Genomic DNA, 57671 nt, shown 5'->3' with positions numbered 1-57671 from the left:
TCATAGCTTTTCAGGGTGTTTTGCCCGACGCTGACGAGGTTCAGGGCGGCTCCGATGGAAGCATGGCCCAGCATCGAGGCAATGTTTCCCCCGATGCCGGCGGCATCTGGCAGGGCAAAGATGGTCGCGATCCGCGCAATTGCCTCCGCCGGACGGTCGACGCTCCGGAGCTGTTCGAGGAGTCCGGTCTCGGCCAGATGCGCGTCGAGAAAGAGCGAGGCCGCGACATTGGCAACGCATGGGTCGCCCGCGGTTGACATAAGCCTGGCCAGGGCCTCGTGGGTTTCAAGGCGATAGGCGCCCAGATCGTCGACCTTTGGTCGCAGCGGCCCGCCGGCAAAGGCATCCGTGGTGGCCTGTCCGGCTGTCGGTCCTGCGCTCAGCGCGACAAGTGCGACAAGCGCGACAAGGACCGCAAGGCGCGGGCGGGACCCTGGGTGGAATGGGTTCATCGGTTGTCTCCGGTCGCCTTGTCCTCGACAAGGCTGAGAAAGCGCATCGGGTCGAAATCTTCGGTATCCTTCAGCATCTCGCGCTCCACCGCGGTGACCCCCTGCGGCACGACCCAGCCGCCCCACACCGCATCCAGCGCCAGCCGCGCCGGACCGTAGCGATGCGCCGAGGCCGATTGCAGCGCCATGAACAGTTCGGCCGTGCGGGTGATGCCGGGAAAGCCCGCGCCGCGAATCCGAACGATGCCCGGCAGCGTGGCGGTGACCGTGCCGGGGGTCAGGTCGATTTCCAGCCTGCCCGACCAGCCCGCCATCGCGGCTGCGGGCACGCGGCGCGTCCAGGTGGCCCATACCCCGCGCGACAGCGACATTGCCCAGTCGCCCGCGTATAGACCCCGGTCCAGCCGTACCAGTCGCAGCTGCATCTCGGCGGTGCGGGCCATGTTGGCGTCCGCCTCGCGTGAGAGCAGCACCTCGAGCCCATCGGTTTCCCCCGGTGCGACTGCCAGCGCCAGCCGGAACGCAGCGGCCTCGACCCGGTCGTCCAGCACCGCGATCGGCGCATCGGAGACCACGCCCGCCCGTGGCCATTCGTGGCGGGCGGGCTTGTCCACCCGCAGCGCCCCCTCGACCGTCAGGCGGGCATTCTCCTCGAAGGCATCGCCGTTGAGATCGAAGGGTGCCCAGCCGCCCGTGCGGCCTTCGGGGAAAAGCGGACGCAGGACAGGGGCCGGCTCGGGCTGCTCCGGGGCCGCGCCGGGCAGGCGTTCAAGCGTGATCCGGCGCAGACGCAGGCGAGGGGTTTCGGTTGCCGCACCGCCACCGGTCAGCACTGCCAGCCGCAGCCCCTGCCCGCTGGCCAGAAGTGGCCAGTCCAGCCCCATGGGCTCGATCCCCTCGGCCTCGAGCCGCAGTGCGCCCTCGCTCAGGATCAGCGAGAACCTTCCGGGCATGGGGGCAGAGACGGCATTCGCGGTCGGGTTGGCCTGATCCAGTGCCATTCCCACCATGGGGCCATCCGCCCCCATCCGCCAGTCCAGCGCCATGCGCGGCGCGCCGGGCTCGCTGCCCGTCTGCGTGCGCTGGGCCGACAGCACGATACGCAGCGCGTCCGTCTCGACCGGGTCGATCTCGAGGCCCAGCCGAACCTCGCCGCCGCCCTCCAGCGCATCGGGCCAGATCAGCACGTCGGGCGAGAAGAGACCCAGCCAGCCATTGCCCAGCCCCTCGGGAAGCGTGATCGCCAGATGATCGTCCTGTCGAACCATGTTGTCGGCCAGCCTCAGCCGCGCGGTCTCGAACGGCTCAAGATGCGGGCCGATACCGCGGGGGGCATCGAACAGAACCGCCTTCTGTGGCGTCTCGTCCACGGGCAGCGCCGGGTTGCCCGTGGACAAAAATGGCGGCTGTTCGGGTGTCAGGCGGCGCAGGACAAATCTGCCCGCTCCACCCAGTCGCGTCTGGGCGACGATCTGCGCATGCACCGGCCCCGGCTCTGCCTCGGGCGGGCGGCGGCCCTCCATCAGGATGCGGCCATTCGCGCCCGTCACCAGCACCACCCGGTCCGGCCGGACCACAAGCGCGAGTGCCGCGAGGTCGGCTTCCTCGGGCCGCGGGATGCGCGCCTGCACCGTCTTCTGGATGGCCAGCGCCAGTTCGGTCGGCCCGGAATCGGTTTCTTGCAGTCCCAGCCAGATCAGATGGTCCGACCAGATGTCGCCCTCGGGCTTGTCGGGTGGCATCAGGGCCAGCACGAAATGAGTGGTCTCTTCCGGGTCGATGTCCAGCGCGATTCGCGCCGCCACAGCGTCGGCAGGGCGAGGCAGGGTCACCACGGGCCCGGCCGAGCGCAGTCCGGTGCTGCGCAGGTTGGATCCCGCAGGCAGGTCAACCACCAGCGCGCCGCTCTCATGGTGCGCCCATTCGTCGAACCTGCCGCCGCGCTGCTGGAACGGCAGCCAGTCGGGCGAGGGCGCGCCGTCGAAGTCGGCTGCGGAGGGGGGATCGTGCTGCGCAGTGGCTTCGGCCCGGCTGGGGAACTCGGTTGGCCGCGCGTGTTGCAAGGCCAGGGGCGCCGTGCCTGCGCCCAGTTCCAGCACCCTGACCGAGAGGCCCTCTGGTCCCGGCTCGATGGCCATCACGGCGCGGCGGGCGGGATCGACCAGGGCGAGGGCGGCGCCCTGGGCGGCCTGGGCGCGTTGCGCGGCGAGGCCCAGCAAGCCCGCGGTGCCGCCGCGCGGATCGACCGGCAGGCCGACGGCGTAAAGCGTGAGCGGCCCGCAGAGCGCGCCATGCTGCGGGGCAAGGCCGAGGTCTGCGAGCGCCTCACTGGCCGCAAGTCTGGCCGGGTCCGCCGGGACGCAGTCCGCCTTTCCCAGCAGCGCCCCGACCTCTGCCAGTACCGCGTCCCAGCCCGGCGGGGCGGACGGGGTTCGGAGGGCGGGGCCGGTCTGCGCGAGCGACGGGACCGTCGGTGGAGTGGGCGGTGGCGCAGTCGGGGCCGCGGCCATGGCGGGGGGTGGGGGCTGCGGCGGCTTGACCTGCGCCATCGGGGCCGGGCCGTCCGGGCCGTCGGCGTGGCCCTCGGGGACAAGGGCAACGCTCTGGCGCACGCCATCCAGCAATGCGACCAGATGTGCACTGGCCTCGGGGTGATGGACCTGAAGCACCAGTACCCCGCGGGTGGCGTCGCCCGCCCGCGACAGCGTGGCGCGCCCGCGCTCATAGGGCAGGCTCAACCCGCCGATGGAATAGAGCCGCGCCAGAACCGTCGTGCTGCGCCCGGGCTGGCCCGCCAGCGCCTTGTCGTGCTCGGCCTCGATCTGGCGCGGGATCACCGCCTCGCGATACAGAAGCGTCTCGTAATCGGCCAGCACCTGTACCGCATCGCGCCCGCCCTGCGGGCTTGCCACAGCCACCTGCACCAGCGCGTCCGCCCCCGGCGGCACCAGCGCGACAAGTCGCAGCCCGGGCAGATCCGCGGAATAGCGGGCCCAGCCTTCGGGCACATGCAGCGCAAGCCCGCTGGCCGGGTCGGTGTGGTTCGCGGCCAGCCCCGGTGCCGACACCGCGTCCGCCACCCGACCGGCAAAGCGCACCCGCCCCGCCAGATCCAGCAGTTGCGCCAGCAGGGCGTCGGGGTCCATGGCTTCACCCTCCAGCCGAAGGATCAGCCGCTCGTCCCTGGCATTGGTGTGCTCGAAGACCACGCTGGCACTGGCAAGCCGCCCGATCCGTTGCGTCTGCACCAGCGCGGACCCGGCGGGAAAGCTGTGCGTCTCGAAAAGCAGCGTGTCCGGTTCGCGCGCCAGCGGTTCGTCGGGGAACCACCAGAATGCCATCAGGACCTCGCCCCCCGGCCCCGCCAGATCAACCCCGTGATCGCGCGCCCCGCCCGTCACCGCCCATCCGACCGGAAATGACAGCGTGGCCTCGCCAAGAGGATAGGGCGCCGGGGTTTCGGAATATGCGGGAAACGCGGCCAGGGAAGAGACCGCCAGCGTCAAAAGCGTCACGAACAGCAGAGCGGTCTGGCGCAGCGCATGTTGCAGCGCCTTCAGCCCGGCCTCGAACCCTTCGGCGGGTACGTTCAGGCGCCTGCCATCGTCCAGCTCCAGTGTCAGCCCGGTGCTGTCGCGCGCCAGCAGGATCGCTCCGGCGGCCGTTGGCGGCAGGACCGGTGCAAGCGCGCGCATCCAGCCGGGCAGCCCGCGCCGCCAGGGCCGATGCGCCAGAACCGCCGCCCGCGGCACGGTGCGGATGCCCGAGATGTCGTGAAATTCGAATCCGTCGGCCATGATCCGCAGACCGAAACAGCCGTTTCGCCATCCGACCGCCATCAGCGCCACGCCGCCCAGCGCCATTGGCCAGAGCATCACCGCCGAGAAATGCACGCCGCCGGTCTCGGCCCTGCCCAGCCAGACCGGTAATGCCAGGAACAGCGCGGCCAGCGCCATGCCCAGAAGGTCGGGACCGACCACTGCCGTCCCCCGCGCCATCCGGTGAATGCTCTCTCGCGGTGGTTGCCAGGGCCAGAAGGCATAGACGCCCAGCCCGGTCAGCACCATCGCCAGAGCCATCCCCGGGGGCACGGCGCCCAGGGCGCTTGTCCCCGCAATGACCAGCCCCGCGGCCATGCCGCGCCGAAGCAACTGAATCGCGCCGGACCCGCGCATCGCTTATCCCAGCCAGGGAACGGCATGCGCCCCAGGCCGCGAATATGCCAAGACCGGGGGCGGATGCTTTCGTTTCTGGCCACAGCAAAGCCCATCGCGCAGGCCTCGATCAAGCGGCAAGCCTGCGGCTTTTTATGCGCCAGCGCCGCGCCCCGGCTGCGAACCGACGGAACGCGCGGTTCGGTTCGGGCCGCCGCCCTGCGCAAACTGCAACGGATTTCGGCAGGGCCGTGCCCACCACGTCCCGTCGGGCGCCGGTTGGCGGTCCCTTGGCCATGCGCCCTTGCGATTGCCTCGATTCCGCGCCCATATCGGCGTGACGGCGATCTGCCCCCCTTATCCCTGGACGATTTTCCATGACCGACTCGGGTTTCCGCGACAGCATCTCTCGCCACCTGATCTACTCGCTCGGCACCGAGCCGCAGCGCGCCACCCTCAGCGACTGGCGCATCGCGTTGTCGCTGACCGTTCGCGATCGGCTGGTGGAGTCTTGGTTCGGCGCGACCCGGGCAACGCGAAAGGCGGGGGCCAAACGTGTCTACTACCTGTCGATGGAGTTCCTGATCGGGCGCCTGCTGGAGGACGCGATCATCAATCTGCGCCTCGAAGACGAGGTGCGCGAGGCGCTGGCCGGGCTCGGCCTGTCCGCCGATGACGTGATCCAGGACGAGCCCGACGCCGCGCTGGGCAATGGCGGTCTGGGGCGACTGGCGGCGTGCTTCATGGAATCGCTCGCCACGCTTGGCGTTCCGGCCGTCGGTTATGGCATCCGCTATGAACACGGGCTGTTCCGCCAGAGTTTCGTCGATGGACGCCAGATCGAGGAGCCCGAGGACTGGCTGACCCAGACACATGCGTGGGAGTTCCGCCGCCGCGACGTGCGTCTTCGGCTGTGCCTGGGCGGCGAGGTGGTGGAGGAGAGCGGCAAGTCCGTCTGGCGCGGTGCCGAGGCGGTGATGGCGCAGGCCTATGACACGCCGATGATCGGCTGGCAGGGGCGTTGGGCCAACACGCTTCGTCTGTGGTCCGCCGAACCCCTGCACGGTTTCGATCTCGACCGGTTCAACCGCGGCGATTTCACGGCTGCGGCCGAGGCCGAGGCGCTGGCGCGCACGATCAGCCGCGTCCTCTATCCCGACGACACGACCGAGCGGGGCAAGGAATTGCGGCTCAAGCAGGAATATTTCTTCACTGCCGCCAGCCTGCACGACATCCTGCGCCGGTTCGAGGACGAGGGCGGCGCGCTGGCCGATCTGCCGAAGCGGGCCGCGATCCAGCTCAACGACACGCATCCGGCCATTGCCGGGCCGGAACTTGTGCGCCTGTTGCATGACGAACGCGGCATGCCCCTGGATCAGGCCATCGAAACCGCGCGGGGCTGTCTGTCCTACACCAACCACACGCTCATGCCCGAGGCGCTGGAGCGGTGGTCCGAGGATCTGATGTCCCGCCTGCTGCCGCGCCACATGCAACTGATCGAACGGATCGACGCGGCGCATGCCGCCGAGAACCCGGGGCGCCGTGTCGCGCTGCGCTCGGATGGCGAGGTGCGGATGGGCGAGCTTGCCTTCGTCATGGCGCACAAGGTCAACGGCGTGTCGGCGCTGCACACCGAGTTGATGAAGCAGACCGTCTTCGCGGAACTGCACCGGATGCACCCCGACCGGATCGTGAACCAGACCAACGGCGTGACCCCGCGCCGCTGGCTGTTCTCGGCCAATCCGCGGCTCAGCCGACTGATCACCGACACCATCGGCGAAGGCTGGGTCTGCGACCTGGAACGGCTGGCCGAGCTGGAGCCGAGCCTTGACGATCCCGCCTTCCTTGAGGCCTTTGCCGGGGCCAAGCGGGCGAACAAGGCGGATCTGGCGGCCTGGCTGGGGGCAGAGCATGGCGTGCAGATCGACCCCGAGGCGCTGTTCGACGTGCAGATCAAGCGTATCCACGAATACAAGCGTCAGCACCTGAACATCCTGGAAACCATCGCGCTGTGGCAGGAGATCAAGGCGAACCCGAACGGGAACTGGGTGCCGCGGGTCAAGATCTTTGCCGGCAAGGCCGCGCCCGGCTATGTCTTCGCCAAGGAGATCATCCGGCTGATCAACGATGTCGCCGCGGTGGTCAATGCCGACCCCGAGACCAACCGGTTCCTGAAGGTCACGTTCCTGCCGAACTACAATGTCAGCCTTGCCGAGCGGCTGATCCCTGCCTCGGATCTGTCCGAACAGATCTCGACCGCGGGCAAGGAGGCGTCGGGCACCGGCAACATGAAATTCGCGCTGAACGGGGCGCCGACCATCGGCACGCTGGACGGTGCCAATGTCGAGATCCGCGACCGGGTGGGGGAGAAGAATTTCTTTCTGTTCGGAATGACCGCCGAAGAAGTCGTCGCGCGCCGGGCCATACCGGATCACGCGCGCCAGGCGATTGCGGCCGACACGCGATTGGGCGGCGCGCTCAAGGCGGTATCGCAGGGCGCGTTCTCGCCGCGTGACCGGCACCGCTATCGGGGTTTCGTCAGCAACCTGACCGGGCATGACTATTTCCTCGTCTGCTCGGATTTCACCGCCTATTGGGACGCCCAGCGCCGCGTCGATGCGGCCTTTGCCGATCCTGCGGTCTGGTGGCCCATGGCCGCGCGCAACACCGCACGCACCGGCTGGTTCTCGTCCGACCGGACGATCCGGGGCTACATGGCGGATATCTGGGGGGCGTCGTCGCTTGATCCGGCGTGAGGACACGGCTTGCATGTCGCCGCGCGCGGCTTAGGCTGGCCGCATGAGCCTGGCCCCGACGTCCGAACCGACGCCTTTCCCGCCGCCCGCGGATGCGCGGCGCTTGCAGGCCGGCGCCCATGACGATCCGTTTTCCGTGCTGGGGCGGCATGGCGGCCACCTGGCAGCGTTCCATCCCGGCATTGCCGCGCTTGAGGCCATTTGTGCCTCGGCGATCCACCCCCTCACCCGCCACCCCGACGCGCCCGATCTGTTCACCGGCCCGGTGCCGGGCGACGGGCCCTACCGGCTGCGGGCAACGGACGGGGCGGGGAGAAGCTGTGACTACGACGATCCCTATCGCTTTGGCCCGGTGATCGGCGAGATCGACGAATATCTGCTGGGCGAGGGCACGCATCAACGGCTGTGGCAGGTGCTGGGCGCCCATGTCCGCACGCATGAGGGCGCGCAGGGCACCCATTTCGCGGTCTGGGCGCCCAATGCCCGGCGGGTGTCGGTCGTGGGGCCGTTCAACGGCTGGGACGGGCGTCGCCATCCGATGCGGCGGCGCGGTGCGACCGGCGTGTGGGAGATCTTCCTGCCCGGCATCGGCGAGGGCGAGGTCTACAAATACGAGATCCTGGGCGCCGAAGGGCAGGTTCTGCCGCTCAAGGCCGATCCGCTGGGCTTTGGGGCGGAACATCCGCCCAGCACCGCCAGCATCGTGCGCGACATCTCGGGCTATGGCTGGAAAGACGATGCCTGGTTCGAGACCCGCGCAGGTCGCAGTGCCCGCTCCGCCCCCATTTCGATCTACGAGGTGCATCTGGGCTCGTGGCGGCGCAGGATCGAGGAGGGCAACCGCCCGCTATCCTATCGCGAGGCCGCCGAGGAACTGGTCGACTACGCCGCCGAAATGGGATTCACCCATCTGGAATTCCTGCCGCTGTCCGAACACCCGTTCGATGGCTCCTGGGGCTATCAGCCGGTCGGGCTGTTCGCGCCCACCATCCGCCACGGGCCCCCGCACGAATTCCGCGACCTGATCGACGCGGCGCATCGCAAGGGGCTGGGCGTGATCCTCGACTGGGTGCCCGCGCATTTCCCGACCGACGCGCATGGGCTGGGCCGGTTCGACGGCACCGCGCTTTACGAACATGCCGATCCGCGCGAGGGGTTCCACCATGACTGGCAGACGCTGATCTACAATTTCGGCCGGGTGGAGGTCGCCAATTTCCTGTTCTCCAACGCGCTCTACTGGCTTGAGGAATTTCACGTCGACGGGCTGCGTGTCGATGCCGTGGCGTCCATGCTGTACCGCGACTACTCGCGCAAGGACGGCGAGTGGATCCCGAACATCCATGGCGGGCGCGAGAACCTTGAAGCCATCGCCATGCTGCAACGGATGAACACCCTCGCCTATGGCGAGGTGCCGGGCATCCTGACCGTGGCCGAGGAAAGCACCTCCTTTCCCGGCGTCTCGCAGCCGGTGGATGCGGGGGGGCTGGGCTTTGGCTACAAGTGGAACATGGGCTGGATGAACGACACGCTCGACTATTTCGGGCGCGCGCCGGTGCATCGGAAATATCACCATCACCAGCTGACCTTCGGCCTGCTTTACGCGTTCTCCGAGAATTTCGTCCTGCCGATCAGCCATGACGAGGTGGTGCATGGCAAGTGCAGCATGCTGTCGAAGATGCCCGGCACCGATTGGGAGAAATTCGCCAACCTGCGGGCCTATTACGGTTTCATGTGGGGGCATCCGGGCAAGAAGCTGCTGTTCATGGGGCAGGAATTCGCCCAGCGGGCGGAATGGAACCATGCCGGACAACTGGATTGGGGCGTTCTGGGCGCGGAATGGCATGCGGGCGTGCAACGGCTGGTGCGCGATCTGAACGCGCTTTACCGCGCCACGCCCGCGCTGCATCTCAAGGATTGCGAGGCCGAGGGGTTCCGCTGGATCGAGGCGAACGCGGCCGAGATCTCGGTCTATGCCTGGCTGCGCATGGGCGGTCCCGGCGATCCGCCCGTGGCGGTTATCTGCAACCTGACGCCCGTGGAACGAACCGGGTTCCGGCTGGGCCTGCCCCATGCCGGGACCTGGCGCGAGGTTCTCAACACCGACGCGGCTGCCTATGGCGGCGGCAATCGCGGCAATCTGGGCGGTGTTGCGGCGCTTGAGCGGCCGCATCACGGGATGCTCGCCTCGGCGGAATTGACGCTACCCCCGCTGAGCGTGCTCTATCTGATGCCGGACGGGATGTGATTTCGGAGGGGGGAATTTGACGATGGAAATGCGCTACAGTCGATTGTCGAGCCGCAGCATGGCCTTCGTGCTGGCCGGCGGGCGCGGCAGCCGGTTGATGGAACTGACCGACAACCGCGCGAAACCGGCCGTCTATTTCGGCGGCAAGACGCGCATCATCGACTTCGCCCTGTCCAACGCGCTGAATTCCGGTATCCGCAAGATGGCCGTGGCGACGCAATACAAGGCGCATTCCCTGATCCGCCATTGCCAGCGCGGCTGGAACTTCTTCCGGGCCGAGCGGAACGAATATCTCGACATCCTGCCCGCCAGCCAGCGGGTGAACGAACATTCCTGGTATCTGGGCACCGCCGACGCCGTAACCCAGAACATCGACATCGTGGACAGCTATGGCGTTGATTTCGTGCTGATCCTGGCGGGCGATCACGTCTACAAGATGGATTACGAGATCATGCTGCGCCAGCATGTCGCCAGCGGGGCGGATGTGACGGTGGGCTGCCTGACCGTGCCGAATTCCGAGGCCAGCGCCTTTGGCGTGATGCAGGTGGATGCGACCGACCGGATCACCGCCTTTGTCGAGAAACCCGCCGAGCCGCCCACGCTGCCGGGTGATCCGGCGACCTGCCTGGCCTCGATGGGGATTTATGTCTTCGACTGGAAATTCCTGCGCGATCTTCTGATCCGCGATGCCGAGGATCCGAATTCCAGCCATGATTTCGGCAAGGACCTGATCCCCCAGATCGTGAAGAACGGCAAGGCGATGGCGCATCGCTTCGCCGAATCCTGCGTGCGCGATCATCCCGAGGCCAATGCCTATTGGCGCGACGTGGGCACGGTGGATGCGTTCTGGAAGTCGAATATCGACCTGACCGATTTCACGCCCGAACTGAACCTGTGGGACCGCAACTGGCCGATCTGGACCTATTCCGAAAGCGTGCCGCCCGCGAAATTCGTCCATGACGAGGAGGACCGGCGCGGTACGGCGGTGTCGTCGATGGTCTCGGGGGGCTGTGTCATCTCGGGGACCGAGGTGCGCAACTCGCTTCTGTTCACGATGGTGCATACCAATTCCTACTCGGTGCTCGATCACGCGGTCGTGCTGCCCTATGTCGTGGTGGGCCGACATGCGCGGCTGAAGAATGTCGTGATCGACCGCGGGGTGGTCATCCCTAACGGGTTGATCGTCGGCGAGGATCCGGACGAGGACGCGCGCTGGTTCCGGGTGACCGAGGGGGGCGTGACGCTGATCACCCAGTCGATGCTGGACCGCAGGGCCGCTGCCGCATGATCCGGGTCCTGTCCGTCGCCTCGGAATGCGTGCCGCTGGTCAAGACCGGCGGGCTGGCCGATGTGGTCGGCGCACTGCCTGCGGCGCTGGCCGCCGAGGGGGTCGAGATGCGGGTGCTGCTGCCGGGCTATCGGCCCGTGCTGGCCGCGCTGCCCAAGGCCGAACCCGTCTGGCAGGCCGATGACCTGTTTGGCGGGCCGGTACGCCTGTTGCAGGGGGCGACGGCGGGGCTGTCGCTGTTCGTCCTTGATGCGCCGCATCTCTATGACCGCCCCGGCGGCCCCTATCTGGACGAGGCCGGGCAGGACTGGCCCGACAACGACATGCGCTTTGCCGCGCTCTCGTGGATGGCCGCGCGGATCGGGGTCGAGGGTGCGGGCGAGTGGCGGCCCGATCTGGTCCATTGTCACGACTGGCAGGCGGGGCTGGCGCCGATTTATCTCAAGGCGCGCGGAGTCGATCTGCCCAGCGTGATGACGGTGCACAACATGGCCTTTCGCGGGTTGATCCCGCCTGACCGGCTGGCCGCGCTTGCCTTGCCCGGCTGGGCGTTTCAGCCCGATGGAATGGAATTCTACGGCCAGATCTCGGCTCTGAAGGCGGGGCTGGTCTATGGCTGGAAGGTCACGACCGTCAGCCCAACCTATGCGCGCGAACTGACCGGCCCGGATTTCGGCGCGGGGTTTGACGGCGTGATCCGTGCGCGCGGGGCGGATGTGTCGGGCATCCTGAACGGCATCGACGAGGCCATGTGGAACCCCGCCACCGACCCCCATATCTCGCCCTACAAGGCCCCGCGCGGCAAGGCAAAGGCCCGCGCCGCGCTGATCGGGGAAATGGGCCTGCCCGAGGGCGATGGCCCGCTTTGCGTCGTCGTTTCCCGTCTGAGCGAACAGAAAGGGCTGGACCTGCTTCTGGAGGCGCTGCCGCGGCTGATCGCGCGGGGCGGGCGGCTGGCGATGCTGGGCTCGGGCGATCCGGTGCTCGAGACGGCATGGCGCGACGCGGCCGAGGCGCTTCCGGGCGTCGCCGTGCGCATCGGCTATGACGAGGCGCTGTCGCACCGGATGATCGCGGGGGGCGATGCGATCCTTGTGCCCTCGCGCTTTGAACCCTGCGGGCTGACGCAGCTTTACGGGTTGCGCTATGGCACCGTGCCGGTTGTCGCGCGCACCGGGGGGCTGGCCGATACGGTGATCGACGCCAACCCCGCGGCGCTGGCGGCGGGCGTTGCGACGGGCGTGCAGTTCGCCCCTGTCACGGCCGGGGCGCTGGCCACCGCGCTGGACCGGCTGTGCGATCTTCATGCCGATCCCGCGACCTTCCAGAAGATCCAGCGCAACGGCATGCGCGCGCCGGTCGGCTGGGGCGTGTCGGCTGCCGCCTATGCCGCGCTTTACCGGGAGATCGCGCGCCCCCGATGACCTTGCCCACGACGATCACCGCCGGCCGCCCGGACCCGCTCGGCGCCCATTTCGATGGCGAGGGCGTCAATTTCGCGCTGTTCTCGGAACATGCCAGCCGCGTCACGCTGTGCATTTTCGACGAGAACGGCCGCAACGAGATCGCCAATATCGACCTGCCGGAATGCACGCACCATGTCTGGCACGGCCATATCGCCGGGCTGATGCCGGGCCAGCATTACGGCTATCGCGTCCACGGCCCCTATCGACCCGACCAGGGGCATCGTTTCAACCCCTACAAGCTGCTGATCGACCCCTATGCGCGGCGGCTGTCGGGGCATCCGATCTGGAACGACGCATTGATGGGCTATGAGATGGGCTCACCGCGGGCCGATCTCAGCTTCGACAAGCGCGACAGTGCGCCCTACATGCCGCGCTCCATCGTAGTGGCCGACAGTTTCGACTGGGGCGCGGATGCCCCGCCCCGCACCCCGTTGACCGAGACCGTGATCTACGAGGCCCATGTCCGCGGCCTGACCATGCGTCATCCCCAGGTCCATGCACCAGGCAGGTTCCGCGCGCTGGCCTCTGACCAGATGCTGGAACACTATGTCCGCCTGGGGATCACGGCGGTCGAACTGTTGCCCGTGCATGCCTTCCTGAACGACCGCTTTCTGGTGGAAAAGGGGCTGCGGAACTACTGGGGCTACCAGACGCTGGGCTATTTCGCGCCTGAACCGCGCTACATGGAAAACGGCGATATCGCCGAGTTCCAGCGCATGGTCGCCCGCTTGCATGCCGCCGGGATCGAGGTGATCCTGGATGTCGTCTACAACCACACCTGCGAGGGCAACGCGCTTGGCCCGACGCTGGCCTTTCGCGGTATCGACAATGCCAGCTATTACCGGCTGGCCGATGATCGGCGCCATTACATCGACGACACGGGCTGCGGCAACACGCTGAACATCGACCATCCGATGGTGCTGCGGATGGTGATGGACAGTTTGCGCTACTGGGTCGAGGTGATGCATGTCGACGGCTTCCGGTTTGACCTTGCGGCGGCGCTGGGCCGGGGGCCGGATGGGTTCGATGCGCGTGCGGCGATCTTTCAGGCGATCCGGCAGGATCCGGTCCTGTCCCGCGTCAAGCTGATCGCCGAGCCCTGGGATATCGGCCCTGGCGGCTACCGGCTGGGCGGCTTTCCGGCGCCGTTCCTGGAATGGAATGACGGGTTCCGCGACGGCGTGCGCAGCTTCTGGCGGGGCGATCCGGGGCGGGCGCCGGATCTGGCCGGGCGGCTCACGGGGTCGGCCGCGCAGTTCGATCACTCGGGGCGGCCTGCCACCTCGTCGGTCAACATGGTATCCGCCCATGACGGCTTCACGCTGGCCGATGTGGTCAGCTACGCCACCCGCCACAACCTTGCCAATGGCGAGGAGGGGCGCGACGGGCATTCGGCGAATTACTCGGACAATCTCGGCGTCGAGGGGTCGACCGAAGATCCCGCGATCCTTGCCGCGCGGGCGCAGCGGCGGCGCAACATGATGGCGACGCTGCTGCTGGCGCAGGGCACGCCGATGATCCTGGCGGGCGACGAGCTGGGCCACACCCAGCAGGGGAACAACAACGCCTATTGCCAGGACAACGCGATTTCATGGCTCGACTGGCACGGGGCCGATCACGCCTTCCTGCGCTTTACCGCGCGGATGATCGCCTTTCGCAAGGCGCATCCGATTCTGCGGCAGAAGCTGTTTCTCCATTCCCGCGAGCGGGCCATCGACGGGATCGAGGATTTGTTCTGGCGCCGGGCCGATGGCGCGCCGATGACCCGCGCGGATTGGGAGGATCCGGAGTTGCGGCTGATCGCGGTCGAGCTGCGCACCGCGGCCGGCACGCCCGAATATGCCGCGCAGGAACACGCGATCTTCGCCGTGCTGAACGCGGGCCCTGCGGTCGACGTGTCCGTGCCCGACGCCCCCGAAGGCCTGCGCTGGAGCCTGAATCTGGATACTTCGCGCCCCGACCTTGTCCCCGAACCTGTCGCGGGGCCGCTGGCAATGCCCGCCGAGGCCGTGGCCGTGCTGGTTCTGGAGCCCGCACCATGACAAGCGCGCTGTCACGGCTTGCCGCTCTGGCGGGGATCCTGCCGCAGTATTGCGATCTGGAGGGCGTGACGCATGAGACCGGCCCCGAGACGGCGCGCGCCCTTCTGGCAGCGATGGGTCTGGCCGCCGGGTCCGAGGCCGAGGCGGCCGGAACGCTGGCCGCGCTGAAGGTCCGAGAGGCCGCCCGGCCGTTGCCTGCGTGGCTCGTTCTCGAGGCCGGGACCGCCCCGGTGCTGCGGCCGACATGCGGAGGGGCCTGGCGGCTCGAACTCGAGGACGGCACCTGCCACGAGGGTCGGGCCCAGGATACCCTTTCGCTGCCGCCCCTGCCGCCTGGCCTGCATGATCTGATCATCGGGGGTCACCGCACGACGCTGTTATCCGCGCCCCCCCGCCTGCCGCTGCCGCCGCGCGGCTGGGGGGTGACGGTCCCGCTTTATGGTCTGCGGGATGCGGAAACGGGCGGGCTGGGGGATTACGCCGACCTCTGCGCGGTTACCGTCGGGATCGGGGCGCTGGGCGCGGGCTTTGTGGGCATCAATCCGATCCATGCTGGCTTTCCGGGCGATCCGCAGGCGATCAGCCCCTACTCGCCGTCCAGCCGAAGGCGGTTCAATGTCGCCCATCTGGCCTGTCCGGGCGAAGCCCGAACGCCTGGCGGGGCGCTTGTGGATCACGCGCCCGCAATTGCCGGGCGGCTGGCCTGCCTGCGCGCCGCCTTTGCCGCGATCGGCCCCGACGAAAGGGCGGCACTGGCCGGGTTTCGCGCGGCCGAGGGGGCGGATCTTGACCGTTTCGCCTTGCATCAGGCGCTGTCGGACCGGTTTGGCCCCTACTGGTCCGACTGGCCGGCGGCGTATCGCGCGCCCGATACCCCGGCCGTCAGCGCCTTTGCCGCCGAGAACCCGGACGCCATTGCCTTTCACGCTTGGCTGCAATTCCGCGCGGAACGCCAGCTTGGCGATATCCGCGTAGCGGCCCGGGATGCGGGGATGGCGCATGGGCTTTACCTCGATCTGGCGGTCGGGACGCATCCCGCCGGTGCCGAGACGTGGGCCGATCCGGACCTTTTCGCACGCGGCGCAACGCTGGGTGCGCCGCCCGATCCCTTTGCGCCGCAGGGCCAGAACTGGTCGCTGGCGCCGATGATCCCGCAGGCGCTGGCCGCCCGCGGATTCCGGCCGCTGGCCGAGATCCTGCGCGCGCAGTTGCGCTTTGCCGGGCTCTTGCGGATCGACCATATCCTGGGCTTCGAGCGTGCCTTCTGGGTGCCCGGCGACGGCCCCGGCGCCTATGTCGCCATGCCCAAACCCGCCCTGCTGGCCGTCGCCCGGATCGAGGCGGCGCGGGCGGGCGCGGTGATCGTCGGCGAGGATCTGGGCGTGGTCCCCGAGGGCTTGCGCGCCGATCTGGCCGCGTCGGGCATCCTCGGCTGCCGTCTTGCGATGTTCGATCTGTGCCCCGAGGACTGGCCGGAGGCGGTGATGGCCAGTTTCGGCACCCATGACCTGCCCCCGTTCGCGGGCTGGCGGCAGGGTTCGGATATCGACTGGCACGCCCGGCTTGGCCATGTCGCGCCCGGGCGTTTGGCCGAACTGCGCCGTTGCCGGGCAGACGCGGTCGCCGATCTGGCCCGGCGCGCGGGGGGTGAGGATGTCGAGGCGCTGCATGGCTATCTCGCCGCAACCCCCGCCCGTCTGGTCGCGCTTCAGATCGAGGACCTGCTGGGCCGGACCGATCAGGCGAACCTGCCCGGCACCGTCGATACCCATCCGAACTGGCGCCGCCGGATCGGACCGGGGTCAGCAAGGCTTGCGCAAGAGCCCATGCTTTCGCGCGCCGCGGCAGCGATGCGCCGATCGGGGCGGCTGGGTGCAGGGGAAGTGCCGACCGGGCCTTTGGAAAAAGGCGCGGATCCTCCCGCGAATGCCTGTCATGCAACCGTTACGATTCCCGTATCAGCATCTGCGGGCGGGTCGCTGCGCCTGCCCGGACAAGGCACGTCGCAGGTCACGAGCGGAGGAGATGCCATGGCAAAGGGAAAACCCGAAGACGACCGTATCCAGGAGGCCGCCTATCACATCTGGAACCGGGAGGGACGGCCAGAGGGCAAGGAAGAGGAACATTGGTTCCGGGCGATCGAGGAATTGCAGGGCGCGACCGAGACCGGGACGCCCGCTCGCGCCAAGCCTGCCCGAAAGAAGACGACGGCCAAGCCGAAAAAAGACTGATCCGGATCCTTGTGTTCCGAAAACCGGTCCGGTGCGCCTGCCGCGCGGTAGGCAAAGCCGTGCTCGACGATTCATCCGTTGGCAATAGTTCTGCGTAACAGTGCTGGCACCGAGCCAGTCAGAACGACACCGGAGAGACGCGATGAAATGCGCAACCTTGCTCGCCGCTGCAGCCCTAGCGATTACGGCTGCCGCACCTGCCTCTGCCGAGGGGTTCCGCGCGGTCGAAAGCCGCTCGGGATTCGTCAGCCTCGTGGACGGCAAAAGCCTCAAACGTCTTGGAATAAACCTCGCAGTGACGCCCGGCGGTGAAATCCGCGGTCAGGCCTTTGGCCAGCGCGTCACCGGGGCCTGGCGTTGGGATGGCAGGTATTTCTGCCGTGACCTCAAGTTCGGAACGCGTGACCTTGGCCCGAATTGCCAGCTCGTTCTAGTGAATGGCCGCACCGTGCGCTTCGTCGCCGACAAGGGCACGGGCGAGCATGCTGACCTGAGGATCGAATAGCTGCGCCAAAGGCGCACCCGGCACCGCGGCCCCGCCTGCCCGAACTGGTTGGCGGGGCGCTCTGCTCTCTTTCGGCGCGGTCAGAAATCGACCGCGATGCCCTTCTTCTCCCAGTCGCCATAGCGCACCGGCTCGGGTCCGTCCCGGCCGCCCAGCTCGGGCGGCAGGTCCGGTGCCTGTGCCGCCTTGCGCCGCGCTTCGGCTTCCTGCAGCGCGCGGATCGCCGCGGGCGGCAGGTCCTTGCGGGATGTCTCGGTCATCGCATGGCCTCCTTGCCGGGTCGCGCCCCTTGATATACCCCGGCCCGGGCAGTGAACAAGCAGGGCCGGAGCGATGGGCGAGACCGGAGACAATGCACGATCCGCGGCCTTGCGGCTTCTGGCGGGGGTGTTGGATGAACGCCGCACGATGGCCGAACTGGTCGCGCCCGACGGGCTGCTGGGCGCGCTCGGCCCCGGCGACCGGGCGCGGGCGCAGCGGCTTGCGATGGCCACGCTGCGCCATCTGGAACGGGCGGACCGGGTGCTTAAGCCACATCTGCGAAAGCCTCCGTCCCCTGCGCTGCGCCATATCCTGCGGCTGGCCACGGTCGAGATGCTGGAGGAGGGCGCCGCCCCCCATGGTGCGGTCAACGCGGCCGTGACGCTGGCTCGCTCTGGGCAGCGCGCGCAGGCGATGGCGGGGCTGGTCAATGCGGTGCTGCGCAATGTGGCCGACACGCCGCCCGCCGAATGGCAGGCGCTGCTGCCGCAACGCCTGCCCGGCTGGCTGCGCGGTCGTCTGGACAGCGCCTGGGGACGGGCGGCCGTCACCGGGATCGAGGCGGCGCATGCCGCGGGTGCGCCGCTCGATCTGACGCCGAAGGATGGCGATGCGGTCGCGCTGGCCGGGCTGATGGGGGCTGTCGCGCTGCCCACCGGGTCGGTGCGGTTGGCGACACCGGGACAGGTTTCGGCCCTGCCCGGCTACGACAGCGGGGCCTGGTGGGTGCAGGATGCCGCGGCAGCGCTGCCCGCGAAGATCCTCGCCCCGCGCCTTGGCGAGCGGGTCTTGGACCTGTGCGCCGCGCCGGGGGGCAAGGCGCTGCAACTTGCTGCCGCGGGGGCGCAGGTGACGGCGGTGGACGTTTCACCGGCGCGCATGGCGCGGGTGGCCGAGAACCTGGCGCGCACCGGGCTGGCGGCCGATCTTGTGACCGCCGACTTGCTGGACTGGACCCCGCCCGCCCAGGCCGAGGCGATCCTGCTTGATGCGCCCTGTTCGGCGACCGGCACGATCCGCCGCCACCCCGACCTGCCCTTCGCCAAGGATGCCGCCGCGATCAAGCCGCTTTTCGCGCTGCAGGCGCAGATGATCGACCGGGCGCTTTCCATGCTTGCACCCGGGGGGCGGCTGGTCTTCTGCACCTGCTCGCTTCTTCCCGAGGAAGGCGAGGCCCAGATCGAGGCCGCGCTCGCGCGTCACCCCGCGATTGCCCCCCGCGCGCCCGAGGCGCCCTGGATCGAGCCTCATTGGCGCACGGCCCATGGCGCGCTCAGGCTGCGCCCCGATTTCTGGGCCGAGCGCGGCGGGATGGACGGCTTCTACATCGCCTGTCTTGTCAAGACCGGCTGACCGGCTTTTCGTCGGTGACAGCGCGTGGCCCCGCCGGTATTGTCCTGCCGCCGACCTCGAAGCCCGAGAGCAGATCCCAACCGATGGCAGACGCCCAGCAGAGCGCCCCCCCGCCCCGGCGGCGCGGCGAAACGATGAACCGCCTTCAGGCGCGGCTCTGCACGTTGTCGCGTGGGTCGACGGGTATTGCCCGGCAGCCTGAACCGCGCTCGATCGGCAGTTTCGCCCGGGGGCGGCAGCTCTGTGCGGGGACCTTCCTGTTCGCGGGGGGTGTCGTCGAGGCGCCCGACACCCCGATCTGGGATATCGCCATGCCCTCCGCGCGCTTTGCCGAGGAGGTACACGGTTTTGCCTGGCTCGACGATCTGGCGGCCGCGGGCGACGGGGCGGCGCGCAGGCGGGCGCAGGACTGGACGCTGGGCTGGATCGACCGGTTCGGTCGGGGAAAGGGCCCCGGCTGGGCGCCCGACCTGACCGGGCGGCGGCTGGTCCGCTGGCTGCACCATGCACTGATGTTGCTCAATGGTCTGGAACCCGCGCGTTCCGAATCGGTGTTCCGCTCGCTCGCCCAGCAGACGCTTTTCCTTGCCCGCCGCTGGCAAAGCGCCTATCCCGGCCTGCCGCGTTTCGAGGCGGTGACGGCGCTGGTCTATGCCGGGCTTTCGCTGAAGGGGATGGAAAGCCACCTGGCCCCTGCGCTGAAGGCGCTGGAGCGGGAATGCGCCCGCGAGATCGACGAGGGCGGCGGGCTTGCCTCGCGCAATCCCGAGGAATTGCTTGAGGTTTTCACGCTGCTGACCTGGGCCGAGGCTGCGCTGCGCGATGCAGGCCGCGAGCCCGCCCCCGCCCATGGTGCCGCGGTGGGGCGGATCGCACCCACGCTGCGGGCGTTGCGCCATGCCGATGGCGGGCTTGCCCGGTTCCACGGTGGCGGGCGGGGGTCCGAGGGGCGGCTTGACCAGGCGCTGGCCGAGGCGGGGGTCAAGCCGCGCCCGGTGCGCGGGCTGGCCATGGGCTATGCGCGGCTTTCGGCAGGACGGACCACGGTGATCGTGGACGCCGCCCTGCCGCCGCCCACGGCAGGGGCGCATGCCTCGACGCTGGCCTTCGAACTGACATCCGGCCGCCGGCCGGTCATCGTCAATTGTGGCTCGGGCGCCGGGTTCGGGGACGAGTGGCTGCGGGCGGGGCGGGCGACGCCCTCCCACTCGACGCTGGCGCTCAGGGGGTTCTCGTCCTCGCGCCTTGCGCCCCGGCGGTCGGGAAGCGGCCTGTCGCCGCTGGCCGAACGACCCAGAAGCGTCGAGTTTCGCGCCGAAACGGGACCTGCGGGCCACAGCCTGACGGCGTGGCATGACGGCTATGGGCCGACCCACGGGCTGACCCATGTGCGCCAGTTGATGCTGGCCTATGACGGGCGTGCGCTGTCGGGCGAGGAGACTCTGGCCGCCTTTGCCGATGCCGAACGTGCGACTTTCGACCGCATGCTGGGCCGCAGCGGCGGCGAGGGCATCGCCTTCGACATCCGCTTCCACATTCACCCCGATGTCGATACGGAGATAGACATGGGCGGCGCGGCTGTGTCGCTTGCCCTGAAAAGCGGCGAGATCTGGGTATTCCGCCATGACGGCGCGGCCGAATTGCAGCTTGTGCCCAGCGTCTATCTGGAAAAGGGCCGCGCGGGGCCGCGCGCGACGAAACAAATCGTTCTCTCCGCCCGCGTGATGGATTATGCGAGCCTCATCACATGGACCCTGGCCAAGGCCCAGGACGGCAGCACCGCGCAGGCTCCGCACGACCTCGGGCAAGAGGACGAGGTAGAGCAGGCGTGGGTGCTGCCCTGGGCGCGGCGGGTCCGACCAGACCACGAAGGATAGACCATGACCGACCTGGTGCCCCTGCGCCGCGCGCTGATTTCCGTTTCCGACAAGGCCGGGCTCGTCGAGCTTGGCCGGGCGCTGGCCGCGCGGGGGGTGGAACTGCTGTCCACCGGCGGAACGGCGCGCAGCCTGCGCGAGGCCGGGCTGGGCGTGATCGACGTTGCCGATGTGACCGGCTTCCCCGAGATGATGGACGGCCGGGTCAAGACCCTGCACCCGATGGTGCATGGTGGGCTTCTGGCGCTGCGCGACAACCCCGCCCATGTCGCCGCGATGGAAAGCCACGGGATCGGCGCGATCGACCTTCTGGTGGTCAACCTCTACCCGTTCGAGGAAACCGTGGCCGCGGACGGCGATTATGCCGAATGCATCGAGAATATCGACATCGGCGGCCCGGCGATGATCCGGGCGGCGGCGAAGAACCATGCCTTTGTCAACGTGGTCGTGGATACTGCGGATTACGCCCCGCTACTGGCCGAGTTCGAGGCGCAGGGCGGTGCGACCACGCTGGCCTTCCGGCAGGCGCTGGCGCAGCGGGCCTATGCGCGGACGGCGGCCTATGATGCGGCCGTGTCCAACTGGATGGCGGGCGCGCTGGGCAAGACGGCGCCGCGGCGGCGTGCCTTTGCCGGGACGCTGGCCCAGACGCTGCGCTATGGCGAGAACCCGCACCAGCGCGCGGCCTTCTATGTCGATGGCTCGGACCGGCCCGGTGTTGCCACCGCGACCCAGTGGCAGGGCAAGGAGTTGAGCTACAACAACATCAACGACACCGATGCCGCGTTCGAACTGGTCAGCGAGTTCCTGCCCGCCGATGGCCCGGCCTGCGCGATCATCAAGCACGCCAACCCCTGCGGCGTGGCCCGTGGCGCGACGCTGGAAGACGCCTACCGCCGCGCCTTCGACTGTGACCGGACCTCGGCCTTTGGCGGGATCGTGGCGCTGAACAGCCGCCTTGATGCGGTGACCGCGCGGGCGATCTGCGAGATCTTCACCGAAGTGGTGATCGCGCCCGCCGCCGACGATGCGGCCAAGGAGATCTTTGCCGCCAAGAAGAACCTGCGCCTGCTGACCACCGGGGGGCTTGCGAACCCGGCTGCGCCGGGGCTGGCCTTCCGGCAGGTTTCGGGCGGGTTCCTCGTGCAGGATCGCGACAATGGCCGGTTGACGCGCGACGCGCTGAAGGTGGTGACGAAACGCGCGCCGTCGGAGGCCGAGATCGCCGACATGCTGTTCGCCTGGACGGTCGCCAAGCATGTGAAGTCGAACGCCATCGTCTATGTCAGGGACGGCGCGACCGTGGGTGTCGGCGCGGGCCAGATGAGCCGGGTGGACAGCACCCGCATCGCCGCGCGCAAGGCACAGGACATGGCCGAGGTGCTCGGGCTTGCAGCGCCGCTGACGCGCGGATCGGTTGTCGCGTCGGATGCGTTCTTCCCCTTCCCCGACGGGCTGTTGACAGCGGCCGAGGCGGGGGCGACGGCGGTGATCCAGCCCGGCGGGTCGATGCGCGACGACGAGGTGATCGCAGCCGCGGACGAGGCGGGACTGGCAATGGTCTTTGCCGGCATCCGCCACTTCCTGCACTGACGCGATGCGATTGCTTGCGATCATCACTGCGCTGGTCTTCGTGCTGGATCAGGCGACCAAGTTCCATGTCGTGCAGGTTCTGGGCCTGGCCGAACGGCTGCGGATCGACGTTTTCCCGCCCTATCTGAACCTGCGCATGGCTTGGAATCGCGGGATGAATTTCGGCCTTCTGTCGAATGACGCCGAACTTGGCCGCTGGCTGCTGATCGCGGTGGCGCTGGCGATCTCGGCCGGGGTGACATTCTGGCTGGCGCGGGGGCCGCAGCGGCCCGTCGCGCTGGTCTCGGGCGGGTTGCTGGTGGGCGGCGCGCTGGGAAATGTCGTGGATCGGCTGGTCTATGGGGCGGTCGCGGACTTCCTGAACATGTCCTGCTGCGGAATCGACAACCCCTATGCCTTCAACGTCGCCGATATCGCGATCTTTGCAGGCGCGCTGGGACTTGTGGTCTTTACCGGCCGCGACAAGACCCCGTGACGCCGCCCGAGCCTTGCGCTAAAGAGGGCGGGACCGGACGGAGGGAAAGGCGTATGCGATCCGCGCGCATGGTGGTTCTTGGGGTGCTGATGGCCGCGACGCTGGCCGCGTGCAGCCGTGACAAGACGCTTGAACTGATGAACCTGCGCACGTCGAACCGTGGCCCGGACGAGTTCGCAATCCTGCCCGGCAAGCCTCTGGAAATGCCGCAGGACTTCGCTCAGTTGCCGCCGCCGAACCCGGGCGGTCCGTCGCGCACGGATGCCTCGCCCGAGGCCGACGCGATCGCCGCGCTTGGCGGCAACGCCGCGCGGGCCATGCCCGCAGACAGCGGGTTGATGGCCCATGTCACGCGATATGGCGTCAGCCCCACGATCCGCCAGACGCTGGCCGCCGAGGACTTGGAATATCGCCGCCAGAATGACGGCCGCCTTCTGGAGCGGGTGTTCAACGTCAACGTCTATTACAAGGCCTACCGCAAGCAATCGCTCGACCAGCATGCCGAACTGGAACGCTGGCGGGCCGCAGGTGCGAGAAATGTCGGCGCCCCGCCCGAAGGCGTGACGCCCTAGCGCGGCTCACAACTGCGTGCCGCCTGCTTGAAAATGCTGGGGCTCCGCGTAGCTTGACTAATATCTTTCGCGCGAGGACGGGACCCGATGCACGCGATCCGACTGGCGTTTTTCGCCCTTCTGCTGATGGCCCTGCCAATCCGGGCCGAGAATGTTGCGGCCTTTACCCTTGAGAACGGTCTTGAGGTCGTGGTGATCGAGGATCATCGCGCCCCGGTGGTCGTGCAGATGGTCTGGTATCGCGTGGGGGCCGCGGACGAGCCGCCCGGAAAGTCCGGCATCGCGCATTTTCTGGAACATCTGATGTTCAAGGGCACCGAGACACTGGCCCCGGGCGAATTCTCGGCCATCGTGCAGGCCAATGGCGGGTCCGACAACGCCTTTACCTCGTGGGACTATACCGCCTATTTCCAGCGCGTCGCCGCCGACAGGCTGGGCCTGATGATGCAGATCGAGTCCGACCGGATGGCCAATTTGCGCCTCGCCGCCGAGGATGTGCTGACCGAACGCGACGTGATCCTTGAAGAACGCAACCAGCGCACCGAGAACGACCCCGGCGCGCTTTTCTCGGAACAGCGCCGCGCCGCGCAATACCAGAACCACCCCTACGGCATCCCGATCATCGGCTGGCGCCACGAGATAGAGGGGCTGTCCAAGGCCGATGCGCTGGCCTTCTACGAAACCTACTACGCGCCGAACAACGCGATCCTTGTCGTGGCGGGCGATGTGACGGCCGACGATGTGCGCGCGCTGGCCGAAGAGCATTACGGCAAGCTTGCCCCCTCCGAGGCCCTGCCCGAACGCATCCGCCCACAGGAACCGCCGCAACGGGCCGAGCGGCGCCTGACATTCGCCGATCCGCGCGTGGGCCAGCCCTATATCCTGCGCACCTATCTGGCGCCGGAACGCGACGCCGGTGCGCAGGAAACCGCCGCAGCGCTGACCTATCTGGCCGAGATCCTGGGCGGCGAGGGGGCCAATTCGGTGCTGGGCGACAAGCTGCAATTCGACGCGCAGACCGCGATCTACAGCTCGGCCTTCTATGACGGGCTTTCGCTCGACGCGACGACCTTCGGGCTGGTCGTGGTGCCCGCGCCGGGCGTGACGCTGGCCGAGGCCGAGGCGGCGCTGGATGCCGCGCTGGCCGAGTTCCTGGAGGAAGGCGTCGATCCCGCCTTGTTCGAGACGCTGAAGATGCGGATGCGGGCGGCCGAGATCTATGCGCTGGACAGCGTGCAGGGCCGCGCGCGGCGCTATGGGGCGGCGCTTGCCTCGGGGCTGACGGTCCGGGATGTGCAGGACTGGCCCGCGATCCTTCAGGCGGTTGCGCCCGAGGATGTGATGGCCGCCGCCCGTGCCGTTCTGGACCGTGCCAACGCGGTTACCGGCTGGCTGGAGCGTCCAGTGGAGCGGAAGGCGGAGGTCACGCAATGAGCATGTTTCGCCTCATCGCCCTTGCCGGGATGGTGCTGTGGCTGGCGCTGCCCGCCCGCGCGGCGATCGAGATCCGCGAGGTCACCTCGCCCGGAGGGATCGGTGCCTGGTTGGTCGAAAGCCACGATATCCCCTTCGTCGCACTGGAAATCCGATTCCGCGGGGGCACGAGCCTCGATGCGCCGGACAAGCGCGGGGCGGTCAACCTGATGACCGCGCTGCTTGAGGAGGGCGCGGGCGAGATGGATGCGCGCGCCTTCGTGCGGGCGCGCGATGCGCTGGCGGCGTCTTTCCGCTTCGGGTCCAGCAGCGATTCTTTGTCGGTTTCGGCCCGGATGCTGACCGAGAACCGCGATCAGGCGGTGGCCTTGCTGCGGCAGGCCCTGCATGCCCCGCGTTTCGATGCCGACGCGGTAGAGCGGGTGCGGGGGCAGGTTCTGGCCTCGATCCGGTCCGATGCGACCGACCCCGGCACCATCGCGGCGCGCACCTTCGACCGGCTGGCCTTTGGCGATCACCCTTATGGCAGCGCGTCGGACGGCACCGAGGAAAGCGTTGCCGCACTGACCAGCGACGACCTGATCGCGGCCCATGCCCGCACCATCGCCCGCGACCGACTCTATGTCGCCGCCGCCGGTGACATCACCGCCGAGGACCTGGGCGCGCTGCTCGACGCGCTGTTCGACGGCCTGCCAGAGACCGGCGCGCCGCTGCCCGAGCGGGCCGAATACGGGCTTGGCGGTGGCCTGACCGTGGTGCCCTTCGACACGCCGCAATCGGTTGCGGTTTTCGGCCATGAGGGGATGGAACGCGATCATCCCGATTTCTTCGCCGCCTATGTGATGAACGAGGTGCTGGGCGCCGGCGGCTTTGAATCGCGCCTGATGAAGGAGGTTCGCGGCAAGCGCGGGCTGACCTACGGCGTCTATTCCTATCTCTACCCGATGGATTACGCCGCGCTTGTGCTGGGGCAGGTGGCGTCCGCCAATGACCGCGTCGCCCAGGCGATCTCGGTGATCCGAGACGAATGGGTGCGGATGGCGGCCGAGGGTGTCACCGAGCAGGAGCTTGAGGACGTCAAGACCTATCTCACCGGGGCCTATCCGCTGCGCTTCGACGGTAATGCGCCCATCGCGCGCATCCTTGTCGGCATGCAGATGGAGGGGTTGGAGCCCGATTACGTCAACACCCGCAACGACAGGATCATGGCTGTGACGCTGGAGGATGTGCGGCGCGTGGCGGGCGAGTTGCTGCAACCCGACCGGCTGCATTTCGTCGTGGTGGGCCAGCCCGAGGGGCTTGAGACGACCAACTGATCGCGGTGGCAGAATCGGGGTGGGCGTGCTAATCCTTGTGGCATGAACTTGCCCAACCCCAACATAAGCGCCGATCTTCCCCGGATTCACCAGCTCGACGAGGCCGCGATCAACCGGATCGCGGCGGGCGAGGTAGTCGAGCGCCCGGCCTCGGCGGTCAAGGAACTGGTCGAGAACGCGCTGGACGCGGGCGCGCGGCGGATCGAGGTGGCGATTGCCCATGGCGGCAAGAGCCTGATCCGCGTCACCGATGACGGGCACGGGATCGCGGCGGACGACCTGCCGCTGGCGCTGGCCCGGCATGCGACCTCCAAGATCGACGGCTCGGACCTTTTGAACATCGCAAGTTTCGGCTTCCGTGGCGAGGCGCTGCCCTCGCTGGGGGCGGTCGGGCGGCTGAGCATCACCAGCCGCGCACCGGGCGCGGCGGCCGCGCGGATCGAGGTTGCGGGCGGCCGCATGGGTCCGGTCACGCCCGCGGCGCTGACCCGCGGAACGGTGGTCGAGTTGCGCGACCTGTTCTTTGCCACCCCCGCCCGGTTGAAATTCCTGCGTTCCGACCGCGCCGAGGGGCAGGCCATCGGCGATGTGATCCGGCGGCTGGCCATGGCCGAGCCCTTTGTGGCCTTCGTGCTGCGCGACGTCTCCGACGGGGGCGAAGGGCGCGTGATCTTTCGCGCTGATGCCGAGGCGGGCGACCTGTTCGACGCGATGCGCGGGCGGCTAGCGCGGGTGCTGGGGGCGGACTTCGCCGAGAACGCGCTCAGGATCGACGCGGAACGCGAGGGCGTGGCGCTTCTGGGCTATGCCGCGCTGCCGACCTATTCGCGGGGCGCGGCGGTCGCGCAATACCTGTTCGTCAATGGACGCCCGGTGCGGGACAAACTGCTGATCGGGGCCTTGCGGGCCGCCTATGCCGATTTCCTGTCGCGCGACCGCCACCCGGCGGCCGCGCTGTTCGTCGAATGCGATCCGACCTTCGTCGATGTGAACGTCCACCCCGCCAAGGCCGAGGTCCGCTTTCGCGAGCCGGGTCTGGTGCGCGGGCTGATCGTGTCCGCCCTGCGCCATGCGCTGGCCGAGGCCGGGCACCGGGCCTCCAGCACGGTTGCGGGGGCGACGCTGGGCGCGCTGCGGCCCGAACCGGCAGCGCCGCGCGCCTATCAGATGGACCGCCACGGCCCCCGCGCAATCGCCGCCGCCTATGCCGCGCAGGCGCCCGCGCCGCTCTCGCCCGGGCTATGCGAGCCCTCTGCCCGGTTCGAGACGACCGAGCCCGCGCCCGAGGCGGAACGCCTGCCGCTGGGGGCGGCGCGGGCGCAGATCCACGAGAATTACATCATCGCCCAGACCGAGACCGGGTTTGTCATCGTCGACCAGCACGCCGCGCATGAGCGGCTGGTTTACGAGCGGCTGAAACGCCAGATGGCCGAGTCCGGCATCGCGGCGCAGGCGCTGCTGATCCCCGAGATCGTGGAACTGTCCCGGGACGATGCTGCGCGGCTGATGGATCACGCCGACATGCTGACCCGCCTTGGTCTGACCATCGAGCCCTTCGGCCCCGGTGCCATCGCCGTGCGCGAGACCCCGGCCGTGCTGGGCGAGGTGAACGCGGGCGCGCTGATCCGCGACATCCTGGACGAACTGGCCGATCTGGGCGACAGCCAGACCCTGCAAGCCCGGATCGAGGCGATCCTGTCCCGCGTCGCCTGCCACGGGTCGATCCGCTCGGGGCGGCGGATGCGGGTGGACGAGATGAACGCGCTTCTGCGCGAGATGGAGGCGACGCCCCATTCCGGCCAATGCAACCATGGGCGGCCGACTTACGTGGAACTGCGGCTTGCCGATATCGAAAGGCTGTTCGGGCGGCGATGATCCAGATCGGCAGGGAAATCGTGATTGGCGGACGGACCTATGGCTGGGACGATCCGGCGGTGATCGGCGCGGGGGGCATTGCGGCGCTGGTGATCCTTGTCGTCACGCTTCTGATCCTTGCCGTGCGCCGGTCCGGGCAGTCGGCGGCGCTGGCCGAACCGCTGATCTACCAGATGGACCAGTTGACCCGCCGGGTCGAGGCGTTGGGCGAGGGGCAGCACCGGCTGGCGGGCGGTCTGACCCATGTCTCCGAGGCGCAGGCGGCGAGCCAGGCCAACATGCTGCGGCTGATGGAGGCGCGGCTGGCCCATGTCTCCGAGCAGATGAACAACAACCTCGAAGGGGCCTCTCGCCGGACGGCGCTGAGCCTTGGGGAATTGCAGCAGCGGCTGGTGACCATCGACAGGGCGCAGGCGAATATCGAAAAGCTGTCGGGCGATGTCCTGTCCCTGCAGGACATCCTGTCGAACAAGCAGACCCGCGGGGCCTTTGGCGAGATCCAGCTGCATGACATCGTCGGCAAGGCTCTTCCCAAGGACAGCTACGCGATGCAGGTCACGCTGTCGAACGGCAAGCGGGCGGATTGCCTGATCCACCTGCCGAACCCGCCGGGACCGATCGTGATCGATTCCAAGTTCCCGCTGGAAGCCTACGAGGCGCTGCGGCGGGCGGACACCCAGTGGGAACTGAACGAGGCGGCCAAGCAGCTGCGCACCTCGGTCCGGGCGCATATCCGGGCGATTTCCGAGAAATACATCCTCGAGGGCGAGACGGCGGACGGCGCGCTGATGTTTCTGCCCTCCGAGGCGGTCTATGCGGAACTGCACGCCAATTTTCCCGAACTTGTCCGCGAGGGGTTCGAGGCGCGGGTCTGGATCGTCTCGCCCACCACCTGCATGGCGACGCTGAACACGATGCGCGCGATCCTGAAAGACGCGCGGATGCGCGAACAGGCCGGCGCGATCCGCAAGACGCTGAAGCTGTTGCACCGGGATGTGGAACTGGTTGTCGAACGGGTGGACAAGCTGAACACCCATTTCGGACAGGCGCGGGCCGATCTGGAAAGCATCGGAACCGCAGCCGAGCGGGCGGGCAAGCGGGCCGCCCGGCTGGACAATTTCGACTTCGAGGAGCTTGAGGACGAGGCGCCCCGTGTCGTCGCCCTGACCAAGCCCGCCGAGTGACGCCTAGATTCCGATGAAGGGCTGGGCGATGCGCGGCAACAGGCCCGAGAATTTCAGCGGAGCGTCGGTCGCCACGATGCAGATGCAATCGGCGCCGGGGGCCGCGACGGGGGTGTGCTTGAGATCCTCGTTCGCCACCTCGACATCGCCCCGGCCGAAATGCCCATCGTCATCGTCGAAGGCGCCTTGCAGCACCATCGTCAATTCCATCCCCGCGTGGCCGTGATCGGGCATGGCCACACCGGCAGGGATGTAAAGCAGGCGAACCGTAGCGTCGGCCGAGGTCGGCAGCACCGCCTGACGCACCTTTCCGCCCAGCGAGCGCCACTGCACCGCGTCGACATCGCCGCCCACATAGTCGCGCAGGGGCTTGGGGAACAGGCCCTTGACGCTCTCGTCCGCGGCCTCGATCCGGGTTTCGGTCGGCATCTGCGCGATCAACCGCATCGTCGCGGCAAAGCTGTCCTCTTCCATCGCGCAAGCGGGTGCCTCGTCCAGCACCGCGCCGCCGACTGCCTCGAAACCGGCAAGCCGCGCGCGGCATTCGTCGCACAGGGAAACATGCGTCGCCACGACCAGACTGAACGCCTCGGGCAGGCTGCCCGCGGCATAGGACATCAGCAAGTCATCGGTCAGGTGGTGGTTGATCGTGCTGGTCATGGGTACCGTCTTCTCATTTCATCTCCTGGCGCAAACGCTCAAGCGCCAGACGTATCCTCGACTTGATCGTGCCGAGCGGAAGTCCCGTCTCGGCGGCGATCTCGCTGTGCGAAAGTTCCCCGAAATAAGCTCTTTCGATCAGCACTCTCTGGCTCTCGGGCAGGGCGGCAAGCGCCCGGCCCAATTGTTCGCTCTCCTGTTGCAGGGCGATGGTTTCGGACTGGTCGGGCTCGTGCTCGGGTCCCCAGGTCAGATCCTCGGGCTCCGGGCGGCGCTGTTTTCTCAGCGCGTCGATCCGCCGGTTCCGGGCGATGGTAAAGACCCAGGTTGCCACGCTCGCCCGTTCCGGGTCGAACAGTTGCGCCTTGTGCCAGACCGTCGCCATCACCTCCTGCGCACATTCCTCCGCAAGGGACGAATCCGCCCCCGATTTCATCAAGAACGCCTTCACGCGTGGGGCGAAATGGGCGAACAACTCTCCGAAAGCTGCCTGGTCCTTGTCGGACCGAACCCGCTCCACCAGCCGCACCCAGCGCGCATCTGACGTATGTCTTTCGTTCAAGACCCTCGCCTCGACAGATCGGACCGCCCCATTCCGGGCGGCAGGATAGGCCCTGACTGCAAGGGCTGCATCCGATTCCTCGAAGGCACAAGCGCCGTTCAACATAGAGTGAATACGGTGTTGGGGTCCGACCGGATCACCGGATTGCCGAAAAAAGCGTCGGAATGCGTGTTACTCCTGTCCGGACAGGGCGTGGGCCGCTGGACAGCAGGGCACCCGGGGCCATATCCAACCAACGAACAGAGCAGGAGCAGGACAGATGCCATTCGAAACCGCAGCGGGCGCCCCCCGCCGCATCGCCGTTATCGGTGCCGGGATATCGGGCCTCGGCGCGGCGCATTTGCTGGCGGCGGATCACCGCGTCACGCTCTTCGAGGCCGAGCGGCGGCTGGGCGGGCATGCGCGCACGGTGCTGGCGGGCAAGCGGGGCGATCAGCCGGTCGATACCGGCTTCATCGTGTTCAACTATGTCAACTACCCGATGATGACGCGGCTGTTCGATGAACTTCAGGTGCCGGTGGCGAAATCCGACATGAGCTTTGGCGCCTCGCTCGATGGTGGGGCGTTCGAATACGGGCTAAAGAACCTCAAGGCCGTCTTCGCCCAGCCCTCGAACGCGCTGAACCCGCAATTCCTGGGCATGCTGCGCGACGTGATGAAGTTCAACGCCAACGCGCTCAAGGTTGCGCGCGCCCATCCCGACGCGACCATCGGCGAGTTCCTGGCGGCGCTGGGCACCGGCGCGTGGTTCCGCGACCGTTACCTGCTGCCGCTTTCGGGCGCGATCTGGTCGACGCCCGTGCAGGGCATCCTCGATTTCCCGGCGCATGCGATGATCCGCTTCTTCGAGAACCACGCGCTGCTCAGCCACAAGGGCCAGCACCAGTGGTACACGGTGCGCGGCGGGTCCTTCGAATATGTCCGCCGACTGGAAGCCGCGCTGACGGGGCAGGGCGTCGAGATTCGCACAGGTGCCCCGGTCGAGGCGGTGCGCCGCATCGAGGGCGGGGTGGAACTCCGCGCGACGGGAGCCGAGTGGGAGGCGTTCGACGAAGTCGTGTTCGCGACCCATTCCGATGACACGCTGGCGATGCTGGCCGATCCCAGCCCCGAGGAACGCGCCACGCTGGGCGCGGTGCGCTACCAGCCGAACGATGCCGTCCTGCATTCCGATACCGGCCTGATGCCCAGGCGGCGCGGGGCATGGGCCAGCTGGGTCTATACCGAGGAGCGCGGCCAACGTGCCGACCGGATCGACCTGACCTACTGGATGAACTCGTTGCAGCCGATCCCGGAAAGCGACCCGCTTTTCGTGACGCTGAACACCCGCCGGACGATCCGCCAGGAACTGATCCACGATCAGGTCACCTTCCGCCACCCGGTCTACGACCTGGCCGCGCTCGCGGCGCAGGCCCGGATTCGCGAGACGAACGGGACCAACCGCACCTGGTTCTGCGGTGCCTGGATGCGCAACGGTTTCCACGAAGACGGGCTGGCCAGCGCGCATGCCGTCGTCGAGGCGATGAAGCGGCGCGAACGCGAGACGGTGGCGGCATGACCCCAATTGTCGAACATGTCCGCGGCACGACCTTTCACCAGCGCCGCGGCAAGGTGGATCACAAGCTGCGCCATTCGGTCGATTACGTCCTTTACGACGCCGAGGCCAAGGCGCCGAAGCGCCCGCGCCTGTTCTCGCTGAACCGCCGCAACATCATGTCGGTCTGGGACCGCGACCATGGCGGGCCGTGGGGTCAGGGGCGCGGCGCGGAATGGGCGCGCGAGGTGCTCAAGGCGCATGACCTGTTTGCGGCCAAGGGGCGGATCGAGCTTCTGACCCTGCCGCGCGTTCTGGGGGCCGAGTTCAACCCGGTCAGCTTCTGGCTGTGTTACGGCAAGGACGAGACGCTGCGCGCGGTGATCGCCGAGGTGAACAATCCCTGGCGCGACCGCCATTCCTACCTGTGCCGCCATGCCGACCAGCGCCCGATCGAGCCGTCGGACATCCTGACTGCCGTCAAGATCTTCCACGTGTCGCCGTTCCTTCCGGTCGAGGGAGGCTATCGCTTCCGCTTCGACATCCGGCCCGAGAAGGTCGGCATCTGGATCGATTATTCCACGAATGGCGAGGAAGGGCTTTACGCCACGCTGACAGGGCCGCGTCGGCCGCTGACAAGCTGGCGCATCCTTGTCGGGCTTGTCCGGCGGCCCTTCGGCTCGATCCGGGTGCTGGCGCTGATCTACTGGCACGCACTGCGGCTCAAGCTCAAGGGTGCGAAATACCGCGCCCGTCCCGAGCCGCCGGGCAAAGAGGTCAGTTGATGGCCAAGGCGGCGCCGCTTTCGGGCTATGCGGTGTTTGCCGCGCTTCTGGCCTCGGCCGGGCTTCCGATCTATATCCACGCGCCCAAGTTCTATGTCGATGAATATGGCGTCAGCCTCGCGGCGTTGGGCGCGGTGCTGTTCGGGCTCAGGCTGTTCGACGTGGTGCAGGACCCGGTTCTGGGCTGGCTGTCGGAACGTCTGCGCCGGGCGCGAGGTCTTGCGGTGGGCGTCGCCGTGGCGCTGCTGGCGGGCTCGATGTGGGCGCTGTTCGCGGTGCCGCCGCCCGTCGCGCCGCTGCTGTGGTTCGGGCTGACGCTGACCGGGCTGTTCACCGCCTTCAGCTTTCTGACCATCACCTTCTATGCGCAGGGCGTGTCGCGGGCCGGGCAAATGGGGGCGGGCGGACATGTCCGTGTTGCTGCCTGGCGCGAGACCGGCGCGCTTCTGGGGATCAGCGCGGCGGCGGTGGCGCCGACGCTGCTGATCGGGACCGGCGCGCCCTTTGCGGCCTTTGCTGCTGGGTTTGCCGGGCTCGCGCTGGTTGCCGCGTTCGCGATGCGTCGCGAATGGCGCCTGCCCGGCGCGGTGCAGGAGGGCGGTTTCCGCGAGGTGCTGTCCGACCCCATCGCGCGGCGCTTGCTGATCGTGGCGCTGGTCAATGCCACACCCGTTGCCGTGACCTCGACGCTGTTCCTGTTCTTCGTCGAAAGCCGGTTGGCCGCCCCGGGATGGGAGGGGCCGCTTCTGCTGCTGTTCTTCCTGTCGGCGGCGGCCTCTGCACCCCTCTGGGGCCGGGCCGCGCGCATCTGGGGCGAAAAGCGCACGCTGATCGGGGGCATGGTGCTGTCGATCCTTGCCTTCGCCTATGCCGCCTTTCTGGGTGCGGGCGACATCCTGCCCTTTGCGGTGATATGCATCGCCTCGGGCGCGGCGCTGGGCGCGGACATGACGCTTTTGCCCGCGATCTTTGCCGGGCGCATGGCCCATGTAGCGCCGAATGCGGGCCGGGCCTTCGGGCTCTGGACCTTCGTTTCGAAATTCACCCTGGCCTTTGCCGCGGTGACGCTCTTGCCGCTGTTGCAGCGCGCGGGCTTTGCCGCCGGGGCCGATAACCCGCCGGGCGCGCTGGTGATGCTGAGCGTGCTTTACGCCCTTGTGCCCTGCGCCCTGAAACTTTTGGCGATCGCGCTCCTGGCCGCGACGCCCCTGACCCGGGAGACGGACAGATGAGTTTTTTCCTGGCCTTCGGTCTTGGTGCGCTGGCGGTTCTGGCGCTGGCGATCCTGCGCGGGCGGATGCTGGCCTTTCCCGCCCAGAGGGCCGGGGATTATGCCGGCAAGGGCCCGGAATTCGACATCCGCCGCCATATCAACGGCCCGATCCTGTGCGAGGGCGTGATCTACGGGCCCACGGGCCGCGTCGCCTCGCGCTTCGTGGCCGATTTCGAGGCGCGGTGGGAGGGCAATGCCGGCACCATGACCGAGGAATTTCGCTACGACAGCGGCGCGACGCAAAACCGGCGCTGGGATTTCACGCTGGGCAATGACGGGCATATCCGCGCACAGGCGCCCGATGTGGTGGGCGATGGCGAGGGCTGGCAAAAGGGCTCGGCGGTGCATCTGCGCTATCGCATCCGCCTGCCCGAGGATGCGGGGGGCCATGTGCTGGACGTTGTCGACTGGATGTATCTGATGGAGAACGGCACGATCATGAACCGCAGCCAGTTCCGGAAATTCGGCATTCCCGTTGCCGAACTCGTCGCGACCATGCGACCCAAAGGTGCAGCATGAGCGATTGGATCGGCAAGCGTTACTGGATCGTGGGCGCAAGCGAGGGGCTGGGCCGTGCGCTTGCCGAACGGCTGAGCGCGCTTGGGGTCGAGCTTGTGCTCAGCGCCCGGACCGCCGGGCGGCTGGAGGAGTTGGCCGCAGCGCTGCCCGCCCGGGCCGAGGTGGTGACGATGGATGTGGGCGACACGCAGTCCGTGAGGGATGCCTTCGCTCGGCTCGGCGAGATCGACGGCATGGTGTTCCTGGCCGGTGTCTACTGGCCGCAGCCTGCACAGGACTGGAACGCCGACGAGGTCGAGGCGATGTGCGACATCAACTTCACCGGCGCGGCGCGGGTGCTGGGGCAGGTCGTGCCGCATTTCGTCCGCCGCGGGCACGGGCATATCGTGCTGACTGGCAGCCTGTCGGGCTTCCGCGGTCTGCCCGGTGCGATCGGCTATTGCGCGTCCAAGGCGGGGCTGATGTCGCTGGCCGAAAGCATGCATGCCGATCTGCGCGGCACGGGCGTCAAGGTGCAGCTGGTAAATCCGGGCTTCATCCGCACGCGCCTGACCGACAAGAACGAATTCGCGATGCCCTTCATCATGGACCCGGACCCGGCGGCCCGGATCATGGTCGATCACATGATGACCGACAGTTTCTCGCGCAGCTTTCCCACTCTGTTTTCCTGGCTGTTCCGGCTGTCCCAGTTCCTGCCCGAGGGGCTTTACTACCGGATTTTCGCGCCGAAGCGCTGAGCAAGGCTTGTGCATCGGGCGGTGGCGGGCGAAACTGGCGGGAAGTTCGGAGGAGACAGCCCGTGATCAACGACCTGCTCGAGATCAGCCCGCGCAAGGTGGTGCAGGTGATCTTCTACGCCCGCGAAAAGCGCATGGCCGAGGCCGAGTTGCGCGCCTTCATCCGCGCGATGAACGAGGATGAAAAGGCCAGCCTTGTCGCGCTGACCTGGATCGGGCGCGAGACCTTCGACCCCGAGGATCTGGAAGAGGCGATCGAGACCGCCAAGGCCGAGGCGACCGCGCCGACCGAGGATTATCTCGTGAACATGCCGCTGTTCGCCGATTATCTCGAGGCCGGTCTGGACGCGCTTGGGATCAACCCCACCGATCTCGAAGAGGATTTCTTCGACCGCTGAGCGGTGTGTCCTGGCTCCGCGCCGGTCGACGAGCTTTCCCTCCAAGGCATTTCCGAACATGACACCGCTATGGGCCCGGGAGGTTGCCACCTCGTTCCGGTCCCCGCGGCCTGGGCGGCTGCACGCCGGGGCCTCCGCAGGGCGGTGCCATATGGGGTCGGTTTGCGCAAACTGTCGCGGCCCGGTGTATCCCGCGCAATTATCTAACCTTTTGCTTGACCGGCATCGGCCCTTGCGCAAATCTTCGGGGGTCCCTGGCGCGGAGGAGGCTGGTGCGGCCAGTAGGGTCGGGGAAAGCTGGAACATTCGGGCGGCAATCAGCCGTCCCAAGGGTCGTAAAAATGACCACGCCGAGGGGGATCGGGAACCCGCGCGCCGCGCGGTTGCCTGTTTCCAAGGCGAAAGGGAGGAGACATTTTGGCACCACATGGCGCGTCCGTGGACGAGCTCTGTTCCGTTCCGGCCTTGCTGGCCAGGAACGTGCGGCTTTATGGCGACAAACCCGCCTATCGCGAGAAGGAATTCGGCATCTGGCAATGCTGGACCTGGGCAGAGGCGAATGAGGAAATCCGGGCCATCGCGCTGGGCCTGCTTGCGCTTGGCATCGAGCGGGGCGAGCATGTGGCGATCATCGGCCGCAACCGCCCCGCGCATTACTGGTCGATGGTGGCCGCGCAGATGTGCGGCGCGATCCCGGTGCCGCTCTATCAGGACGCCGTGGCCGAAGAGATGGCCTATGTGCTGGACCATTGCGGCGCGCGTTTCGTGGTCTGCGGCGATCAGGAACAGGTCGACAAGGTCATCGAGGTCCAGGACCGCATTCACCATATCGAGCATGTCCTCTACAACGACAAGCGGGGCATGCGGAAATACGACCACACGCAGCTCAACTGGCTCGCCGATATCGAGGCCGAGGGCCGCGCGGCCCGCGTCCGGCTGGAGCCCGAGCTTGAGGCGCGGATCGCCGAGCTGACGTGGGATTCGACCTGCGTGATGCTCTATACCTCGGGCACGACCGGCAAGCCCAAGGGCGTGGTGCTGTCGAACCGCAACATCATCGAAACCGCCAAGGCGTCGGTGGCCTTCGACCATCTGGGCCAGGACGAGGAAGTTCTGGCCTATCTGCCGATGGCCTGGGTGGGCGATTTCATCTTCTCCATCGGGCAGGCGATGGTCGCGGGCTTCTGCGTGAACTGCCCCGAAAGCCCCGAGACGATGATGACCGACCTGCGCGAGATCGGGCCGACCTATTTCTTTGCGCCGCCGCGCATCTTCGAGACGATGCTGACCAATGTCATGATCCGGATGGAGGATGCGGGCGATCTGAAACATGCGATGTTCAAGCATTTCATGGAGTTCGCCAAGACCACCGGCGAGACCTACGGGATGCCGCGCTATCGCAACAAGCAGTCCAAGCCGACGCTGCGCCGCCGGGTGCGCTGGGCCTATCGCTATGCGATGGGGATCGGCTTCGCCGTCGAGACCATCGTCGAGAACGCGGTGCGCGGCTTCTTCGTGCGGCTGCGCCACCCCATCGAGGCGCGGAAATACTTCAAGGCGCGGGGGCCGCTTCTGAACCTCTATCCCCAGCCGCTGCGGGATTATTTCAACTATCGCACGGGCGATGTGCTGGTCTACGGGCCGCTCAAGAACACGCTTGGCCTGTCGCGGATCCGGGTGGCCTATACCGCGGGCGAGGCGATCGGCCCCGAGATTTTCGATTTCTACCGCTCTCTGGGGATCAACCTCAAGCAGCTCTACGGCCAGACCGAGGCGTCGGTCTTCATCACCCAGCAGCCCGATGGCGAGGTGCGCTCGGACACGGTGGGCGTGCCATCGCCCGGCGTCGAGCTAAAGATCGCCGAGAATGGCGAGGTGTTCTATCGCAGCCCGGGCACCTTCGTCGAATACTACAAGAACGCCGAAAGCACGGCCTCCACCAAGGATCCCGAGGGCTGGGTCGCAACCGGTGACGCGGGATTCTTCGATGAGGGCACCGGGCATCTGCGGATCATCGACCGGGCCAAGGATGTGGGCAAGATGGCCGACGGGCGGCTCTTCGCGCCCAAATATGTCGAGAACAAGCTGAAATTCTATCCCGACATCCTCGAGGCCGTGGTCTTTGGCGCTGGCCGCGAGATGTGCACGGCCTTCATCAATATCGACCTCACGGCAGTCGGGAACTGGGCCGAGCGCAACAACATCGCCTATGCCAGCTACCAGGAACTGGCCAGCCACCCGCGCGTGCTGGACACGATCCAGGCCCATGTCGAGGAGTTGAACCGGTCCGTGGCCGAGGATCCGATGCTGTCGGGCTGCCAGATCCACCGCTTCCTGATCCTGCACAAGGAACTGGATGCCGACGACGGCGAACTGACCCGCACCCGCAAGGTGCGCCGCAACATCATAGCCGAGAAGTTCGACGACCTCGTGACCGCGCTCTACGACGGATCGGACAGCATCTACACCGAGACCGAAGTGACCTATGAAGACGGCCGCAAGGGCAGCATCAAGGCGACCCTGCAAATCCGCGATGCCAAGGTGGTCGGCCGACCTCAGGCCGGGCAGGTGGCGGCATGACCATGGCCAGCGCGGAACCCTATGTCACCGAGGACGGCCGCACCATCGGCGGCGTGGTGATGGAACTGAAGAACATCACGCTGCGCTTCGGCGGCGTGGTGGCGATCAAGGATATCAGCTTCGACATCCGCGAGGGCGAGATCCGCGCGATCATCGGCCCGAACGGCGCGGGCAAGTCGTCGATGCTGAACGTCATCTCGGGCTTCTACACGCCCACCGAGGGCGAGGTCTGGTTCGAGGGCAAGCCACGTCCAAAGATGCGCCCCTACCAGGTCGCGCAGCAGGGCATCGCGCGGACTTTCCAGAATATCGCGCTGTTCTCGGGGATGTCGACGCTCGACAACATCATGACGGGCCGGATCACGCGGATGCGGACGGGCCTGTTCTCGCAGGCGCTCTGGATGGGCAAGGCCGAGCGCGAGGAAACCGAGCATCGCGCGGCGGTCGAGAAGATCATCGACTTCCTGGAGATCCAGCATATCCGCAAGACGCCGGTGGGACGGCTGCCCTATGGTCTGCAAAAGCGGGTCGAACTGGGCCGCGCGCTGGCGGCCGAACCGCGGCTGCTGCTGCTGGACGAACCTATGGCTGGCATGAATGTCGAGGAGAAGGAGGACATGTCCCGCTTCATCCTCGACGTGAACGACGAATTCGGCACCACCATCGTGCTGATCGAGCATGACATGGGCGTGGTCATGGACCTGTCCGATCGGGTCGTGGTGATGGATTACGGCAAGAAGATCGGCGATGGCCCGCCCACCGAGGTGCGCAACAACAAGGAAGTGATCGACGCTTATCTGGGGGTGTCCCATGACTGAGCGCCTGACCCTCGCGCCCTGCCGAAAGGAGCCCTGCTGATGCCGGATCAGTTTCTCTATGCCGTCGAGGTGATGATCAACGGCCTGATGGCCGGTGTGCTCTATGCGCTGGTGGCGCTGGGCTTCGTGCTGATCTTCAAGGCGTCTGGCATCTTCAACTACGCCCAGGGGGTGCTGGCGCTGTTCGCGGCGCTGACGCTGGTGGGCCTGCAGAAGGGGCAGATACCCTTTGCGCATCTGATCAACGCGGCGTTCGGCACGAAGGTGCATTACTTCGGCTGGACGATGCCCACCTTCCTGGCGATCGCCCTGACGATTGTCGTGATGATCCTGCTGGCCATCGCGATCGAGAGGTTCATTCTCAAGCATCTGGTCAACCAGGAACCGATCATCCTGTTCATGGCAACCATAGGTCTGGCCTATTTCCTCGAGGGGCTGGGCGACGTGATGTGGGGCGCCGACGTCAAGACGCTGGATGTGGGTCTGCCCCAAGGTGCCAGCGAATGGGTCGAGGAGGCGTCCGCCGTGCTGGGGGGCGACGGCTTCTACGGCTTCTTCATCGACAAGCTGGATATCGTCGCCGCACTGGTCGCGGCGGTTCTGGTGATCACGCTCACGATCTTCTCGCAGTATTCAAAGCAGGGGCGGGCATTGCGCGCGGTCGCCGATGACCACCAGGCGGCGCTGTCGGTCGGCATCTCGCTGCGGTTCATCTGGGTTCTGGTATGGTCCATCGCGGGCATCGTCGCGCTGGTTGCGGGGATCATGTGGGGCGCGAAGTCGGGGGTGCAGTTCTCGCTGTCGCTGATCGCGCTCAAGGCGCTGCCGGTGCTGATGCTGGGCGGCTTCACCTCCATCCCGGGCGCCATCGTCGGCGGGCTGATCATCGGGGTGGGCGAGAAGCTGTTCGAGTTCACCATCGGTTCGATGATCGGCGGCGCGACCGAGAACTGGTTCGCCTATGTCCTCGCCCTCGTCTTCCTCGTGTTCAGGCCACAGGGCCTGTTCGGCGAGAAGATCATCGAAAGGGTCTGACCATGCAGAAGTCCTTTGCCATTGCCTGCGTCGTCGGATGGGGGTTCTTCTACGTCTTCTCGTTCCTGGCCGTGGGGTCGCTGAACGACGCGGCCTGGATGCCCGCAACCTATGCGCTGCTTGCCTTCGGCGGCTTCCTGACGGGGATGCTGTGCTGGGTGCGCATCGTCGGCTTGCGCCGCGAGGGCGTGCGCCCGGTGGCGCTGAACGCACCGCGCCGTGGCCGGTTCACGAGGGAGATCGCCTGACATGTTCTATCGCGAGGCCGGCGACTTCAAGACGTCCTACCGGGACGACAGCCAGACCTTTCCGATCAGGTTCGACCGCTACCGCTACTATGCCGTGCTTGTGGTCGCGCTGGCGGTCGTGCCCTTCTTCATCGACAGCTACTGGGCCAACGCGCTGCTGGTGCCGTTCCTGATCTATGCCATCGCGGCGATCGGGCTGAACATCCTGACCGGCTATTGCGGTCAGGTCAGCCTGGGCACCGGCGGGTTCATGGCGGTCGGGGCCTATGCCTGCTACAAGCTGATGACCGCCTTTCCCGACGTGAACATCGTGCTGCACATCATCGCGGCGGGCGGGATCACGGCCGCGGTGGGGGTGCTGTTCGGTCTGCCCTCTCTCAGGATCAAGGGGTTTTACCTCGCGGTGGCGACGCTGGCCGCGCAGTTCTTCCTTGTCTGGCTCTTCAACAAGGTGCCGTGGTTCTACAACTACTCGGCCTCGGGCCAGATCTCGGCCCCTGAACGCACCGTCTTCGGCATCGCGGTCACCGGCCCCAATACCGAGGCCTGGGCGAAATACCTGGTCTGCCTGCTCTTCGTCGTGGTGCTTGCCTGGGTGGCACGGAACCTGACGCGGGGCTCGATCGGGCGTTCCTGGATGGCGATCCGCGACATGGACATCGCCGCCGAGATCATCGGGGTCAACCCGCTCAAGGCCAAGCTGACGGCATTCGCGGTATCGTCCTTCTATATCGGCATCGCGGGTGCACTGTTCTTCGCGGTCTATCTGGGCGCGGTCGAGGTCGGCGAAGCGTTCGGCATCCAGAAATCGTTCCTGATCCTGTTCATGATCATCATCGGCGGACTGGGCTCGATCTTCGGCAGCTTCGCGGGTGCGGCCTTCCTGGTGCTGTTGCCGGTCCTGCTCAAGAACGTGCTGGTCGGCACGCTGGGCTGGCCCACGGATCTGGCCGCCCATATCGAACTGATGATCGTGGGCGCGCTGATCATCGTGTTCCTGATCGCCGAGCCGCACGGGATCGCCCAGCTCTGGCGGATCGCAAAGGAAAAACTCAGGCTATGGCCGTTCCCGCATTAGCGCGGGGGCGGGGAAACGCGCGAGGACCGGGGCAACCCGGCAACGGACTGAACCAATGGGAGGAGACGACATGAAACTGAAACTGGCATCCGCCGCCATCGGCGCGCTGCTGGCCGCGAGCCCGGCTCTGGCCGATCTCGTGTTCCCCGATCTCAGCTACCGCACCGGGCCTTTCGCGGCGGGCGGCATCCCGTTCTCGGACGGCTACCAGGACTATTTCACCCTGGTGAACGAGCGTGACGGCGGCATCGGGGGCGTCAAGGCGCGCGTGATCGAGTGCGAAACCGCCTACAACACCGAAAAGGGCGTGGAGTGCTACGAGGCGACCAAGGGCGAAGGCGCCCTGATCTACCAGCCGCTCTCGACCGGCATTACCTACCAGCTGATCCCGAAGGTCTCGGCCGACAAGATCCCGCTGCACACGATGGGCTATGGCCGGACCTCGGCGACGAATGGCAGGGTGTTCGAATGGGTGTTCAATTACCCTGCGAACTACTGGGACGCCGCCTCCGTGGCGATCAACTACCTGCTGGACGAGAATGGCGGCAGCCTCGAGGGCAAGAAGATCGCGCTTCTCTACCACAACTCCGCCTATGGCAAGGAGCCGATCCCGACGCTTGAGGCGCTGGCCGCCAAGCATGGCTACAGCCTGTCGCTGCTTCCAGTGGACAGCCCCGGACAGGAACAGAAGTCGCAATGGCTGCAGATCCGCCGCGAACGGCCCGATGTCGTTCTGATGTGGGGCTGGGGGGTGATGAACCAGGTCGCCGTGCAGGAAGCCGCCAATATCCGCTTCCCGATGGAGAACTTCATCGGCAACTGGTGGGCGGGCGCCGAACATGACGTGACCCCGGCAGGCATGGCGGCCAACGGCTACAAGTCGCTGAACATGAACCGGATCGCCGATTTCCCCGTGTTCGAGGACATCCGCACCCATGTCCATGGCAAGGGTCTGGCTGCGGGCGACGGCTCGAACGTGGGCAAGGTGCTCTACACCCGCGGCATGTATGCCGCGATGCTGGCGGTCGAGGCGGCGAAGAAGGCGCAGGAGACCCACGGCACCGCCAACATCACCGCCGCGATGATGCGCGACGGGATGGAGGCGCTAGAAATGACCAGCGAGATGATGGAGGCGCTGGGCGCCCCCGGAATCGGGCCGGAATTCAGCGTCTCCTGCGAAGCTCATGGGGGTTCGGGCATGGGCATCGTGCAGCAATGGAACGCCGCCGAGGGCAGATGGATCGCGCTGACCGACTACATCGCGCCCGATCAGGACGTGATCGCCCCGCTCGTCGAACAGGATTCGATGGCCTATGCCAGCGAGAACAACCTGTCGCTGCGCTGCGAGTGACGTGACACCTTCCCGGCGCGGGCCATGTCGCCCGCGCCGGGCCATCGGCAAATGACAAGGACCGCCCGGGGATGCTCGACGCAGGCCGCACGCAAGAGACACTTCTCGAAGTCAACAATATCGAGGTGATCTACAACCATGTGATCCTCGTCCTGAAGGGCGTGTCGCTCACGGTGCCCAAGGGCGGGATCACCGCGCTTCTGGGGGGCAACGGGGCGGGCAAGACCACGACGCTCAAGGCGATCTCGAACCTTCTGCGCTCGGAACGGGGCGAGGTGACAAAGGGCTCGATCCTCTATCGCGGCGAACGGGTGCAGGATCTCAGCCCCTCCGATCTGGTCAAGAAGGGCGTGATCCAGGTGATGGAAGGGCGCCATTGCTTCGAGCACCTGACGGTCGAGGAAAACCTGATGACCGGCGCCTACACCCGCACCGACGGCAAGGCCGCCATCGCTGCCGACCTCGAAATGGTCTATACCTATTTCCCCCGGCTCAAGGAGCGGCGGAAATCCCAGGCGGGCTATACCTCGGGCGGCGAACAGCAGATGACGGCGATCGGCCGCGCGCTGATGTCCCGCCCCGAAACCATCCTCCTGGACGAGCCCTCGATGGGGCTTGCCCCGCAGCTTGTCGAACAGATCTTCGAGATCGTGAAATCGGTGAACGAGAACGAGGGCGTGACCTTCCTTCTGGCCGAGCAGAACACCAATGTCGCGCTAAGATACGCCCATTACGGCTATATCCTTGAATCGGGGCGTATCGTGATGGACGGCCCCGCGGCCGACCTGCGCGAGAATCCCGACGTCAAGGAATTCTACCTCGGCATGTCGGATACGGGGCGCAAGAGCTTCCGCGACGTGCGCTCTTACCGGCGGCGCAAGCGGTGGCTGAGTTGACTTCGCCCCCGGTCCAACGCCGCCTCGCGCCGACCATCTGCAGCGACCCGAAGGACCTGCCATGACCGCCCATTTCGACGATCTCGAAACCCGCTCCGCGGACGCCCGCGCCGCCTCGCTTGCCGAATGCCTGCCTGCGCAGGTCGCCGCGGCCAGGACCCTGCCCGGCTATGCCGCAACGCTTGGCGACGTGGACCCCGACAGCATCCGCGACCGCGCCGCACTGGCCGCGCTGCCGCTCCTGCGCAAGTCCGCGCTGACCGGTGCCCAGGCCGCGCATCCGCCCCTTGGCGGCTATACGGTGTGGGCCGCCTCGGGTTTCGACCATATCTTCCAGTCGCCCGGCCCGATCTATGAACCGGGCTGCGTGTCCACCAACTGGTGGCGTCTGGGCCGCTTCGTCCATGCGGTCGGCATCGGCCAGGGCGACATCGTGCAGAACTGCTTCGGCTATCACCTGACGCCCGCGGGAATGATGTTCGAGAACGGCGCCCGGGCGGTCGGCGCCGCCGTCCTGCCCGCCGGTACCGGCCAGACCGAGTTGCAGGCGCGCGCCGCCCATGACGTGGGCGTGACCGCCTATGCCGGCACGCCGGATTACCTCAAGGTGATCCTCGACAAGGCCGACGAGATGGGGCTGAACCTCTCGCGCATCCGCCGCGCTGCGGTTTCGGGCGGCGCGCTGTTCCCGTCGCTGCGCAAGGAATATGCCGATCGGGGCATCACCTGCCTGCAATGCTATGCCACCGCCGATCTGGGCAATGTCGCCTATGAAAGCCCCGCAATGGAGGGCATGATCGTCGACGAGGGTGTGATCGTGGAAATCGTCCGCCCCGGCACCGGCGATCCGGTTCCCGATGGCGAGGTGGGCGAGGTCGTCGTGACCTCGCTCAACCCCGATTACGCGCTGATCCGCTTTGCCACCGGCGATCTTTCGGCCGTGCTGCCGGGCGTCTCGCCCTGCGGGCGCACCAACATGCGCATCAAGGGTTGGATGGGGCGCGCGGACCAGACCACCAAGATCAAGGGCATGTTCGTCCGTCCCGAACAGGTTGCCGACCTTGTGGCCCGCCACCCCGAGATTGCGCGCGCCCGCGTGATCGCCGGGCGCGAGGGCGAGATGGACACGATGACCGTGCAGATCGAAACCCCGGCGACCGACCCCGCCCCCTACGAGGCCAGCGTCGCGGCGGTGCTCAAGCTCAGGGGCAAGGTCGAACTCGTCGCCCCGGGCAGCCTGCCGAATGATGGCAAGGTGATCGACGACCGGCGCAGCTACGGGTGATTCCGCCGCCGCGCCCTGTCCTTCTTCTGGCCCGAAATATCCTCGGGGGTCCGGGGGTGAAACCCCCGGCTATGTCTGGAACACATAGCTTCCCGGCGCCGGACCCAGCAGCGGCAGACCCGCATCGGGTGCGCCCATTGCGGGGGGCGGCACCTGTTCGGCCGTGCTCCTGGCGGCCAGCCACGCCACCCATTCCGGCCACCACGACCCCTCCTGCAAGGCATGGTTCTTGAACCAGCTGTCGGGGTCCATATAGCTCTTGTCCCGGGTGCGGTGTCCGATCCGGTAATGTCGTCCCTTGTGGCCGGGTTCGGACAGGATGCCGCCATTATGCCCGCCGCCGGTCAGCGCGAAGGTCAATTCGTTCTCGGTGAACAGCGTGGCCTTGTAGACCGAATGCCAGGGCGCGATATGGTCCTTCTCGGTGCCCAGGACGAACATCGGCGCAGCGATGTCCTTGAGCGCGATCACCCGGCCGTCGACAGCGAACCGCCCCGCAGTCAGGCGGTTTTCCATGAACAGGGCACGCAGATAATCCGAATGCATCCGCGCGGGCATCCGCGTCGCGTCGGCGTTCCAGACCGAGATATCGAATTGCGGCTCGTCCTCGCCCAGAAGGTAGCGGCGCACCGCATGCGACCAGATCAGTTCCTCGGACCTTAGCGCGCGGAAGGCGCCCGCCATCTGGCCCTGGTCCAGATAGCCCTGGTCCCACATCATGTCCTCGAGATAGGCGACCTGGCTTTCGTCGAGGAACAGCATGATCTCGCCGGGCTCGGTGAAATCGGTCTGCGCCGCCAGCAGCGTGATCGAGGCCAACCGGTCATCCGCCTCGCGCGCCATGGTCGCGGCGGCGATGGCAAGGATCGTGCCGCCCAGGCAATAACCGCAGGCATGGACGCGGGTCTGCGGCACGATCCGCCCGACCGCCTCGAGCGCGGCCATGACTCCGAGGCGCCGGTAATCGTCGAGCGAGACATTGCGATGCGCGGCGGTCGGGTTGACCCAGGAAATCGCGAAGACGGTGAAGCCCTGGCCGACGAGGTAACGGATCAGCGAATTCTCGGGCGACAGGTCGAGGATGTAGTATTTCATGATCCAGGCGGGCACGATCAGCACCGGCTCGGGATGCACGGTGGCGGTCTGGGGCGTGTACTGGATCAGTTCGAACAGGTCGTTGCGAAAGACCACCTCGCCCGGCGTGCAGGCCAGGTTGCGCCCCACCTCGTAGCCGCTGTCGGGCACCGGCGTCTCTCCCGTCACCAACGCAGCGGCATCCCCGGCAAGGCGCGCCGCGCCAAGCGCCAGGTTCGTTCCGCCGCTTTCGAGGGTCTTTTGCAGGATCTCGGGATTGGTCAGAACCCCGTTCGAGGGCGAAAACAGGTCCAGGGTCTGCCGCGCCATGAAAGCCATGCGCTCGGCGTTGTGCCGTGTCGTGCCCCGTGCCGGTTCGGTGGCGTGGTCCCACCAGTCCTGCCAGGCCAGAAAGCCCTGTTTCCAGAGGTTGAAGGGCGCAAGTCCCCAGGCCGGGTGCTCGAAACGGCGATCGCCCGGTCTGGGCGCGAACGGCGGAGCGTTCGGGCTGAGGCCCGCGGCGTGAACGGCGAGTTTCGTCGCGGCCCGGACCCCGTGCTCGGCCAGTTCCAGCTGCCGCCCCGGCGCCCGCGCGAGATGGCTGGCCCAGTCTGCCCAGGCCGTCAGGGCCGCCGTCGGAGAGGTGCCGCCCGTCAGCCGCGCCGACAGCGCCCGGCTTGCCCGGTCAAGCGTGTCATAGGGGTGATGACGTTCGCCATGCCCGTTCGGTGCCTTCATCGCCTGCCTCCGCCTTTGCCTTTACCGGTCAGGTGTCCCAGACCGTCATGACAGTTTTGAGATAGCAGCCGGGGCGACCGGGGTAAATGTGACGCATGAAGAAAACCGCCCCGGCCATGGCCGGGGCGGTTTTCGTGGTCTTGCTGTCTCTCGCCGGTCAGCCCTGGCGCGCCTTGTAGCGGCGCTGGGTCTTGTTGATCACATAAACCCGGCCCTTGCGGCGCACAACGCGGCAATCGCGGTGACGCTCTTTCAGCGAGCGGAGCGAGTTGCGAACCTTCATCGGCTCTCTCCTCATGTCGCGGCGCGTCGGTGCGCCTTGTGGTTGCGTTACCTGCCCGGAGGCAGCGAATTCGATGGTGGGCGGTACTGGGATCGAACCAGTGGCCCCTACGATGTCAACGTAGTGCTCTACCGCTGAGCTAACCGCCCCTTCCGTCCCGATCCCGCACGCCCAAAACGAACCGGACGCGGGCGGGTCCGCGTTGGTCCGCAGGTCTATAAAAGGAGTCGGAGCGCGGTTCAAGGGCTTTCGGTGCGCGCGGAATCGCCGCTATAAATGATCCGAAGGAGGACGCGTGATTTGTGCGCCTACAGGTTGTTCCAGCCCGATCGGTTGTCCACGAGCGTGGTGTTCTCCTCGCCCCATAGCGGGCGCGACTACCCCTGGACGTTCCTGCGCCAGACGGTGCTGGACGAGCGGGAGATCCGCTCCTCCGAGGATGCCTTTGTCGATCTGCTGTTCGCCGACGCACCGGTCCATGGCGCTCCGCTGATCGCGGCCGATGCGCCGCGCGCCTATGTCGATCTGAACCGCGCGGCCGAGGAACTTGACCCCGCCGTGGTCGAGGGCGCCCGCCTGGCCGCGCATAACCCGCGGATCAGTTCGGGGCTGGGGGTGATCCCGCGCGTCGTGGCCAACGGTCGCGCGATCTATCGCGGCAAGATCAGCCTTGAGGAGGCCGAGACCAGGATCGCGACCTTCTGGCGACCCTATCATGATCGGCTTCAGGCATTGCTGGATGCGGCGCAGGTGCGATTCGGCGAGTCTATCCTGATCGACTGCCACTCGATGCCGCGCGAGGCGATCGACAGCATCTCGCCCGCGGGAAAGAGGCGCCCGGATGTTGTGCTCGGGGACCGCTTCGGGGCCTCGGCCTCTCCCGATGTGGTCGAGCGGGTCGAGGCGGCCTTTGCCGCGGCCGGCCTGCGGGTGGGGCGGAACGCGCCCTTTGCCGGGGCCTTTATCACCCAGCGCTATGGCCGTCCCGCTCGGCGCATGCATGCGGTGCAGGTCGAGATCGACCGCTCGCTCTACATGGACGAGGCAGAGGTGCGGCCGAATGGCGAATTCGAGGATTTCCGTCGCCTGATGGTCTCGGTCATTGCCGATCTGACCGAGATCGGCCGGGCCGGCGAGGTGCCGCTGGCGGCCGAGTGAGGCGCGCCGCTAGCGCAGCGCCCGGCCCTTGAGGATCGCCTGCGCACCGAATCGCGCGCGGATCGCGTCGCTCGCCCGTTCCGCCCTGGCCCGTTCCGCCGCCTGCGGATCGAACAGATCGCCCGACAGATCCGCCCCCTTGGCTGCAACGATTTCGGACAGGCCGACACCGATCAGCCGGAACGGTCCTTGCGTTCCGGCGTGGTCGAAAAGCGCGCGCGCCTCGCGATAGATGCGGTCGGCGATCTGCGTCGGCTCGGGCAGCGCGTGGCGGCGGGTCAGCAGGCGGTGATCGGCGCGTTTCAGCTTCAGCGCCACGACGCGGCCCGCCCTTCCCCTGGCCTTGGCGCGGTCGGCGACCTTTTCGGCAAGGCGCCAGATATGGCCGTCCAGCAGATCCGGATCCGCGATGTCCTCGGCAAAGGTCGTCTCGTTCGAGATGCTTTTCACCGGCGCGTTGGGCGAGACGCGGCGATGATCCTGCCCGCGCGCCAGATGCCAGAGCCGGTCGCCCATCGACCCGAAGCGCGCGGCAAGGTCGCGCCGCTCCCAGCGCCGAAGATCGGCGAAACTGCGCACGCCCGCCTGCTCCAGCGCGGCGCGCCCCGCCGCACCCACGCCCCAGATCAGCCCCACGGGCCGTTCCGCAAGGAAATCAAGCGTTTCGGTCCGGCCGATCACCGCAAAGCCGCGCGGCTTGTCGAGGTCGGAGGCCAGCTTGGCAAGGAACTTGTTGTGCGACAGCCCGATCGAGCCCGACAGGCCCAGCTCGTCCTCCATCCGCCTGACCAGCCGCGCCAGCAGGAGTGCGGGTGGTGCGCCGTGCAGCCGTTCCGTGCCCGAGAGATCCAGAAACGCCTCGTCAAGCGACAGCGGCTCGACCGCGGGGGTCAGTTCCTCCATCATCGCGCGGATGGCCCGCGATGCCTCGGCATAGGCCGCGCCGCGGGGTTTGACCACCGCCGCGTCCGGGCAAAGCTGCAGCGCCTTGAACATCGGCATGGCGGACCGCACGCCGCGGATGCGGGCAAGGTAGCAGGCCGTGGACACCACGCCGCGCCGCCCGCCGCCGACGATCACCGGCCTGTCGCGCAGCGCGGGGTTGTCGCGTTTCTCGACGGCCGCGTAGAAGGCATCGCAATCCATATGCGCGATCGACAGCTCGAACAGCTCGGGATGCGCGATCACGCGCGGCCGTCCGCAGGCCGGACAGCGGGTGCCGGTCTCGAAGGTGGTCAGGCAGTCGCGGCAGAGGGCGGGCATCACTGCGGTCCCGTCGGTGACACGGGTGTTGCATATTTCCGGCATGTTTGCCTGCCATGATGCGCGCGGCCGAGGGCCGGGGGCAAGGGCTTCCGCGCCGTGCCCGCGCGGCGCATACTGACATGGAAAACATACGAGGACGGGCAGACCATGATGGACGATTCCCTTGACGCGCTGATCGGCGGCAATCTCGTCGTTCTGCTTTTCGCAGCCTTTGTCATCCTTTGCATCGTGCTGGGGGTGCGGATCGTGCCGCAATCCGAAAAGCATGTGATCGAGCGTTTCGGCCGCTTGCGCGCAGTGCTGGGGCCTGGGATCAACTTCATCGTGCCCTTCCTGGACAAGGTGGCGCACAGGATTTCGATCCTGGAGCGCCAGTTGCCCAATGCCAGCCAGGATGCGATCACCGCAGACAACGTGCTGGTTCAGGTGGAAACCAGCGTGTTCTACCGCATCATCGAGCCGGAAAAGACCGTCTACCGGATCCGCGACGTGGATGCCGCCATCGCGACCACGGTGACCGGCATCGTCCGGGCCGAGATCGGCAAGATGGAGCTTGACGAGGTGCAGTCGAACCGCGCGCAACTGATCGCGACGATCAAGGCCAGCGTGGCCGATGCGGTGGATGATTGGGGGATCGAGGTGACGCGGGCCGAGATCCTGGACGTCAATCTCGACACGGCGACGCGCGAGGCGATGCTCCAGCAATTGAACGCCGAACGCGCCCGCCGCGCCGCCGTGACCGAGGCCGAGGGCCGCAAGCGGGCGGTGGAACTGGCGGCGGATGCCGAGCTTTACGCCGCCGAGCAGGAAGCCAAGGCCCGCCGCATCACCGCCGAGGCAGAGGCTTACGCTACCCAGATCGTGGCCCAGGCGCTGGCCGAGAACGGGATCGAGGCGGCGCAATATCAGGTGGCGCTGAAACAGGTCGAGGCGTTGACCGCCGTGGGGCAGGGGCCGGGCAAGCAGACGATCATCCTGCCCGCGCAGGCGATGGATGCCTTTGCCGATGCGTTCAAGATGCTCAAGGGGCGGGGCTGATGCTGGCGACGACCTGGTGGGTCTGGCTTTCGGCCGCGGTGGTGCTTGCGATCCTCGAAGTGCTGGTCCCGAGCTATGTCTTCATCGGCTTTGCCATCGGGGCGGCGGCGGTGGGGCTTGGCCTGTGGCTGGGGCTTGCGGCGGGCCTGCCCTGGCTGGTGCTGATCTTCGCGCTTGTCTCGCTGGTCGCATGGCTGGGGTTGCGGGCCGTGCTGGGCGTGCGCAAGGGCCAGGTCAAGCTCTGGGATCGCGACATCAACGAGGACTGAGCGTTCAGGCCAGCTCTGCCTGAACCGCCAGCGCGGCGGCACGCGGATCGGCGGCCTGCCAGATCGGGCGGCCGACCACGATATGGTCCGCGCCATCGGCAATTGCGCGGGCCGGGGTCGCCACCCGCTTCTGATCGCCCAGATCGGCGCCCGCGGGCCGGACCCCCGGCGTCACGATCAGCCGCCCCGCCGCACCGGGCAGCGCGCGGATCATCGCGGCCTCCTGCGGGCTGGCGATGACGCCATCCGCCCCCGCCTCGAAGGCCCGCGCGGCGCGCTCGGCCACGATCTCGGGCAGATCGCCCGGCCGGATCAGGCCCGCATCCAGATCGGCGCGGTCGAGCGAGGTCAGGATCGTGACCGCAAGGATCTTCATGCCGGACCCGCCCGCCCCCTCGCGCGCGGCGCGCACCACATGGGGGTCGCCATGCACGGTCAGGAAATCCAGATCGAAGCGCGCAAGCCCGCGCACCGCCGCCTCGATGGTCGCGCCGATGTCGAACAGCTTCATGTCAAGGAAGATGCGCTTGCCATGCTCGTCCTTGAGTTCCCGCGCAAGCGCCAGCCCGCCACCCGTTAGCATCCCCAGCCCGATCTTGTAGAAACCGGCCGCGTCGCCGATCCGGTTGGCAAGCTCCAGCCCCGAATGGGCGTCGGGCACATCGAGGGCAACGATCAGGCGGTCATCGGGCATGTCGGATCCTCCATCGGGTCGCGCCTTCCTAGGCCGCAGGCCGCGACAGGTCCAGCGCGGCAATGCGCTGTGGCGCCCTTGCAACGGGTTGGGCCATCTCCCACATCTGCGGTCGAGGCCCGCGACGAAGGGTGTGCTGCAGGTCAGGCACCGCGAGCGACGGGCGCTTTGGCAAAGGAGAGAACCGATGAACCTGGAAAAGTTCACGGAGCGGTCGCGTGGATTCCTGCAAGCCGCCCAGACCATCGCGATGCGCGAAAGCCACCAGCGGCTTGCCCCCGAACATCTGCTCAAGGCGCTGCTGGATGATCCCGAGGGGATGGCCTCCAACCTGATCCGCCGGTCGGGAGGCGCGCCCGGGCGCGTGGTCGAGGCGGTCGATGCCGCGCTGGCAAAGATGCCCAAGGTCTCGGGCGATGCGGGCCAGACCTATCTGGACCAGACCACCGGCCGCGTGCTGGACGAGGCCGAAAAGCTGGCGAAAAAGGCGGGCGACAGTTTCGTGCCGGTCGAGCGCATCCTGATGGCGCTGGCCATGGTGTCGTCCAAGGCCAAGGACGCGCTGGATGCCGGTGCGGTCACGGCGCAGAACCTGAACACCGCGATCAACGACATCCGCAAGGGCCGCACCGCCGACACGGCCAGCGCCGAGGAAGGTTACGAGGCGCTCAAGAAATACGCCCGCGACCTGACCGAGATGGCCGAACAGGGCAAGATCGACCCGATCATCGGCCGCGACGAGGAAATCCGCCGCGCCATGCAGGTGCTCAGCCGCCGGACCAAGAACAATCCCGTGCTGATCGGTGAACCCGGCGTCGGCAAGACCGCCATCGCCGAGGGGCTGGCGCTGCGGATCGTGAATGGCGACGTGCCCGAAAGCCTCAAGAACAAGCGGCTGATGGCGCTGGACATGGGCGCGCTGATCGCGGGGGCGAAATATCGCGGCGAGTTCGAGGAACGGCTGAAGGCGATCCTGAACGAGATCACCGCCGCCGCCGGAGAGATCATCCTGTTCATCGACGAGATGCACACGCTGGTCGGCGCGGGCAAATCCGAAGGCGCGATGGATGCCGCCAACCTGATCAAGCCCGCACTGGCCCGGGGCGAGCTGCACTGTATCGGCGCCACGACGCTGGATGAATACCGCAAGCATGTGGAAAAGGATGCCGCACTCGCCCGCCGGTTCCAGCCCGTGTTCGTCGAGGAACCGACCGTCGAGGACACGGTGTCGATCCTGCGCGGCATCAAGGAGAAATATGAACTGCACCATGGCGTGCGGATTTCCGACTCGGCGCTGGTGGCGGCGGCGACGCTCAGCCATCGCTACATCACCGACCGGTTCCTTCCCGACAAGGCCATCGACCTGATGGACGAGGCCGCCAGCCGCCTGCGGATGGAGGTGGATTCGAAGCCCGAGGAACTGGACGCGCTCGACCGCGACATCCTGCAAAAGCAGATCGAGGCCGAGGCGCTGAAAAAGGAGGATGACGCGGCCTCGAAGGAGCGGTTGGCGAAGCTCGAAAAGGAATTGTCCGACCTCACCCAGAAATCGGCCGAGATGACCGCGAAATGGCAGGCCGAACGCGACAAGCTGGAAAGTGCGCGCGATCTGAAGGAACAGCTTGACCGGGCGCGGGCGGAACTGGACCACGCCAAGCGCGAAGGGAACCTCGCGCGTGCCGGGGAACTGTCCTATGGCGTGATCCCGCAGCTTGAGCGCCAGCTTGCCGATGCCGAGGCCAAGGAGGACGACGTTCTGGTCGAGGAGGCCGTCGGCCCCGAACAGATCGCGCAGGTCGTGGAACGCTGGACCGGCATCCCGACCTCGAAGATGCTGGAGGGCGAGCGCGAGAAGCTGTTGCGGATGGAAGAGGAACTGGGCAAGCGCGTGATCGGCCAGCGCCAGGCATTGACCGCGGTGGCGAATGCCGTGCGCCGCGCCCGCGCCGGGCTGAACGACGAGAACCGGCCGCTGGGCAGCTTCCTGTTCCTTGGCCCCACGGGCGTCGGCAAGACGGAACTGACCAAGGCGGTCGCCGAGTATCTGTTCGACGACGATCAGGCGATGGTGCGCATCGACATGTCCGAGTTCATGGAGAAGCACGCGGTCAGCCGCCTGATCGGCGCCCCGCCGGGCTATGTCGGCTATGACGAGGGCGGCGTTTTGACCGAGGCGGTGCGGCGTCGCCCCTATCAGGTGGTTCTGTTCGACGAGGTCGAGAAGGCGCACCCGGAGGTCTTCAACGTGTTGTTGCAGGTGCTGGATGACGGGGTGCTGACCGACGGGCAGGGCCGCACGGTCGATTTCAAGCAGACGCTGATCGTGCTGACCTCGAATCTCGGGTCACAGGCGCTGAGCCAGTTGCCCGAGGATGCGGATGCCAGCGCGGCTAGGGCCGAGGTGATGGAGGCGGTGCGGATGCATTTCCGCCCCGAATTCCTGAACCGACTGGACGAGATGGTGGTTTTCGACCGCCTGACGCGGGCCGACATGACCGGCATCGTCGAGATCCAGTTGCGGCGTCTGCAAACGCGGCTGGCAGCGCGGAACATCGCCCTCGACCTCGATGCGGATGCCGAGAAGTGGCTGGCGGATGCCGGTTATGACCCGGTCTATGGCGCGCGGCCGCTGAAACGGGTGATCCAGCGCAGCCTTCAGGACCGGCTGGCCGAGATGATCTTGGCCGGCGAGGTGCGGGACGGCGAAGACCTGCATGTCGCCGCGGGGGCCGATGGCCTGATCATCGGCGATCGGGTGGTTGGCTCGCACCGGCCCAAGCCCGAGGACGCGGTTCTGCACTGAGCCCACGCCCCGTCCAGGGGACACGCCCCGCAGGTTCACCACCTGCGGGGCGTTCCGCTTGCATCAGCCCTCGGGCAGGATCACGGCGTCGATCACATGGATCACGCCGTTGCTGGCCTCGATATCGGCGGCGGTGACATTCGCACCGTTCACCGTGACGCCGCCCTCTGTGCCGATGGTCACGTCAGACCCCTGCACCGTGGTCGCGGTCATCCCGTCGCTCAGATCGCCCGACATCACCTTGCCCGGCACCACATGATAGGTCAAGATCGCTACAAGCTGGTCACGGTTCTCGGGCTCGAGCAGCGATGCGACCGTGCCCTCGGGCAATGCGGCAAAGGCATCGTCGGTCGGGGCGAAGACGGTGAACGGACCCTCGCCCTGCAGCGTTTCGACAAGGCCCGCGGCGCTCACGGCCGCCACGAGGGTGGTGAACTGATCGGACCCGGATGCGATGGCCACGATGTCCTTGGCCATGTGGTCATCCGCGAGGACGGGCGTGGACAGCATCGTGGCAGCGGTCACCGCCATGAAGGTTCTGCGAAGCATGAGATGGTTCCCTTCCTTGTTTTTCAGGCGACCCCGTTGATCGGGTCGGTGCGGGATACGCAAGGAAGATGCGGCTGGATGAGCGGGGATTCCCGCCGATCCTGTTTGACACCGTGGCACGGCGCCCTAAGCCGGGCACCGGCACGAAGTCACATCAAGATGCGTTGATTTCGTTTGAAAATCCGTGAATTCGCCTCGACGTTCAGTTGATCCCCGCGGCCTCGCGTGCCAGCCCGTCCAAGAGCGCCTCGACCTCTTTCATCGGACCTTCGGGGAACTGGCGAAAGCCGATCGTGGTCTGGTCGGGGCTGTCAGGCATCTGCAGCACGAAGATGCCGTAGGGGCAGAATTGCACGTTCATCGGATCGGCCTCCATCACCTTGCGCGACAGCGCGGCCGAGCAGAAGCTGAAGATATCCGCCTTGAGAAAGATCGTGACGTCCGAGCCGACATCGGCCTTCGTCCGCTCCAGCATGTCGCCGGTATGGCTGACGCTGTCGATGACGAGGCCCTGGCCGATCACGGCATTCTCCAGCCCGAACACCACGTCGTCAAAGCTCTGGTCCACGGTGTAGGTGACGATCCCCTCTGCCCCGGCCGAAGTGGCGGCCATCGCCAACGCGGCGGCGGCGAAAAGTGTTTTCATGATCTCCTCCCTGTGATTTCGGCACGGGCTTGTAAGATGCCCCCCGCGCGGCCACTCTAGCGAGGGTGAATGCGGCCTCCTTGATTGAGGTCAACCAGGGCAGGCAGGGAGTCGGCGCCATGGGGTGGGCCTATTACGCTTTGCAGGTCATGGCGGGGGCGTTCGCGCTGTTCCTTGGCGCGCTGTTCCTGGTTGTCCTGCTTCTGTTCGCCATCGATCGCGCCCAGACCGGCGACGCGATCCGGCGCAACTACCCGGTGATCGGTCGGTTCCGTGGTCTTTTCACGACCTTGGGCGAGTTCTTCCGGCAGTATTTCTTTGCGATGGATCGCGAGGAGATGCCGTTCAACCGAGCGCAGCGCAACTGGGTCTACAATGCTGCCGAGGCCAAGGGGAATACGGTGGCCTTCGGCTCTACCCGCAATCTGAACATCCCGGGCACGCCGATCTTCATGAATGCCGTCTTTCCCCCGCTTGACGATCAGTACGCCTCGACCGAGCCGATGGTTGTCGGGCCGTATTGCCGTGAGCCGTACATGGCGCCATCGATCTTCAACATCTCGGGTATGTCTTACGGCGCGATCTCGAAGCCTGCGGTGCGGGCGCTGTCGCGGGGCGCAAGACGTGCGGGCATTTGGCTGAACACCGGCGAGGGCGGCCTGGCGCCCTATCACCGTGAGGGCGGCTGTGACATCGTCTTTCAGATCGGCACGGCGAAATTTGGTGTGCGTGATGCTGCGGGAAACCTGAGCGACGACAAGCTGCGCGAGGTGGCAAGGCATCCCGAAGTCAAGATGTTCGAGATCAAGCTGAGCCAAGGTGCCAAGCCCGGCAAGGGGGGCATCCTGCCCGCCGCCAAGATCGACGAGGAAGTCGCCCGCATCCGCGGCGTCCCGATGGGACTGGATGCGATCTCGCCCAACCGGCACCGCGAGGTGGACGATTTCGCCGATCTTCTGGACCTGATCGCCCGTATCCGCGAGGTGACCGGCAAGCCGGTCGGCATCAAGAGTTGCATCGGCTCGGCCGATCCCTGGTTCGACCTGTTTCGGGAGATCCGGAAACGGGGCGAGGAGAGCGCCCCCGACTTCATCGCCATTGATGGCGGCGAGGGCGGGACCGGGGCGGCGCCGATGCCCTTGATCGATCTCGTCGGGTTGCCCTTGCGCGAGGCGCTGATCCGGATGGTCGACCTGCGCGACCTCGCGGGTCTGCGCGATCGCATCCGCATCATCGCCAGCGGCAAACTGGTCGCGCCCGGCGATGTGGCCTGGGCGATCTGCCTGGGCGCCGATTTCGTCACCTCCGCGCGCGGTTTCATGTTCAGTCTGGGCTGCATTCAGGCGCTGAAATGCAATCGCAACACCTGCCCCACGGGCATCACGACCCACCAACCGCAGCTGCAGAAGGGGCTGGTGGTCGAGGAAAAGGAAAAGCGTGTTGCCGCCTACGCGAAATCGGTGATCGGGGAGGTTGAAACCATCGCCCATTCGGTGGGCGTCGCCGAACCCCGCGAGATGCGCCGTCGGCACGTCCGGGTCGTGCTGGACGACGGCAGTTCGGTGCAGGTGAACGAGTTGCACCCATCGGTTAAACTCGATTCGCAGGGCCGTGCCATGACCGGTGGAAACGCGCAGTTCGAAGCGGCCCTCAAGCGGTTCGTCGAACCCTGAATGCTAAGGTCCCGATCGTTCCTGCGCGCTGCTGACGGTGAAGGATGTGCCCTCGTGGCAATGCGCCATGCGCGCGGCCAGGCCGTTGCGTGGAGCGAGGGCTGGGCGGGGGACTGGGCCGCCACCGCAATGTCGGCATGGGCGACGACACGCGGGGCTATGACCGAACCGGCACCACCGATCACCGGGAATGCTGGTCTGTCACGCTCGTGTCCGGGTGTTTGCGACGATGCGGCTGATCGGGCGTTGCCGGAACCTGTTGTGAGGACGACCCCGTGCAAGGGGCGCTTCCTGCCGCGCATGCCGCACGGATTCTGGGGACAAGTCCGTGGATAACCGTTGCCGACGCCTTTTTTCAGGCCGGGACTGATCCTTCGCGCAAGCCGTCGACGTTGAAAGTAGTGTTGTCGGCGGCACTAACCCCAAGATTTTGTGAAAGAAACAGGCAACACGAAAAAAATGTGACGATCCCCCGAAAAACCTCTTGCGGCCCCCGACGCCGATCCGTAAATACCCCCTCACCGGCGGCGCTGAGGTGGCGTTGGTGGTCTGGACGGGTTGTGAGACTGGTCTGGGTTTTGACAATCGGGGATGATTGCTGGCGGGTGGCGCTGTTTAGGGATGGCGCACCGTTTGGTTTTT

At 67.1% G+C, this 57671-nt stretch carries 47 protein-coding genes and 1 tRNA gene (1 of these 48 running past the window's edge); 35 read left to right on the top strand and 13 right to left on the bottom strand.

Features of this window, described 5'->3' with window-relative positions; all coding sequences use genetic code 11:
- Both NHN26_RS00240 and NHN26_RS00235 read right to left on the bottom strand, forming a co-directional pair.
- Positions 1-452, bottom strand: the start of a protein-coding gene (locus NHN26_RS00240; protein ID WP_253087529.1) for a hypothetical protein. 964 nt of this gene lie to the left of the window's left edge; 452 of the gene's 1416 nt are visible here — the first part of the coding sequence; the start codon lies at positions 450-452; its stop codon lies off the left edge, out of view.
- Positions 449-4531, bottom strand: coding sequence for a hypothetical protein (locus tag NHN26_RS00235; protein ID WP_253087528.1), 4083 nt, complete (start codon positions 4529-4531; stop codon positions 449-451). The genes NHN26_RS00240 and NHN26_RS00235 overlap by 4 nt, the downstream gene beginning before the upstream one ends.
- Positions 4532-4983: 452 nt before the next feature.
- Here NHN26_RS00235 and NHN26_RS00230 point away from each other — a divergent pair, with 452 nt between their 5' ends.
- From NHN26_RS00230 to NHN26_RS00200, 7 genes are all read left to right on the top strand, one after another.
- A complete protein-coding gene (locus NHN26_RS00230) occupies positions 4984-7362 on the top strand; it encodes a glycogen/starch/alpha-glucan phosphorylase (RefSeq protein WP_253087527.1) in 2379 nt (792 codons plus the stop codon).
- A 43-nt stretch (positions 7363-7405) separates the two neighbouring features.
- Positions 7406-9607, top strand: coding sequence for a 1,4-alpha-glucan branching protein GlgB (glgB, locus tag NHN26_RS00225; protein WP_253087526.1), 2202 nt, complete (start codon positions 7406-7408; stop codon positions 9605-9607).
- A gap of 22 nt (positions 9608-9629) precedes the next feature.
- Entirely contained in the window at positions 9630-10895 is a 1266-nt protein-coding gene (gene glgC / locus NHN26_RS00220; protein WP_435594154.1) for a glucose-1-phosphate adenylyltransferase, read from the top strand.
- On the top strand, positions 10892-12319 hold the full coding sequence (glgA, locus tag NHN26_RS00215) for a glycogen synthase GlgA (protein WP_253087525.1): 1428 nt from the start codon (positions 10892-10894) through the stop codon (positions 12317-12319). The genes glgC and glgA overlap by 4 nt, the downstream gene beginning before the upstream one ends.
- Positions 12316-14403, top strand: a complete 2088-nt coding sequence (glgX, locus tag NHN26_RS00210; protein WP_253087524.1) for a glycogen debranching protein GlgX — start codon at positions 12316-12318, stop codon at positions 14401-14403. Before glgA ends, glgX begins: the two co-directional genes overlap by 4 nt.
- Entirely contained in the window at positions 14400-16634 is a 2235-nt protein-coding gene (gene malQ, locus NHN26_RS00205; RefSeq protein ID WP_253087523.1) for a 4-alpha-glucanotransferase, read from the top strand. Before glgX ends, malQ begins: the two co-directional genes overlap by 4 nt.
- Positions 16635-16776: 142 nt before the next feature.
- Positions 16777-17139, top strand: coding sequence for a dihydrodipicolinate reductase (locus NHN26_RS00200; RefSeq protein WP_132693386.1), 363 nt, complete (start codon positions 16777-16779; stop codon positions 17137-17139).
- Between the two features lie 80 nt (positions 17140-17219).
- On the opposite strand, the gene NHN26_RS00195 is transcribed toward NHN26_RS00200, so the two are convergent.
- The gene (locus NHN26_RS00195; RefSeq protein ID WP_253087522.1) at positions 17220-17399 is read right to left on the bottom strand and encodes a DUF1674 domain-containing protein; all 180 of its coding nucleotides are present in this window, start codon (positions 17397-17399) and stop codon (positions 17220-17222) included.
- Positions 17400-17472: 73 nt separating this feature from the next.
- Here NHN26_RS00195 and NHN26_RS00190 point away from each other — a divergent pair, with 73 nt between their 5' ends.
- The 9 genes from NHN26_RS00190 (at position 17473) to NHN26_RS00150 (ending at position 29079) form a co-directional block, all read left to right on the top strand.
- Complete coding sequence (locus tag NHN26_RS00190; protein WP_253087521.1) at positions 17473-18753, top strand: RsmB/NOP family class I SAM-dependent RNA methyltransferase; 1281 nt, start codon at positions 17473-17475, stop codon at positions 18751-18753.
- A 134-nt stretch (positions 18754-18887) separates the two neighbouring features.
- Entirely contained in the window at positions 18888-20630 is a 1743-nt protein-coding gene (locus NHN26_RS00185; RefSeq protein WP_253087520.1) for a heparinase II/III family protein, read from the top strand.
- Between the two features lie 3 nt (positions 20631-20633).
- Positions 20634-22223 carry a bifunctional phosphoribosylaminoimidazolecarboxamide formyltransferase/IMP cyclohydrolase gene (purH, locus tag NHN26_RS00180; protein WP_253087519.1) on the top strand — a complete coding sequence of 530 codons (1590 nt, stop codon included), beginning with the start codon at positions 20634-20636 and terminating at the stop codon, positions 22221-22223.
- Between the two features lie 4 nt (positions 22224-22227).
- The gene (lspA, locus tag NHN26_RS00175; protein ID WP_253087518.1) at positions 22228-22698 is read left to right on the top strand and encodes a signal peptidase II; all 471 of its coding nucleotides are present in this window, start codon (positions 22228-22230) and stop codon (positions 22696-22698) included.
- A 53-nt stretch (positions 22699-22751) separates the two neighbouring features.
- Positions 22752-23270, top strand: coding sequence for a DUF3035 domain-containing protein (locus tag NHN26_RS00170; RefSeq protein WP_435594153.1), 519 nt, complete (start codon positions 22752-22754; stop codon positions 23268-23270).
- Positions 23271-23357: 87 nt separating this feature from the next.
- On the top strand, positions 23358-24704 hold the full coding sequence (locus NHN26_RS00165) for a M16 family metallopeptidase (RefSeq protein WP_253087517.1): 1347 nt from the start codon (positions 23358-23360) through the stop codon (positions 24702-24704).
- Positions 24701-26020: a M16 family metallopeptidase gene (locus tag NHN26_RS00160; RefSeq protein ID WP_435594152.1), complete on the top strand. Its 1320-nt coding sequence runs from the start codon at positions 24701-24703 to the stop codon at positions 26018-26020. Before NHN26_RS00165 ends, NHN26_RS00160 begins: the two co-directional genes overlap by 4 nt.
- A gap of 42 nt (positions 26021-26062) precedes the next feature.
- A complete protein-coding gene (mutL, locus tag NHN26_RS00155; RefSeq protein ID WP_253087516.1) occupies positions 26063-27895 on the top strand; it encodes a DNA mismatch repair endonuclease MutL in 1833 nt (610 codons plus the stop codon).
- Positions 27892-29079 (top strand): DNA recombination protein RmuC, encoded by a 1188-nt coding sequence (locus tag NHN26_RS00150; protein WP_253087515.1) that lies wholly within the window; start codon positions 27892-27894, stop codon positions 29077-29079. Before mutL ends, NHN26_RS00150 begins: the two co-directional genes overlap by 4 nt.
- Before the next feature lie 3 nt (positions 29080-29082).
- Here NHN26_RS00150 and NHN26_RS00145 read toward each other — a convergent pair whose 3' ends face one another.
- Both NHN26_RS00145 and NHN26_RS00140 read right to left on the bottom strand, forming a co-directional pair.
- Positions 29083-29739 (bottom strand): ChrR family anti-sigma-E factor, encoded by a 657-nt coding sequence (locus NHN26_RS00145; protein ID WP_253087514.1) that lies wholly within the window; start codon positions 29737-29739, stop codon positions 29083-29085.
- Positions 29740-29752: 13 nt separating this feature from the next.
- Complete coding sequence (locus tag NHN26_RS00140; protein ID WP_253087513.1) at positions 29753-30301, bottom strand: sigma-70 family RNA polymerase sigma factor; 549 nt, start codon at positions 30299-30301, stop codon at positions 29753-29755.
- A gap of 259 nt (positions 30302-30560) precedes the next feature.
- Here NHN26_RS00140 and NHN26_RS00135 point away from each other — a divergent pair, with 259 nt between their 5' ends.
- From NHN26_RS00135 to NHN26_RS00070, 14 genes are all read left to right on the top strand, one after another.
- Entirely contained in the window at positions 30561-31859 is a 1299-nt protein-coding gene (locus tag NHN26_RS00135) for an NAD(P)/FAD-dependent oxidoreductase (RefSeq protein WP_253087512.1), read from the top strand.
- Positions 31856-32620, top strand: a complete 765-nt coding sequence (locus NHN26_RS00130; protein WP_253087511.1) for a DUF1365 domain-containing protein — start codon at positions 31856-31858, stop codon at positions 32618-32620. The genes NHN26_RS00135 and NHN26_RS00130 overlap by 4 nt, the downstream gene beginning before the upstream one ends.
- Positions 32620-33852, top strand: a complete 1233-nt coding sequence (locus NHN26_RS00125; protein WP_253087510.1) for an MFS transporter — start codon at positions 32620-32622, stop codon at positions 33850-33852. Before NHN26_RS00130 ends, NHN26_RS00125 begins: the two co-directional genes overlap by 1 nt.
- The gene (locus NHN26_RS00120) at positions 33849-34412 is read left to right on the top strand and encodes a DUF3833 domain-containing protein (protein WP_253087509.1); all 564 of its coding nucleotides are present in this window, start codon (positions 33849-33851) and stop codon (positions 34410-34412) included. Before NHN26_RS00125 ends, NHN26_RS00120 begins: the two co-directional genes overlap by 4 nt.
- Positions 34409-35149, top strand: coding sequence for an SDR family NAD(P)-dependent oxidoreductase (locus NHN26_RS00115; RefSeq protein WP_253087508.1), 741 nt, complete (start codon positions 34409-34411; stop codon positions 35147-35149). The genes NHN26_RS00120 and NHN26_RS00115 overlap by 4 nt, the downstream gene beginning before the upstream one ends.
- A 74-nt stretch (positions 35150-35223) precedes the next feature.
- Positions 35224-35547, top strand: coding sequence for a DUF3775 domain-containing protein (locus NHN26_RS00110; RefSeq protein WP_253087943.1), 324 nt, complete (start codon positions 35224-35226; stop codon positions 35545-35547).
- 417 nt (positions 35548-35964) lie between these two features.
- Positions 35965-38127, top strand: coding sequence for an AMP-binding protein (locus NHN26_RS00105; protein ID WP_253087507.1), 2163 nt, complete (start codon positions 35965-35967; stop codon positions 38125-38127).
- Between the two features lie 2 nt (positions 38128-38129).
- Positions 38130-38945, top strand: a complete 816-nt coding sequence (locus NHN26_RS00100; protein ID WP_435594163.1) for an ABC transporter ATP-binding protein — start codon at positions 38130-38132, stop codon at positions 38943-38945.
- Between the two features lie 39 nt (positions 38946-38984).
- Positions 38985-39980: a branched-chain amino acid ABC transporter permease gene (locus NHN26_RS00095; protein ID WP_253087505.1), complete on the top strand. Its 996-nt coding sequence runs from the start codon at positions 38985-38987 to the stop codon at positions 39978-39980.
- Positions 39981-39982: 2 nt separating this feature from the next.
- Positions 39983-40228, top strand: a complete 246-nt coding sequence (locus NHN26_RS00090) for a hypothetical protein (RefSeq protein ID WP_253087504.1) — start codon at positions 39983-39985, stop codon at positions 40226-40228.
- Position 40229: 1 nt separating this feature from the next.
- Complete coding sequence (locus NHN26_RS00085; RefSeq protein ID WP_253087503.1) at positions 40230-41306, top strand: branched-chain amino acid ABC transporter permease; 1077 nt, start codon at positions 40230-40232, stop codon at positions 41304-41306.
- A 70-nt stretch (positions 41307-41376) separates the two neighbouring features.
- Positions 41377-42657, top strand: a complete 1281-nt coding sequence (locus NHN26_RS00080) for an ABC transporter substrate-binding protein (RefSeq protein WP_253087502.1) — start codon at positions 41377-41379, stop codon at positions 42655-42657.
- Between the two features lie 71 nt (positions 42658-42728).
- On the top strand, positions 42729-43553 hold the full coding sequence (locus NHN26_RS00075; protein ID WP_253087501.1) for an ABC transporter ATP-binding protein: 825 nt from the start codon (positions 42729-42731) through the stop codon (positions 43551-43553).
- Positions 43554-43614: 61 nt separating this feature from the next.
- A complete protein-coding gene (locus tag NHN26_RS00070; RefSeq protein WP_253087500.1) occupies positions 43615-44838 on the top strand; it encodes a phenylacetate--CoA ligase family protein in 1224 nt (407 codons plus the stop codon).
- Between the two features lie 69 nt (positions 44839-44907).
- Here the strand turns inward: NHN26_RS00070 and NHN26_RS00065 are convergent, their stop codons facing one another.
- The 3 genes from NHN26_RS00065 to NHN26_RS00055 form a co-directional block, all read right to left on the bottom strand.
- Positions 44908-46650 carry a PHA/PHB synthase family protein gene (locus tag NHN26_RS00065; protein WP_253087499.1) on the bottom strand — a complete coding sequence of 581 codons (1743 nt, stop codon included), beginning with the start codon at positions 46648-46650 and terminating at the stop codon, positions 44908-44910.
- A gap of 157 nt (positions 46651-46807) precedes the next feature.
- The gene (gene ykgO / locus NHN26_RS00060; protein ID WP_132693414.1) at positions 46808-46933 is read right to left on the bottom strand and encodes a type B 50S ribosomal protein L36; all 126 of its coding nucleotides are present in this window, start codon (positions 46931-46933) and stop codon (positions 46808-46810) included.
- Between the two features lie 74 nt (positions 46934-47007).
- Positions 47008-47082 (bottom strand) — tRNA-Val (locus NHN26_RS00055).
- A gap of 127 nt (positions 47083-47209) precedes the next feature.
- Here NHN26_RS00055 and NHN26_RS00050 point away from each other — a divergent pair.
- Positions 47210-48091, top strand: a complete 882-nt coding sequence (locus NHN26_RS00050) for an N-formylglutamate amidohydrolase (RefSeq protein WP_253087498.1) — start codon at positions 47210-47212, stop codon at positions 48089-48091.
- Between the two features lie 9 nt (positions 48092-48100).
- Here the strand turns inward: NHN26_RS00050 and NHN26_RS00045 are convergent, their stop codons facing one another.
- Positions 48101-49354, bottom strand: a complete 1254-nt coding sequence (locus NHN26_RS00045) for a DNA polymerase IV (RefSeq protein ID WP_253087497.1) — start codon at positions 49352-49354, stop codon at positions 48101-48103.
- Positions 49355-49507: 153 nt separating this feature from the next.
- On the opposite strand from NHN26_RS00045, the gene NHN26_RS00040 reads away from it, so the two are divergent.
- Both NHN26_RS00040 and NHN26_RS00035 read left to right on the top strand, forming a co-directional pair.
- A complete protein-coding gene (locus NHN26_RS00040) occupies positions 49508-50395 on the top strand; it encodes an SPFH domain-containing protein (RefSeq protein ID WP_253087496.1) in 888 nt (295 codons plus the stop codon).
- A complete protein-coding gene (locus tag NHN26_RS00035; protein ID WP_253087495.1) occupies positions 50395-50664 on the top strand; it encodes an NfeD family protein in 270 nt (89 codons plus the stop codon). Before NHN26_RS00040 ends, NHN26_RS00035 begins: the two co-directional genes overlap by 1 nt.
- 4 nt (positions 50665-50668) lie before the next feature.
- Here the strand turns inward: NHN26_RS00035 and pyrF are convergent, their stop codons facing one another.
- Positions 50669-51358, bottom strand: a complete 690-nt coding sequence (pyrF, locus tag NHN26_RS00030) for an orotidine-5'-phosphate decarboxylase (protein ID WP_253087494.1) — start codon at positions 51356-51358, stop codon at positions 50669-50671.
- A 187-nt stretch (positions 51359-51545) separates the two neighbouring features.
- Here pyrF and clpB point away from each other — a divergent pair, with 187 nt between their 5' ends.
- Positions 51546-54161, top strand: a complete 2616-nt coding sequence (gene clpB, locus NHN26_RS00025; RefSeq protein ID WP_253087493.1) for an ATP-dependent chaperone ClpB — start codon at positions 51546-51548, stop codon at positions 54159-54161.
- A gap of 63 nt (positions 54162-54224) precedes the next feature.
- Here the strand turns inward: clpB and NHN26_RS00020 are convergent, their stop codons facing one another.
- On the bottom strand, positions 54225-54710 hold the full coding sequence (locus NHN26_RS00020; RefSeq protein WP_253087492.1) for a fasciclin domain-containing protein: 486 nt from the start codon (positions 54708-54710) through the stop codon (positions 54225-54227).
- A 202-nt stretch (positions 54711-54912) separates the two neighbouring features.
- Entirely contained in the window at positions 54913-55356 is a 444-nt protein-coding gene (locus NHN26_RS00015; protein WP_253087491.1) for a DUF302 domain-containing protein, read from the bottom strand.
- 119 nt (positions 55357-55475) lie between these two features.
- Between NHN26_RS00015 and NHN26_RS00010 the strand changes: the two genes are divergently transcribed.
- Complete coding sequence (locus tag NHN26_RS00010; RefSeq protein ID WP_253087490.1) at positions 55476-57029, top strand: FMN-binding glutamate synthase family protein; 1554 nt, start codon at positions 55476-55478, stop codon at positions 57027-57029.
- Positions 57030-57384: 355 nt separating this feature from the next.
- On the opposite strand, the gene NHN26_RS00005 is transcribed toward NHN26_RS00010, so the two are convergent.
- Positions 57385-57671, bottom strand: a 287-nt coding sequence (locus tag NHN26_RS00005; RefSeq protein WP_253087489.1) for a hypothetical protein, incomplete at its 5' end; no start/stop codon positions are given.

The organism is Rhodovulum tesquicola (assembly GCF_024128855.1).
GTDB classification, from domain to species: Bacteria; Pseudomonadota; Alphaproteobacteria; order Rhodobacterales; family Rhodobacteraceae; genus Rhodovulum; species Rhodovulum tesquicola.
This window is presented reverse-complemented; position numbering and strand designations above follow the sequence as displayed.

Excerpts from the sequence above, each read along its gene's own strand:
- glgA (WP_253087525.1), top strand. The coding sequence starts at position 10,892 with ATGATCCGGGTCCTGTCCGTCGCCTCGGAATGCGTGCCGCTGGTCAAG.
- NHN26_RS00040 (WP_253087496.1), top strand. The coding sequence starts at position 49,508 with ATGGACGATTCCCTTGACGCGCTGATCGGCGGCAATCTCGTCGTTCTG.
- NHN26_RS00075 (WP_253087501.1), top strand. The coding sequence starts at position 42,729 with ATGCTCGACGCAGGCCGCACGCAAGAGACACTTCTCGAAGTCAACAAT.
- NHN26_RS00045 (WP_253087497.1), bottom strand. The coding sequence starts at position 49,354 with ATGCCCGCCCTCTGCCGCGACTGCCTGACCACCTTCGAGACCGGCACC.
- NHN26_RS00085 (WP_253087503.1), top strand. The coding sequence starts at position 40,230 with ATGTTCTATCGCGAGGCCGGCGACTTCAAGACGTCCTACCGGGACGAC.
- NHN26_RS00200 (WP_132693386.1), top strand. The coding sequence starts at position 16,777 with ATGAAATGCGCAACCTTGCTCGCCGCTGCAGCCCTAGCGATTACGGCT.
- NHN26_RS00090 (WP_253087504.1), top strand. The coding sequence starts at position 39,983 with ATGCAGAAGTCCTTTGCCATTGCCTGCGTCGTCGGATGGGGGTTCTTC.
- NHN26_RS00185 (WP_253087520.1), top strand. The coding sequence starts at position 18,888 with ATGAACCGCCTTCAGGCGCGGCTCTGCACGTTGTCGCGTGGGTCGACG.
- NHN26_RS00190 (WP_253087521.1), top strand. The coding sequence starts at position 17,473 with ATGGGCGAGACCGGAGACAATGCACGATCCGCGGCCTTGCGGCTTCTG.
- NHN26_RS00230 (WP_253087527.1), top strand. The coding sequence starts at position 4,984 with ATGACCGACTCGGGTTTCCGCGACAGCATCTCTCGCCACCTGATCTAC.
- lspA (WP_253087518.1), top strand. The coding sequence starts at position 22,228 with ATGCGATTGCTTGCGATCATCACTGCGCTGGTCTTCGTGCTGGATCAG.
- NHN26_RS00150 (WP_253087515.1), top strand. The coding sequence starts at position 27,892 with ATGATCCAGATCGGCAGGGAAATCGTGATTGGCGGACGGACCTATGGC.
- NHN26_RS00050 (WP_253087498.1), top strand. The coding sequence starts at position 47,210 with ATGATCCGAAGGAGGACGCGTGATTTGTGCGCCTACAGGTTGTTCCAG.
- NHN26_RS00160 (WP_435594152.1), top strand. The coding sequence starts at position 24,701 with ATGAGCATGTTTCGCCTCATCGCCCTTGCCGGGATGGTGCTGTGGCTG.
- NHN26_RS00130 (WP_253087511.1), top strand. The coding sequence starts at position 31,856 with ATGACCCCAATTGTCGAACATGTCCGCGGCACGACCTTTCACCAGCGC.
- NHN26_RS00165 (WP_253087517.1), top strand. The coding sequence starts at position 23,358 with ATGCACGCGATCCGACTGGCGTTTTTCGCCCTTCTGCTGATGGCCCTG.
- NHN26_RS00170 (WP_435594153.1), top strand. The coding sequence starts at position 22,752 with ATGCGATCCGCGCGCATGGTGGTTCTTGGGGTGCTGATGGCCGCGACG.
- glgC (WP_435594154.1), top strand. The coding sequence starts at position 9,630 with ATGGAAATGCGCTACAGTCGATTGTCGAGCCGCAGCATGGCCTTCGTG.
- NHN26_RS00020 (WP_253087492.1), bottom strand. The coding sequence starts at position 54,710 with ATGCTTCGCAGAACCTTCATGGCGGTGACCGCTGCCACGATGCTGTCC.
- NHN26_RS00120 (WP_253087509.1), top strand. The coding sequence starts at position 33,849 with ATGAGTTTTTTCCTGGCCTTCGGTCTTGGTGCGCTGGCGGTTCTGGCG.
- clpB (WP_253087493.1), top strand. The coding sequence starts at position 51,546 with ATGAACCTGGAAAAGTTCACGGAGCGGTCGCGTGGATTCCTGCAAGCC.
- NHN26_RS00010 (WP_253087490.1), top strand. The coding sequence starts at position 55,476 with ATGGGGTGGGCCTATTACGCTTTGCAGGTCATGGCGGGGGCGTTCGCG.
- NHN26_RS00115 (WP_253087508.1), top strand. The coding sequence starts at position 34,409 with ATGAGCGATTGGATCGGCAAGCGTTACTGGATCGTGGGCGCAAGCGAG.
- NHN26_RS00015 (WP_253087491.1), bottom strand. The coding sequence starts at position 55,356 with ATGAAAACACTTTTCGCCGCCGCCGCGTTGGCGATGGCCGCCACTTCG.
- NHN26_RS00095 (WP_253087505.1), top strand. The coding sequence starts at position 38,985 with ATGCCGGATCAGTTTCTCTATGCCGTCGAGGTGATGATCAACGGCCTG.
- glgB (WP_253087526.1), top strand. The coding sequence starts at position 7,406 with ATGAGCCTGGCCCCGACGTCCGAACCGACGCCTTTCCCGCCGCCCGCG.
- NHN26_RS00235 (WP_253087528.1), bottom strand. The coding sequence starts at position 4,531 with ATGGCTCTGGCGATGGTGCTGACCGGGCTGGGCGTCTATGCCTTCTGG.
- NHN26_RS00070 (WP_253087500.1), top strand. The coding sequence starts at position 43,615 with ATGACCGCCCATTTCGACGATCTCGAAACCCGCTCCGCGGACGCCCGC.
- glgX (WP_253087524.1), top strand. The coding sequence starts at position 12,316 with ATGACCTTGCCCACGACGATCACCGCCGGCCGCCCGGACCCGCTCGGC.
- NHN26_RS00135 (WP_253087512.1), top strand. The coding sequence starts at position 30,561 with ATGCCATTCGAAACCGCAGCGGGCGCCCCCCGCCGCATCGCCGTTATC.
- pyrF (WP_253087494.1), bottom strand. The coding sequence starts at position 51,358 with ATGCCCGATGACCGCCTGATCGTTGCCCTCGATGTGCCCGACGCCCAT.
- mutL (WP_253087516.1), top strand. The coding sequence starts at position 26,063 with ATGAACTTGCCCAACCCCAACATAAGCGCCGATCTTCCCCGGATTCAC.
- NHN26_RS00065 (WP_253087499.1), bottom strand. The coding sequence starts at position 46,650 with ATGAAGGCACCGAACGGGCATGGCGAACGTCATCACCCCTATGACACG.
- NHN26_RS00125 (WP_253087510.1), top strand. The coding sequence starts at position 32,620 with ATGGCCAAGGCGGCGCCGCTTTCGGGCTATGCGGTGTTTGCCGCGCTT.
- ykgO (WP_132693414.1), bottom strand. The coding sequence starts at position 46,933 with ATGAAGGTTCGCAACTCGCTCCGCTCGCTGAAAGAGCGTCACCGCGAT.
- purH (WP_253087519.1), top strand. The coding sequence starts at position 20,634 with ATGACCGACCTGGTGCCCCTGCGCCGCGCGCTGATTTCCGTTTCCGAC.
- malQ (WP_253087523.1), top strand. The coding sequence starts at position 14,400 with ATGACAAGCGCGCTGTCACGGCTTGCCGCTCTGGCGGGGATCCTGCCG.
- NHN26_RS00195 (WP_253087522.1), bottom strand. The coding sequence starts at position 17,399 with ATGACCGAGACATCCCGCAAGGACCTGCCGCCCGCGGCGATCCGCGCG.
- NHN26_RS00080 (WP_253087502.1), top strand. The coding sequence starts at position 41,377 with ATGAAACTGAAACTGGCATCCGCCGCCATCGGCGCGCTGCTGGCCGCG.
- NHN26_RS00035 (WP_253087495.1), top strand. The coding sequence starts at position 50,395 with ATGCTGGCGACGACCTGGTGGGTCTGGCTTTCGGCCGCGGTGGTGCTT.
- NHN26_RS00145 (WP_253087514.1), bottom strand. The coding sequence starts at position 29,739 with ATGACCAGCACGATCAACCACCACCTGACCGATGACTTGCTGATGTCC.
- NHN26_RS00100 (WP_435594163.1), top strand. The coding sequence starts at position 38,130 with ATGGCCAGCGCGGAACCCTATGTCACCGAGGACGGCCGCACCATCGGC.